The sequence below is a fragment of the Pseudomonas sp. NCHU5216 genome, assembly GCF_052156495.1.
Classification (GTDB): Bacteria; Pseudomonadota; Gammaproteobacteria; order Pseudomonadales; family Pseudomonadaceae; genus Aquipseudomonas.
Genome location: NZ_JBQLIX010000039.1, coordinates 1 through 49,035, shown reverse-complemented (window position 1 = coordinate 49,035; position 49,035 = coordinate 1). Strand labels below are relative to the sequence as shown.

Below are 49,035 nucleotides of genomic sequence, written 5' to 3'. Positions count from 1 at the left end.
GAAAGGGCGGAGGTTTTGGTTACTTTTGCCCCAAAAGTGACTCGCCCGGGAGGGCGAAACCAGAAACATCAACAAAACGCGGCAAGCCGGAACAAGCACCCGAACAACCAACAAGCCAACAACCCACACACAAACTTGCCAGTCCGGCGTCAAAACTGACGCCACGCAGCAGATCGTGACCAGCCGCTCAGGGCTCGGGCTTGTAGCCCAGGCGCAAACCGCCCCAATGTCGGCCACGCACCCAGATCGGCACCGACAGGTCGTGCATCAGCTCGCCGGTATCGCGCATGTAGGTCTGCAACAGCAACGCCTGCTGATGGCTGCCACAACGAATGCCGGTACGATCGTTGAACAGGCGCTTGCCACGGCTACGCACGGCATCCACCGCCGGGTCACCGCTCGGCGGCTGGTTGAACGCCTGGTTGTGGGTCGGCACGTAGCCTTCGGGCGTAGTGGCGATGGCGAACACCAGGCCGTCGTGACGACTCAGTAACGGCTCCTGCAGCGCCGGCAGGATCTGGTCGGCGTACTGGTCGAAACGAGTGCGATACTTCTGCGGCTGGGTGCCGGCAATCGGCTGATACTGCCGGTCGAACAGATCGTCGAGGGTGATGCGACCCGCCTCGATATCGGCCTCGAAGCGTGCGCCGATGGCGGCGGCACCTTCGCGGGCCAGGTCGTAGATGCGCTGGTGATAATCGTCCAGTCCCACCTCGGCGAGCTGTTCGCTGACCGTCTCGGCCAGGCCCACGAGCTGATCGGCAGCCACCGCCAACTGCCGTGTCTGGCCCTCGCTGCCCTGCACGTCATCGTGCAGTTGCAAGGCGGCAGCCGAGAGGCCGGCCAGGCGCTGATGATTGTCCGCGGTGCCGGCGCTGATCTGCGCCACCTGCTGCTCCACTTCCCCGGCCTGATCGGCAATGCCGTGCAGGTGCTGGCCAGCCTGCTCGATCTGCACCGCCGCCTGCTCCAGCTCGCCGCTCTGGCGCTGGATATGGCTGACCACCGCTTCGCTCTGCTGACGGATATCGGCGACCATCTGGCTGACCTCTTCGGTGGCGCTGGCAGTGCGCGCCGCCAGGTTGCGCACCTCATCGGCCACCACGGCGAAACCACGGCCCATCTCGCCGGCACGTGCCGCCTCGATGGCGGCATTGAGCGCCAGCAGGTTGGTCTGGCTGGCGATGGACTGGATCACCTGGGTGACCTGTTCGATCTGCTCGGTACGGCTACCCAGGCCATCGATCAGTTCACGGCTGGCGTGAGTCTGTTCGCTGAGCTGACGCATGCGTGCGATGGCCTGGCTCAACTCGTCCTGCCCGCTGCTGCTGGCGCTGCGCACCTGCTCGGCGGCGGCCAGGGTGGTGGCAGAGCGTTCGGCACTGTCCTGCTCGGTAGTGGTGATGGCGGCAGCCGCCTGACTCACCTGTTCCACCGCCGCCAGTTGCGATTGCAGGCGCCCCGCCAGTTGCTGCACGGCGTGGGCCACGCGCGCTGCGGACAGGGCATTGTGACAGGTATGGCGGGAAAGCCCCCGACTGATCTCGGTGAAATCGCTGGCCACAGCCGAAGCAGGCGGCCTGGCCGTGCTGTCAGGCTCGTCGCGGCGCTGCCAGGGCCCAAGCCAGGGCCACAGCGCCAGGATCATCAAGGACGGAATGCTGACGTATGCCGGTAGCTGCATGCGCAGGTAGAGCAGCATCAGGGCAGCCAGGCCCAGGGCATGCAGCAGACAGGCGACAGGGGAACGGACAAAAGCAGCTTGCATGACCGACCTCGAAATTCTTGTTCTGGTGCGCATGGCAGCACGAGGAGCGGACGCTTGCATGGACGACCTCCTTGATCATCTCGCCGGCCTGAACGGCCAAGGGCTCGGCAGATTGATCGGCAGCGACCTTCGCGGGATCGCCAGCCAAGTGATTCTTGATTCGACCACTCGGCCAACATGACCGCCATGACACTTTGGTCGCAGCCTAGCCTGTACGCAAGGACAACGCCACCTAACCAGCCAGGTGATGGCGGCGCATGAAGCGTTCGTCCAGCCAATCCTTGCAGCGTCCGTAGAACTGACCATCGGCGCTCCAGCCACGCCAGTCCAGCAGCGCCCCACCGTCGCCGCTGGCCATCAGCGTCAGGCCCTGGCGCGGTGCTCGATACAGGCGCAGCGGCCGACCCTGCAGCGCCGCCTGCAGGTTGGCCGCCAGCACCCGCCCCTGGCGCGAGGAACGGCTCTGGCTACGCGGCACGTCGAGCAGGGTGGCGCACTCGCCCACGGCGAAAATCTGCGCGTGCGACTGGCTTTGCAGGCTTTCGCGGATGGCCACGAAGCCTTCCCGATCACAGGCCAGCCCCGCCTCGCGCAGCCAGGCCAAGGGCGGGGCGCCGCCAGCAATGAGCAGGCGCCGACCACGCCAGACCGGCTCGTCGCCACTGAGCAGCCAGTCATCGTCGATCCGCCCGATCGGGCAGTGCTCGCGTACCTGCACGCCATGCAGGCGCAGGTGGCCCAGGGCGCGCATGCGTAGCCCCAGTGACTGCCCATCGAGCAACTGGCCAGCGCAGAACAGGGCCAGCGCCGGCACCTGGTCGGCCAATGCCAGGGCCAGCTCCACGCCTTGCACACCACCGCCGAGAATGGCCAGGCGCCGAGGCTGGGCCTGCCACTGCTGCCAGCCTTCGAGCAGCCTGTCGATGGGCCGGGCGGCCAGCACCTGCATGGCATCGCCCTGCTGCGGGGGAATGGCCATTCCGGCACCGACGTCGAGTGACAGCCATTCCCCTTGCAGGCGGCGCCCGTCGTCGAGCTGAAGGACTCGCGCGGCGGCATCCAGCGAGGCGATTTCGCCCTCGATCAGCTCGACCTTGGCGGCACGACATAGCGGTTGCAGCTCCACCCGGCAGTGCGCCGCGCTGAAGCGGCCACCGAGCAACCCGGACAGCATGCCGGCGTACCAGGCATGCGGGCCGGGGCAGAGCAAGGCAATGCGACCTTTCGGGCGCTCCACCAGTGCCCAGCGGCGCAGTACGCCAAGATGGGCGCGCCCGCCCCCAGCGAGGATCAGGTCGTACGCGGTCATGGGCTGGTGCAGCCATCGCGGTACTGGCTAGGCGTCTGCCCGGTCCAGCGCTTGAAGGCGCGGCCGAAGCTGCTGCTGTCGCTGAAGCCAAGCAGGTAGGCCACTTCACTGATCGAATAGCGTGGGTCGCGCATATGCCGCAGCGCCAGGGCGTGGCGCGTCTCGCCGAGCAGCGCCTCGTAACTGCTGCCCTCCTCGGCCAGGTGGCGCTGCAGGCTGCGCAAACTCAGGTGCAGTGCCTGAGCAATGCGCTCGGCGGAGGGCTCGCCATCGGGCAACTGCGCCTCCAGGCAACTGCGCACCCGCTCGCTGTAAGTGGCCGCCTGCAACTGCTCCAGGCTGCGCCTGAGCACGGTTTCGTTGTGCGCGGCCAGCTCCGGATTGCCGTCGTCCAGCCGTTGCTCGAACGCCGTGCGCGCAAAGCGCAGCAGGCTCTGCTCGGCGCCGAACTGCAGCGGCGCGCGGAACACCGCCTGCCAGGGCGCGGGTCCAGCTAGCCAGGGTGGAAGGTTCGGCGTTCATGCAGATTGGCGTATCCGGTAGGCAGGTTGGCGTGCAGAGCCGAGCGCTGCGACGCGCGTCACGGCACAGTTAAAGGCACCTTCAGCAACTTCCTGTGGTGCCATCGCCCAGGTTTTTGCAGGTGCTCTGAAGTCACAGCCCAATAACGAGAGGATGTCGGTATGTCCCCTTCTCCCGCAAGCCTTAATGATCAGCAACGCGCCGCCTATATCCGCGAACAGGTGATGGCCCACGGCAACGCCCTGCGCCAGCGCTACCCGACCCTGCAGCATCAGGACGCGCTCGGCGCCGGCATCCTGGCCTTCGCCCTGTGCGGCATGCTCGGCTCGGCAGCGCTTTATATCGCAGGCCATCTGGCCTGGTGGGCCTGCCTGCTGCTCAATGCCTTCTTCGCCTCGCTGACCCACGAGCTGGAGCACGACCTGATCCACTCGATGTACTTTCGCAAGCGCCCCCTGCCGCACAACCTGATGCTGGCGCTGGTCTGGCTGGCGCGACCGAGCACCATCAACCCCTGGGTACGCCGCCACCTGCACCTGAACCATCACAAGGTGTCCGGCAGCGAAGCCGACATGGAGGAGCGCGCCATCACCAACGGCGAGCCCTGGGGCATCGCCCGCCTGCTGATGGTTGGCGACAACATGATGAGTTCCTTCATCCGCTGGCTGCGGGCGAAGAACCCGCAACACCGCCGGCTGATCCTCAGCCGCACGCTGAAAGTCTACGCGCCGCTGGGGCTGCTCAACTGGGCAACCTGGTATCTGTTTCTCGGCTTCCATCTGCTGGATTGGGCCAGTGCCGCGCTCGGCGCCCCCATCGCCTGGTCGGCCACGACGTTGAGTGTGATGGATGGGGTGAACATCGCTGTGGTGGTGCTGGTCGGGCCTAACGTGCTGCGCACCTTCTGCCTGCACTTCGTCAGCTCCAACATGCACTACTACGGCGATGTGGAGCCGGGCAACGTGATCCAGCAGACCCAGGTGCTCAACCCCTGGTGGCTGTGGCCGCTGCAGGCCTTCTGCTTCAACTTCGGCAGCAGCCATGCGATCCACCATTTCGTGGTCAAGGAGCCCTTCTACATTCGTCAGCTGACCGTGCCCTTCGCCCATCGAGTGATGCGCGAGATGGGTGTGCGCTTCAACGACTTCGGCACATTCGCCCGTGCCAATCGCTGGAGCCGCTCCAGGCAGGCAGTAGAGGAGCGCGCGCAAGCGGCGTGATCGAGCCGCGCACCTGTCACGTGATCCAAAGGGATGAGACCGGCCGCGCAATCGAAGCGCCGGTAGTCGGCTAGAATTCACCTGCGCCCGACCGCCCTGCGGATCCAACCCCATCCACCGGACTTCGGCGCCCTCGTAGTAGCCATGAGGCGCCCAGGATGCTTCGACCGCTTCACTCACTGATGTTGCTGCTCTGCCTGGCCTGCACCTTGCCGGCCTGGGCAGACAGCGCACTGCCGCTGCTGGAGCTCAGCACTGCCGATCTGGCCAGGCCGGTGAACATCGAGCACAGCCTGCTGCTGGAGGACCCGTCGGCACAGCTCGATGCCAGACAAGCCCTGCAGGCTCTGAGCGAGCGTGGTACGCCGGTGCTCGGCAGCGCCCGCATCGGCTACTCCAGCAGCACCTGGTGGCAGGCACTGCGCCTGCGCGTGCCCAGCGCCGAGCCGCTGCACCTGATCGTCGCCACCCCCTTTCTCGATCATCTGGACGTCTGGCTGTTCGATGGCGAGCGCAACCTCGGCCAGCTACACAGCGGCAACCGCCTGCCGTTCGCCGCCCGTGGCGAGCCCTATCCACAGTTCATGCTGGCCCTGCCCGCCGTCCAGGCCCAGGGCACCTACACCCTGCTGCTGCGCGTCAGCAGTCATTCCTCGATTCATCTGCCACTGCAACTGATCGGCGACGCTCACAGCGAGCCGCTGATCGCACGGAGCTGGCTGCGCAGTGGCTTACTGGTGGGCGCCCTGTTCAGCCTGGCGCTGTTCTACCTGATCCGCTTCAGTACTCTGCGCGAAACCGCCCAGGCCTATTTCAGCCTCACCGCCCTCTGCGCAGCCCTCTATAACGCCAATCTGTACGGCATCGCCGGCCTGGCGATGAATGCGCCGACAGAACTGTGGCGCCTGCTGATCAACCTATCCACGGCCGGTATGCTGATCTTCAGCTCGCTGTTTCTGGCCTGTGCCCTGCAATTGCCGATGCGGCATTTGCGCTGGCTGCGCGAGCCCCTCTTCGCGGCCATCGCCTTGGTGTGCATCGGCGGCTACCTGAGCGATCACCCGCAGACCTACAACCTGCTCAATCTGCTGATCCTGCTGAGCGGCGCCTACCAACTGCTGCTATTGCTGCTGGCCCTGCGCCTGCGCCGGGCCTACGCCCTGGGCTACCTGCTGTGCTGGAGCGGGGCCCTATTGCTGATGCTCATGCTGCCCTTGAGCCGTGCCGGGTTAGCCGCCTGGCCGGCAGGCCTGCACAACCTCAATGCGGCAATGCCGGTGCTCAGCATGCTGATGTTCGGCGCCCTGCTCGACAAGCAACTGGAACGCATGCGCCGCATCCTCACGCACACCCAGGCCCAGGCCATCGACAACCTCGAGCAGTACCACGCCCTCTTCCGCCACAGTGGCGAAGGCATTTTCCGCTGCCAACGTGACGGTCAGCTCGTCGAGGCCAACCCCAGCCTGATACGCCTGCTGGGCGATGACGTACAGGGCAGCACGCTGCAACGGCTGCTCGGCGAGACCAGCTGGAACGAACTGCTGACGGGGCTGGACGAAGCCGGCGGCACGGTCAGCCGCGAGTGCCAGATCCACGACCAGCACGGGCGCGCACACTGGGTCTATCTCTCGCTGCACCGACAACCGGGGCAGGCCTGCATGGAAGGTATAGTGGTCGACCTTAACGAGCGCCGCGCATTGGAAGAGCGCCTGCAGCATCAGGCCAGCCATGACGCACTGACCGGCCTGCACAATCGGCGCGAGCTGGAACGCCTGCTCTCGCAGACCCTGAGCGGCCAAGGCCCGATGCGCTTCAGTCATCTGCTGTACCTGGGCCTGGATCGCTTCAAGCAGGTCAACGACCTGTGCGGCCATCTGGCCGGCGACCAGTTGCTACGCCAGGTGGCTTACCAACTGGGTCATACCTTGCCCAAAGACAGCGCGCTGGCGCGCATCGGCGGCGACGAATTCGCCATTCTCCTGCACGCTGCGGACGATGACGCGGCCACCGAGCAGGCACAGACGCTGCGCCAGAGCATCGAGCAGTTCGTCTTCACCTGGCAGGGCCGCCCCTTTCGCCTCAACGCCAGCATCGGCCTGCTAGCTCTCGACGCCGGCGCCCGCGATTGGGAAACCGCCCTGAGCTGGGCCAGCAATGCCATGCAACTGGCCAAACATCAGGGGCGCAACCGTGTGCATGCCTTCAACCCCGCCGATGGCGCGTTGCTCGAGCATCAACGTCAGTTGCAGTGGATCACCCGCCTGCGCGAAGCCACCGAAGAGGATCACTTCGAGCTGTTCTTCCAGCCAGTGCAGCCCCTGCAGCAAGCGCGCAGCGGTCTGCACTACGAAGTGCTGCTACGCTATCGCGACCCACACAGCGGCGAGTGGATCAGCCCCGCACAGTTTCTCGATGCGGCGGCGCGCTACGGCTTTCTCGGCGCCATAGACCGCTGGGTAGTCCGCCACCTGTGCACCTGGCTGGCCGCCAATCCACGGCACCTGCAGGCCTTGGAGCAGGTCAACCTCAACATCAGCGCCGACTCGCTGCTCGATCCAGGGTTTCACGCCCTGCTGCACGACACCCTGCAACTACACGCACTGCCGGCCGCCAAGCTGTGCATCGAGATCACCGAGATGGTGGCCCTGGGTGAACTGGCGGTATCGACCAAATGGATCGAGGAACTGCGCAGCCAGGGCCTCAAGGTGGCGCTGGACGACTTCGGCAGCGGCTTCGCCTCCTACGCCTACCTGCGCCAACTGCCGTTGGACATCCTCAAGATCGACGGCAGCTTCATCCGGGGCATCGAAACGGATCCGATCAACCAGGCCATGGTCGGCTCGATGCAGCAGATCGCCACACAGCTCGGCCTGCAGACGGTGGCCGAGTTCGTCGAAACGCAGCAGAGCCTGGAGTGCCTGCGCCAGCTCGGCGTCGACTATGCCCAGGGCTACCACGTCGGCCGCCCGCAGCCACTGGCGCAGTTGGCCGATCACGCTTGAAGCTCCAGACAGGAAAATGCTTGGTTGACGCGGGGCTGGCGAGTTTGTGTTGGCTTGTTGGTTGTTCGGGTGCTTGTTCCGGATTGCCGCGTTTTTGTTGATGTTTTTGGTTTCGCCCTCCCGGGCGAGTCACTTTTGCCCGGATGGCCGGCCCGACAAAAGTAACCAAAACCTCCGCCCTTTCATCCGAGCTAGGCGCCCCCGCCCTGCTGCGCGAGGGTTCGCTCACTCCTGCACACACCGCAGCGGCGTCCAGAAGACCAAGCAGCACACAAACTCGCCAGTCCGATATCAATACCAACCTCCCCGAGATGCCGCGAATCCCCATAAAAAAACCCGCCGATAAGGGCGGGTTTCTTCGCGGCAAGCGGCGATCAATTACTTGATCTTGGCTTCCTTGTAGATCACGTGCTTACGCACGACAGGATCGTACTTCTTGATCTCGATCTTGTCGGGAGTAGTGCGCTTGTTCTTGTCGGTGGTGTAGAAGTGGCCGGTACCGGCGCTGGACACCAAACGGATCAGTTCACGCATGACTCTCTCCTTAAACCTTTTCGCCGCGAGCGCGCAGCTCGGCCAGCACTACATCGATGCCGCGCTTGTCGATGACACGCATGCCCTTGGCAGATACGCGCAGACGTACGAAGCGCTTCTCCGACTCGACCCAGAAGCGATGGTGCTGCAGGTTCGGCAGGAAACGACGACGGGTTTTGTTGTTTGCGTGGGAAATGTTGTTCCCGGTTACCGGACCCTTACCGGTAACTTGACAGACTCTCGACATGCCTCAGCCCTCTAAAACCACATGCCCAACCCGGCATGGGTTGGCCGCTTAAACTCAATGTCATTGGCGCTCGGCGCCGCGTTTCTCGAGGGTCTTACCGGGCGCACTGGATAGCGCAAGAACCGGGCCCCTAGAAAAGAGCGCTGCTTTATACCAGAAAGCCTTGGGCGCAACAAGGAAAAACGCAGGATAAAACGCAGCCCGGAACGACCAAGCGCCGTAGGCATGAGGCCTCGCTCGCCAATGACCGCTCGTCGCCTGCAAATGGTATTCAGCACCGAGCAAATCGACTAGGGTTCATGCGTGCCGTCATCACCGGGAACCAATGAGGAATCGACCATGCGCCTGTTACTCGCCACGCTGTTCTGCGCGCCCCTGCTGAGCCAGGCCGCCACCCTCGCCGTCTGCACGGAAGCCAGCCCGGATGGCTTCGACGTGGTGCAGTACAACTCGCTGACCACCACCAACGCCTCGGCCGACATGCTGATGAACCGCCTGGTGGAGTTCGACGCCGAGCAGGGCAAGCTGCTGCCGAGCCTGGCGCGCAGCTGGTCGGTCTCGGACGACGGCCTGGTCTATGACTTCCAGTTGCGCGATGACGTGCAATTCCACCACAGCACCGACTTCACCCCCAGCCGCAACCTGAATGCCCAGGATGTGCTGTTCAGCTTCCAGCGCATGCTCGATCCGCAGCACCCCTGGCACAAGGTCGCCGCCAGCGGCTACCCACATGCCCAGTCGATGCAGTGGCCAAGCCTGATCGCCAAGATCGAGGCGCCGGACGCGCACCGCGTACGCATCACCCTGAACCGTCGCGATGCCACCTTCCTCGCCACCCTGAGCATGGGCTTCGCCTCCATCTACCCAGCCGAATATGCCGACAAGCTGCTGGCTGCCGGTACACCGGAGAAGCTCAACAGTGCCCCCATCGGCAGTGGCCCGTTCGTCTTCGAGCGTTTCCAGAAGGATGCCGTGGTGCGCTACCGCGCCAACCCCGACTACTTCGGCGGCAAACCGGCCATGGACAAGGTGGTCTTCGCCATCACCCCGGACAGCAACGTGCGCCTGCAGAAACTGCGCCGTGGCGAATGCCAGATCGCCCTGTCGCCGAAGCCGCAGGACGTGCAAGCCATCGCCGACGACACCAAGCTGAAAAGCGCGCAGACCGCTGCCTTCATGACCGCCTTCGTAGCCATCAACAGCCAGCACCCGCCACTGGACAAGCCGCTGGTGCGCCAGGCCATCAACCTGGCCTTCGACAAGGCCAGCTACGTCAAGGCCGTGTTCGAGGGCAGCGCCGAGCCGGCCAATGGCCCCTACCCGCCCAATACCTGGAGCTACGCCAGCGAGCTGCCCGGCTACCCCCATGACCCGGACAAGGCCCGCGCCCTGCTGGCCGAAGCAGGCCTGCAAGATGGCTTCAAGACCACCATCTGGACACGCCCCAGCGGCAGCCTGCTCAACCCCAACCCCAATCTCGGCGCACAACTGCTGCAGGCCGACCTGGCCAAGGTGGGTATCGACGCAGAAATCCGCGTGATCGAATGGGGCGAGCTGATCCGCCGCGCCAAGGCCGGCGAGCATGACCTGCTGTTCATGGGCTGGGCCGGCGACAACGGCGACCCGGACAACTTCCTCACCCCGCAATTCGCCTGCGCCTCGGTGCAATCCGGGCTGAACTTCGCCCGCTACTGCAATGAGACCCTGGACAAGCTGATCGCCGAAGGCAAGACCAGCAGCGACCAGGCCAAGCGCAGCCGCCTCTATCATCAGGCGCAGAAGATCATCCAGGAGCAGGCGCTGTGGCTGCCGCTGGCCCATCCGACGGCGTTCGCCCTGCTCAGCGCCAGGGTTCAGGGCTATCAGGTCAGCCCGTTCGGCCGCCAGGACTTCGCCCAGGTCAGCCTGAAGCCCTGACCTGGGGCGGATTCACTCGCGATCCTGGCGGCTCCGACGTCTACCCTTTTCGCGGACAAATCAGCCGACCGTGCGCGGAGCGCCAGCCCTACATCCAGCCCAACTCGGCCATGGACAGCGGCTCGCCATCGCCAACGATGAAATGGTCGAGTACGCGCACGTCCACGAGCGCCAGCGCGTCCTTCAGGCGCTGGGTCAGCACACGGTCAGCCTGGCTCGGCTCGCAAACACCGGAAGGATGGTTGTGGGTGAGGATCAACGCCGCGGCATTGTTGGCCAGGGCACGCTTGACCACCTGCCTGGGATACACGCTGGCGCTGTCGATGCTGCCGCGAAACAGCACCTCGAAGGCCAGTACCCGGTGCTTGGAGTCCAGGAACAGGCAGGCGAAGACCTCATGCGGCTCATGGCGCAGTTGCGCCTTGAGGTAATCACGCACCGCCTGCGGGCTTTCCAGCGCCGAGTCACGACGTAGGCGCTCGGCCAGATGGCGCCTGGCCATTTCCAGCACCGCCTGCAATTGCGCGTACTTGGCCGGGCCCAGGCCCAGATGCTGGCTGAAGTCGGGTAGCTCGGCCTCGAGCAAGGCGCGCAGGCTGCCGAACTCGGCAAGCAGGCGCCGCGCCAGTTCCACCGCACTACAGCCGGCCACGCCGGTACGCAGAAAGATCGCCAGCAGCTCGGCATCGGTCAGCGCCGCCGCGCCCTGGGCCAGCAGTTTTTCCCGCGGGCGCTCTGCCGCAGGCCAGTTACGAATGCTCATTCTCATACACCTCCCTGTCGAGTCAGGCGCCCGCTGTTCCGCTGCGGGCGCTGTGCTATCGTAGCCCATCTTTTTTGCCTGCGGTCGGCCTGGGGAGGCGTTGGCCGCATGGCGCACATCCATCCGTCCAGACAAGGCAGGCCTATGCAGCGGCTGTATCGCAAACGCATCATCGTCGGCGTAGGGGGCGGTATCGCCGCCTACAAGAGCGCTGAACTGGTTCGCCGGCTCAAGGATCAAGGCGCCGAAGTGCGTGTGGTAATGACCCAGGGCGGCCGTGAATTCATCACCCCGCTGACCCTGCAGGCCCTCTCCGGCCACCCCGTTCATCTCGACCTGCTCGACCCAGCCGCCGAAGCGGCGATGGGCCATATCGAGCTGGCCCGCTGGGCCGACCTGATCCTCATTGCCCCGGCCACCGCCGACCTGATCGCGCGCCTGGCCCAGGGCATCGCCAACGACCTGCTGACCACCCTGGTGCTGGCCACCGATGCCCCCATCGCCCTGGCTCCGGCGATGAACCAGGCCATGTGGCGCGACGCCGCCACCCAGGCCAACCTGGAACTGCTGCAGCAGCGTGGCATGCGCCTGTTCGGCCCGGCCTCCGGCAGCCAGGCCTGCGGTGACGTCGGCCTCGGGCGCATGCTCGAAGCTACCGACCTGGCCAATCTGGCCGCCGACTGCTTCCAGCGCCAGGCCCTCGACGGCCTGCACGTGCTGATCACCGCCGGGCCGACCCAGGAGAACATCGACCCGGTGCGTTACATCACCAACCACAGCTCCGGCAAGATGGGTTTCGCCCTGGCCGAAGCCGCTGCCGAAGCCGGTGCCAAGGTCACCCTGGTCAGCGGCCCGGTGCACCTGCCGACGCCGGATCGGGTCAGCCGCATCGACGTGATCAGCGCCCGCGACATGCTCGCCGCCTGCGAAGCGGCGATGCCCTGCGACGTGCTGATCGCCGCCGCGGCCGTGGCCGACTACCGCCCGGAAGTGGTCGCACAGCACAAATTGAAGAAAGACCCCAGCAGCGGCGAGGGCATGCTCCTGCAAATGGTGCGCAACCCGGATATCCTCGCCACCATCGCCGGTCGCGAGGATCGCCCCTTCAGCGTGGGCTTCGCCGCCGAGACCGAGAACCTGCTGGAGTACGCCTCGCGCAAGTTGCGCGACAAGAATCTCGACCTGATCGTCGCCAACGATGTGGCCAACCCCAGCATCGGCTTCAACAGTGAAGAGAACGCCATCACCGTGATCGACCGTGAGCTGCAGCAAACCAGCTTCGCCCAGACCAGCAAGGGCAAGATCGCCCGCCAGTTGATCACCCTCATCGCCGAACGACTGAACAAGAACTGACCATGCACGCTCTGCAAGCCAAGATCCTCGACCCCCGCCTCGGCCAGGAATTTCCCCTGCCGCAGTACGCCACGCCCGGCTCCGCCGGCCTCGACCTGCGCGCCATGCTCAAGGAGGAGATCGTCCTCGAGCCGGGGCAGACCGTACTGATCCCCACCGGCCTGTCGATCTTCGTCGCCGACCCCGGCCTGGCGGCGCTGATCCTGCCGCGCTCGGGCCTGGGCCACAAACACGGCATCGTCCTCGGCAACCTGGTCGGCCTGATCGACTCGGACTACCAGGGCGAGCTGATGGTGTCGTGCTGGAACCGGGGTCAGGACAGTTTCCGCATCGCCATTGGCGAGCGCATCGCGCAACTGGTGCTGGTGCCGGTGGTACAAGCACGTTTCGAGCTGGTCGAGGAATTCGACCAGACCCAACGTGGCGCTGGCGGCTTCGGCCATTCCGGCAGCCACTGATCGCCGTCACCGACAACGACTCGCCGAGGAGCCCAACGCGTGAAACTCTTCAAGCGTAACGCCAAGGAAGCCGCCACCGCCGTCCACCCCGCGCCGCCCAAGGCCGGTAAAACGTCTGGCGGCCTCGCCCTGGGCGCCCTGCTGCCGGGCTTGCTGGCCACATTGCTGGGCATCGGCGCTGGCGGCGCCCTGCTCTGGCTGGTGCAGAACAGCGAGACTCAGGCGCGCCAGAGCGAGCTGGTGCAGGCCATCGGCAGCAGCCAGGCCAGCGCCGTGCAGCAGGCGCTCAAGCAACTGCAGGCCGACACCCTGGCCGCCGCCCGCAACCCGGAGTTGTTGCAGGCCCTGCAGAGCGGCGACAGCGCGCAGATCCGCCAGGCCGAACAGCGCCTGGGCTACTGGGCAGGGGTGGTCGATGCCCACCTCAACCGCCGCGGTGAGGCGGTGCAGGACAACAACCGCGCCGCACCGATGAACTTCGCCGGCCTGGACATGCTGCGCCGCGCGGAAAACGGCCAACGCCCAGCCGTCGAGGCCTACCGCGTCGGTCAGCGCTGGCTGGCCTACAGCGCCGTGGCCATCGGCCAGGGCGAAGGCCAGCCGGCACAAGGTACGCTGTTGCTGGCGGTGGATCTGGCCCGCCTGCTCGACAGCCTGCCGCAATTGCCGGCCGAACTGGGCCAGGTGCGCCTGCAGCAGCAGTTCGCCAACGCCCCTACCCAGCTCCTGCTGCAACGCGGCCAGGCCGAATCGGACAGCGCCCAGACTTTCGCCACTGGCAATCCGAATTGGCAACTGCTGTTCAGCCCCGGGCCAGCACTGGCGCAAGGTGGTTTGCCGCCGCTGATGCTGGGCCTCGCGGCGCTGCTGGCCCTGGGTGGCGCACTGATCGGCCTGATTCTGCTGCGCGGCAGCCTGTTGCGACGCCTCGACAGCGACGCAAGCCAGCTCAGGCAAATGCTCGAAGAACTCTCTGCGGGCAAAAACGTCAAAGCCTTCAGCCTGAGCCTGCCGGCCCTCGACGGTCTGGCCCAGAGCCTGGCCCGCCTGCCACGCCGCAGCAGTGACAACGCCGCCGGCAGTGCCCCCGCCAAAGCAGCACCGGCGGCCTCCGCCGCTCAGCCCGCCATCAAGCCCGCCGAGCTGGTCGACCCGCTGTTTCAGGACACCGATATCCTCGATATCGACATTCTCGATGAAGACCAGGATCTCCTGGGATTGGAGCAGAGCACCGCAATGACCACTAGCCAAAGCGCCCCGAAACTTCCCGCCGACATCTTCCGCGCCTACGACATCCGTGGCGTGGTGGGTGACACCCTGACCGCCGAATACGCCTACTGGATCGGTCGCGCCATCGGCTCGCAGAGCCTGGCCCAGGGCGAGCCCAAGGTCATCGTCGGCCGCGACGGCCGCCTCTCCGGCCCCGAGCTGCTGCAACAACTGGTACAGGGCCTGCTCGATTGCGGCTGCGAAGTCACCGACATCGGCATGGTGCCCACACCGGTGGTGTACTTCGCTGCCAACGTACTGGAAGGCCGCTCGGCGGTGATGCTCACCGGCAGCCACAATCCACCGGACTACAACGGCTTCAAGATCATCATCGCTGGCGACACCCTGGCCAACGAACAAATCCAGGCGCTGAAGACCCGCCTGGACGACAACGACCTGGCCAGCGGCGTCGGCAGCGTGCAGCAGGTCGACGTGCTGCAGCGTTACTTCAAGACCATCCGCGACGACATCGCCCTGGCCAGACCGCTCAAGGTGGTGGTGGATTGCGGCAATGGTGCGGCCGGGGTGATCGCACCACAATTGATCGAGGCGCTGGGCTGCAGCGTGACCCCGATGTACTGCGATGTCGATGGCACCTTCCCCAACCACCACCCGGATCCGGGCAAGCCGGAGAACCTGGTCGACCTGATCGCCCGGGTCAAGGCCGAGAAGGCCGACCTGGGCCTGGCCTTCGACGGCGACGGTGACCGTGTCGGCGTGGTGACCAACACCGGCAGCATCGTCTACCCTGATCGCCTGCTGATGCTGTTCGCCAAGGACGTGGTCTCGCGCAATCCGGGTGCCGACATCATCTTCGACGTCAAATGCACCCGTCGCCTGACCCCGTTGATCAGCGGCTATGGCGGTCGCCCGGTGATGTGGAAGACCGGCCACTCGCTGATCAAGAAGAAGATGAAGGAAACCGGCGCCCTGCTGGCCGGGGAAATGAGCGGCCATATTTTCTTCAAGGAGCGCTGGTACGGTTTCGACGACGGTATCTACAGCGCCGCGCGCCTGCTGGAAATCCTCAGCCAGGAAAAACGCGACGCCGAGCAGGTGTTCAACGCCTTCCCCAGCGACATTTCCACGCCGGAAATCAACATCAAGGTCACCGAGCAGACCAAGTTCGGCATGATCGAACGCCTGCAGCGCGAAGGCCAATGGGGCGAAGCCAACCTCACCAGCATCGACGGTGTACGTGTCGACTATCCCAAGGGCTGGGGCCTGATCCGTGCTTCCAACACCACGCCAGTGCTGGTGCTGCGCTTCGAGGCCGACACCCAGCAAGAGCTGGAGCGCATCCAGGATGTGTTCCGCGCGCAACTGCTCAAGGTCGCCCCCGACCTGAAGCTGCCCTTTTGACCGATTGTTCCAGGAGCCCCCTGCATGACCCTCGAGCGTGACGCCGCCGCCCAGGTAGCCAAGGTACTGTCCGAAGCCCTGCCCTATATCCGCCGCTTCGTCGGCAAGACCCTGGTGATCAAATACGGCGGCAACGCCATGGAAAGCGAGGAGCTGAAACAGGGGTTCGCCCGCGACATCGTGCTGATGAAGGCGGTGGGCATCAACCCGGTGGTGGTGCATGGTGGCGGCCCGCAGATCGGTGATCTGCTCAAGCGCCTGAGCATCGAGAGCCATTTCATCGACGGCATGCGCGTCACCGACACCGCCACCATGGATGTGGTGGAAATGGTGCTCGGCGGCCAGGTCAACAAGAGCATCGTCAACCTGATCAACCAGCACGGTGGCAGCGCCATCGGCCTGACCGGCAAGGATGCCGGCCTGATCCGCGCGAAGAAGCTCAAGGTCAGCCGCCAGACGCCGGAAATGACCCAGCCGGAAATCATCGACATCGGCCATGTCGGCGAGGTCACCGGGGTCAATACCGAACTGCTGAACATGCTGGTCAGGGGCGACTTCATCCCGGTCATCGCGCCCATCGGCGTCGGCCCGGACGGAGAGTCCTACAACATCAACGCCGACCTGGTGGCGGGCAAGGTGGCCGAGGCCTTGAAGGCCGAGAAACTGATGCTGCTGACCAACATCGCCGGGCTGATGAACAAGCAGGGCGAAGTGCTCACGGGCCTGACCACCGAGCAGGTCAACGAACTGATCGCCGACGGCACCATCTACGGCGGCATGCTGCCGAAGATCAAATGCGCCCTGGAGTCGGTGCAGGGTGGCGTCACCAGCGCGCACATCATCGATGGCCGGGTACCGAATGCCGTGCTGCTGGAGATCTTCACCGATACCGGCAACGGCACCATGATCAGCAACCGCAAGCGCCATTAAAAGCAAGCCGCGAATGCGGCTTCCTGATGCCCCTCTCCCGCTTGCGGGGCGAAGAGGCGCGCTTTTGGAAGCACTGCTTCCTGCGCCGATGGGCGCCTGATCGCTGGCGATCAGGCCGGGGCGCGGAGCGGGGTGCCCGAAGGGCGGGAGAGGGAAAGGTGGTCGCCACGCATCTCCCCCAGGAGACGGCTGCAAGGACGCAGAAGGCCAAAGCCGTGGGTGCCCACAGGTCACGAGAGGGCAAAGCTGTCGCCCTGCCCCCTATGCATCACTCAGGGAAAGCGAGACCAGGTGCTTACTGCTTGCGCAGGCCCCCACCAAACAGCTCAGCCAGCCGCGCGCGATCAGCGGCGAATTCCTTCTCAGCCTGTGCGCGCGACGCCTGATAGCGGTCTATTTCGCGTTGCAGGCGCTCCTGCTCATCCCGCAGACCACTGATCTGCACCAGCAGATTTTCCGGTACCTGGCGCCCGGCGCGCTCGTGTTCGGCCGCCTTGCTCTGCAGGTTGGCCTGCTGGGTACGTACCGACTGCAGGTTGCCACGCGCCACGCGGATCAAGCCATCCAGCTCGGAGAGCTTGCGCTCGCGCGCCCGATCGACGTCCTCGAGATTGCTATACAGGCGTAGCAACTGCGCGTCGCTGCTGGCCCGCGCCTTCTCCGCCTGCATCCGGGCGAACTCCTCCGGCGTCGGTGCCGGCGGGATCACTCGCAGCACGCGACCGTGGTCGTTGAGCACCTCGTAGCCCTTGCCGATGAATTCCGGCGGCACGCCCTGGCGGCTGAGCACCGTCACCCCCTTGTCGTCGACGTAGCGATACAGCTCGGTGGCCATCCCGGACAAGGGCAAAGTCAGGCTCAGCAGCAGCATGTAGCGGGTCAGGCGCGGTGCAGACATAAGGGCCACCTTGGTCTGGGGCTAGATTCCGTACTCGGCGCGGTAGGCTTCGACCGCCGGCAGATGTCGTTTGAGTTCAGCATCCTCTGCCAGATATTCCAAGACCTGCTCGAGCGAGACGATGCTCACCACGGGCATGCCGAAATCGCGCTCCACTTCCTGAATCGCGGAGAGCTCGCCTTGGCCGCGTTCCTGGCGGTTCAGCGCGATCAGGGTACCGGCAGCCTGAGCGCCCTGGCCCTGGATGATCTGCATGACTTCACGGATGGCGGTGCCGGCGGTGATCACGTCGTCGACGATTAGCACGCGGCCCTGCAGAGGCGCACCAACCAGAGTGCCGCCCTCGCCATGATCCTTGGCCTCCTTGCGGTTGAAGCACCAGGGCAGGTCGCGCTGATGATGCTCGGCCAGTGCCACGGCGGTGGTCGCTGCCAGGGGAATGCCCTTGTAGGCCGGGCCGAACAGCACGTCGAAGTCGATGCCGCTGTCGACGACGGCGGCGGCGTAGAAACGCCCTAGCTGAGCCAGCGCCAGGCCACTGTCGAACAGACCGGCATTGAAGAAATAGGGGCTGGTGCGCCCGGACTTGAGGGTGAACTGACCGAAACGCAGAACCCCACGTTCGATGGCGAAGCGAATGAAATCGCGCTGGTACGCTTGCATGAAAAAGCCCCGGACGGCACGGATTTAGCTAAATGAAGTGAGCTCGGGTATCATACACGCACGTGTTTTTGGGGGCCATTTATGCGGATCATCAGTGTGAACGTGAATGGTATTCAGGCTGCGGCCGAGCGAGGTTTGCTCAGTTGGCTACAAGCCCAGAATGCCGACGTGATCTGCCTGCAAGACACCCGTGCCTCCGCCTTTGAAATGGACGACCAAGCTTTCCAACTGGATGGCTATTTCCTCTATGCATGCGACGGCGAAGTGCCCAGCCAAGGTGGCGTGGCGCTCTACTCGCGTTTGCAACCCAAGGCGGTGATCAGCGGCCTCGGCTTCGAGATGGCCGATCGCTACGGGCGCTACCTGCAGGCAGATTTCGACAAAGTCAGTATTGCCAGCCTACTCCTGCCCACTGGCCGGGACGGCGACGAGAGCTTGAATCAGAAATTCAAGTTCATGGACGACTTCACCCATTATCTGGACAAGCAACGGCGCAAGCGCCGCGAGTACATCTACTGTGGCTCGCTGCATGTCGCGCACCAGAAGCAGGACGTGAAGAACTGGCGCGACTGCCAGCAGTCCCCGGGCTTCCTGGCGCCGGAGCGTGCCTGGATGGACGAAGTGGTAGGCAGCATGGGCTATGTGGATGCCTTGCGCGAAGTCAGCCGCGAAGGCGACCAGTTCAGCTGGTGGCCGGACAGCGAGCAGGCGGAGATGCTCAACCTGGGTTATCGCTTCGACTACCAGCTCCTCACGCCGGGCATGCGTCGCACCGTGCGCAGCGCCCGCCTGCCGCGCCAGCCGCGCTTCTCCCAGCATGCGCCGCTGATCGTCGACTACGACTGGATTCTCAGCATCTGATCTGCAGATATGAAAAAGCCGGCTGACTCAGCCGGCTTTTTTATGGTTCTTCGCGGAATCTCGGGAAATCACCGGACTGGCAAGTTTGTGTGTTGGTTGCTGGTTGCTTGGGTGTCTGTTCCGGATGGCCGCGTTTTTGCTGATGTTTTTGGTTTCGCCCTCCCGGGCGAGTCACTTTTGCGGGCAAAAGTAACCAAAACCCTCCGCCCGGTCATCCGGCCCTCGCTGCGCGAGGGTTCGCTCACTCCATCGCCGTTCCAGAGGCCCGCCGCGGTGGGCCATCCCTGGCCCATCGCGGCTTTCGCGACATCCATGTCGCTCAACCTCTTCCACGACGATTCCGCTCACCCTCCTGGGCGGGCTCTGCACGCGCCTGAACCCTAGGTAACCCAGAATTAGCGTGGAATGCTTGAGCATGAGGTCAGCCCTAGGGCTGACCGAGATGCCGGCTGCAGGCCGGCAGGCTGCCCATGTGCATGAAACTGCGCGAATGAAACTATTGGTTTAATTCGACGGCTACATCACGACTCCACAGCTACCAGAGCACGCAGGGCTAACCTGGCATACCTGTCCTCTCAGGCGCGCGAATGCCCCCTTCAGAAGGCCGAACGTAGGCACTGCGCAGGGGGCGAGTGGCATGGATGCCACGAGAGGCGTAATGGGCCAGGGATGGCCCATGTACGCCGACCCCGGAGCGGTGCCGGAGTGAGGGAAGTCGAGCGAAGCGAGACCCGGATGGCGGGGGTGCGTTTCTTTTGCTTACTTTTCTTTGCGCATTTCAAAGAAAAGTGAGTCGCCCGAGGGGGCGAAACCCGGAATATCTGAAAACACCCAATGCGGCGTCCGGAACACCAAACCATGACAACAAGACCACACACAAACTTGCCAGTCCGGTGGCAACTAGGCACTCCCCCTGAAAACGCGATGAACTTTTATTGCACTTTCGCCTACTTCACCAGGCGCCAACTGAAGGGATAGCGATAGGCCTTGCCCTCGTTGGCCTTGATGCCGGCGATGATGGTCAGCACCAACGCCGCCAGGCCGACCAGCAGCAACAGCGGAAAACCGATCACCACGACCATCAGCAAAAAGCACAGGGCCGCTGCCAGGGCGACACTGATCTGAAAGTTCAGCGCCTCCTTGCCCTGGGCGTCGACGAAGGGATCCATGTCCTTCTTCACCTGCCAGACGATCAAGGGCCCGAGCAGATTGCCAAAGGGAAACACCAGCCCGAGAAAGGCGGCGAAGTGGCAGAACATCGCCCATTGACGCGCCTCCTGACTCGGAGCGGGTTGCGGTACCTGGAACTCTTCGCTCATGCGGCGTCTCCTTATGGCGCGATCGATCAGTCGACCAATGCGACACGTTGCAGTTCAAAGATCTCGTTCATGCCCTTCTGCGCCAGGGCCAGCATGGCGTTGAACTCCTCGGGCTGGAACGGCGCGCCTTCGGCGGTGCCCTGCACCTCGATGAACCCGCCAGCGTTGGTCATCACCACGTTGAGGTCGGTTTCGGCCGCCGAGTCTTCCAGGTAGTCCAGATCCAGCACCGGCTGGCCCTGGTAGATGCCCACCGACACGGCGGCGATCATCTGCTTGAGCGGCTCGCCCTTGAGCCCACCACGCTTCTTCAGCACCTTCAGCGCGTCGATCAGCGCCACCATGGCGCCGGTGATCGACGCGGTACGGGTGCCACCGTCGGCCTGGATCACGTCACAGTCGACGTACAGGGTGTTCTCGCCCAGCTTGCTCATGTCCAGCGCAGCGCGCAGCGAACGACCGATCAGGCGCTGAATCTCCAGGGTACGGCCGCCCTGCTTGCCACGGCTGGCTTCGCGCTGGTTACGCTCGCCGGTGGCGCGCGGCAGCATGCCGTACTCGGCAGTCAACCACCCTTGGCCCTGGCCCTTGAGGAAGCGCGGCACGCCGGATTCGACGCTGACGGTGCAAATCACCTTGGTATCGCCGAACTCGACGAGCACCGAACCCTCGGCGTGCTTGGTGTAGTTGCGGGTGATGCGGATCGAGCGCAACTGATCGGCGGCGCGGCCACTGGGACGTTTCATCGAGCGATACCTACTTCGTTAAGTGAAAACAGCACGCATTATAGGGGGCGGCAGCGCACCACGACACGCCGAATTGGCCCCGGCAGACGGCGAGCAGGGGCATGCCGCATTGCCAGCGATGAAATGGGCACTCGCCCTGGGCTACAATCCTGCGCTTTTCCAGCTGAATGTCCGCGAGGTATCCCTATGGTTCACAGCATGACGGCCTTTGCCCGCCACGAGCAGGCAACCGCCCACGGCACCCTGAGCTGGGAACTGCGCTCGGTCAATCACCGCTATCTGGAACCGCACCTGCGCCTGCCGGAAGCCTTTCGCGACCTCGAAGGCGCGGTGCGCGAAGCCCTGCGCCAGGGCCTGTCACGCGGCAAGGTGGAATGCACCCTGCGCTTCGCCGAAGAGAGTGCCGGCAAGGCACTGCAGGTCGACAACGAACGCGCCCGCCAACTGATCGCCGCCGCCGAACAGGTCGCCGCTCTGATCCAGCAGCCGGCGCCGCTCAACCCACTGGAAGTGCTGGCCTGGCCTGGCGTGCTGGTGGCCGACTCGGCCGATCCGCAGGCCTTGAACGCAGCAGCCCTGACCCTGTTCGGCCAGGCGCTGGAAGAACTAAAGGCCGGCCGTGCCCGCGAGGGCGCGGAACTGGCCAAGCTGCTCAACGAACGCCTCGACGCCATCCTCGACGAAGTCGCCGCCCTGCGCGAACTGGTGCCGCAGATGCTTGCCGGCCAGCGCACCAAGATCGAGACGCGCTTCGCCGAGATGCAGGCCGAGCTCGACCCGCAACGCCTGGAGCAGGAACTGGTGCTGCTGGCACAGAAGAGCGACGTGGCCGAAGAGCTGGATCGCCTCAGCACCCATGTCAGCGAAGTGCGTCGCGTGCTCAAGGCGGGCGGCGCTGCCGGGCGGCGCCTGGACTTCCTGATGCAGGAGCTCAACCGCGAGGCCAATACCCTCGGCTCCAAGGCGTTCGATCCGCGCAGCACCCAGGCAGCGGTCAACCTCAAGGTATTGATCGAGCAGATGCGCGAGCAGGTGCAGAACATCGAGTAAAAGCTACTGCGCTAGGCTATGCCGCGTTGAAATCAGATTCGAAATGCTCATTTACAGTCGTAAACTCCGCTTTCTCACCTGATTTCGCCTTGCCTAGCCGTCGCTCGCTACGCTTTTAAAATCCCGCAAGATTTCTCAGGACGTTTTCCATGGCCATCACCACCGGCACCCTCTATATCGTTTCCGCACCGTCCGGTGCCGGCAAGACCAGCCTGGTCAAGGCCCTGATCGAGAGCGAGCCGCAGATTCGCGTCTCGGTCTCGCACACCACCCGTGCCATGCGCCCTGGGGAGCAGGACGGGGTCAACTACCACTTCGTCGATCACGCGCAGTTCAGCGCCATGATCGAGCGCAGCGAGTTTCTCGAGCACGCCCAGGTGTTCGACAACTTCTACGGTACTTCGCAGAAGTGGGTCGAACAGACCCTGGCCGAGGGCTTCGACCTGATCCTGGAAATCGACTGGCAGGGCGCGCAGCAGGTACGCAAGCTGATGCCGCAGGCCAGATCCATCTTCATCCTGCCGCCGACCCAGGAAGCCCTGCGTCACCGCCTGACCAACCGCGGCCAGGACAGCGGCGAGATCATCGAGCGACGCATGCGCGAAGCGGTCAGCGAAATGAGCCACTATGTCGAGTACGACTACCTGGTGATCAACGATGACTTCAACCACGCCCTCAGCGATCTGAAAGCCATCTTCCGCTGCAACCAGCTCGGCCAGGCGCAACAACAGCAACGCCACGCCGGCCTGCTCAGCGAGCTGTTGGCCTAAGAGCAGCCACAAGCTTCAAGCCACAAGCGGCAAGTAAAAGCAAGGCCGGATTGGCTTCTGCTTGTAGCTTGTCGCTTGCGGCTGCATTACACTATTGAGTCCGCTCGCCCGCTCGGGCCAAGCTTATCCGCACATGTTACGAGGAACACCATGGCTCGCGTTACCGTCGAAGATTGCCTGGACAACGTTGATAACCGCTTCGAGCTGGTCATGCTCGCGACCAAGCGTTCGCGCCAGCTGGCCACCGGCGGCAAGGAGCCGAAAGTGGCTTGGGAAAACGACAAGCCCACCGTCGTCGCCCTGCGCGAAATCGCTGCCGGCCTGGTAGACGCCGAGATCGTCGCCCAGGAAGACATCGTCGAAGAAGAGCCGCTGTTCGCTGCCTTCGAGGAAGAGGCCAACGAGCCTCTGTAAGTCGATGATGCCGGGTCGAAGTCGCGCGGCGCATAGCCAAGCCGGTCATGAGGGAGGCACCCCATGGCTGGTATAGACGCTCTCGCCGACCGACTTTCGACCTACCTCGGCCATGATCAGGTCAACCTGGTTCGCCGAGCCTACTTCTACGCCGAACAGGCGCACGATGGCCAACGCCGCCGCAGCGGCGAAGCCTACGTGACCCATCCGCTGGCCGTGGCCAGCATCCTCGCCGACATGCACATGGATCATCAGAGCCTGATGGCCGCCATGCTGCACGACGTCATCGAAGACACCGGCATCGCCAAGGAAGCGCTCAACGCGCAGTTCGGCGAAACCGTGGCCGAACTGGTCGACGGGGTCAGCAAGCTGACCCAGATGAACTTCGAGACCAAGGCCGAGGCGCAGGCCGAGAACTTCCAGAAGATGGCCATGGCCATGGCCCGCGACATTCGCGTGATCCTGGTCAAGCTCGCCGACCGCCTGCACAACATGCGCACCCTCGATGCCATGCCGCACGAGAAGAGCCGGCGCATCGCCAAGGAAACCCTGGAAATCTACGCGCCCATTGCCAACCGCCTGGGCATGCACAACATGCGCGTGGAGTTCGAGGATCTGGGGTTCAAGGCCATGCACCCGATGCGCTCCGAGCGCATCCGCGCCGCCGTGCGCCGCGCTCGGGGCAACCGCAAGGAGATCGTCGCCAAGATCGAGGAATCGATCCAGGCCTGCCTGCAACGCGAAGGCATGGAAGGCGAGGTGATCGGCCGCGAGAAGCACCTCTACAGCATCTACCAGAAGATGCGCGGCAAGCGTAAGGCGTTCAACGAGATCATGGACGTCTACGCCTTCCGCATCATCGTCGACAAGGTCGACACCTGCTACCGCGTGCTCGGCGCCGTGCACAACTTGTATAAACCCTTGCCGGGGCGCTTCAAGGATTACATCGCGATTCCCAAGGCCAACGGCTATCAGTCGCTGCACACCACGCTGTTCGGCATGCACGGCGTGCCCATCGAGATCCAGATCCGCACGCGCGAGATGGAGGAGATGGCCAACAACGGCATCGCCGCGCACTGGCTGTACAAGTCCAACGATGACGACGTACCCAAGGGCAACCACGCCCGCGCGCGGCAGTGGGTCAAGGGTGTACTCGAACTCCAGCAGAGGGCGGGTAACTCCCTGGAATTCATCGAGAGCGTGAAGATCGACCTGTTCCCGGACGAGGTCTACGTGTTCACGCCCAAGGGCCGCATCATGGAGCTGCCGAAAGGCTCCACGGCGGTCGACTTCGCCTACGCGGTGCACACCGACGTCGGCAACACCTGCATCGCCTGCCGCATCAATCGCCGCCTGGCGCCGCTGTCGCAGGCGCTGGAAAGCGGCTCGACGGTGGAAATCGTCACCGCCCCGGGCGCCCGCCCCAATCCGGCCTGGCTCAACTTCGTGGTCACCGGCAAGGCACGCACGCACATTCGCCACGCCCTCAAACAGCAGCGCCGTTCCGAATCCATCAGCCTCGGCGAACGCCTGCTGAACAAGGTGCTGGCCAGCTTCGACACGCACCTGGAAAAGATCGCCCCGGAGCGCGTGCAAGCCGTGGTTGCCGAGTACCGCCAGGAAGTCTTCGAGGATCTGCTCGAGGACATCGGCCTGGGCAACCGCATGGCCTACGTGGTCGCCCGCCGCCTGCTGGCCGAAAGCGGCGATGCCCTGCCGAACAGCGAAGGGCCACTGGCGATCCGCGGTACCGAAGGCCTGGTGATGAGCTACGCCAAATGCTGCACACCAATCCCGGGCGACCCCATCGTCGGCTATCTGTCTGCCGGCAAGGGCATGGTGGTGCACATGGAAAGCTGCCGCAATATCGCCGAGATTCGTAACAACCCGGAGAAATGCATCCAGCTCAACTGGGCCAAGGACGTCACTGGCGAATTCAACGTCGAGTTGCGCGTCGAGCTGGAGCACCAGCGTGGCCTGATCGCCCTGCTGGCCAGCAGCGTCAACGCCGCCGATGGCAATATCGAGAAGATCGGCATGGACGAGCGCGATGGCCGCATCAGCGTGGTACAACTGGTGATCAGCGTGCACGACCGCGTGCACCTGGCGCGGGTGATCAAGAAGCTGCGCGCGCTCAAGGGCGTCACCCGCATCACCCGGGTACGCGCCTGACGACAGCGACCAGCCTCATGCTGCAAGCGACAAGCACGCGCTGGTTTCTTGAGCCCGCCATGCGCAATCTGTAGCCTGACAGCCATCTTTACTTGCAGCTTGGAGCTTCCGGCTTGAGGCTGCCCTTTCAAGGAGTCATTCATGAGCAAGACCGTCATCAGCAGCGACAAGGCCCCCGCCGCCATCGGCACCTACTCCCAGGCGATCAAGGCCGGCAACACCGTTTACATGTCCGGGCAGATCCCGCTGGATCCGGTGAGCATGGAACTGGTGGAAGGTTTCGAGGCGCAAACCGTACAGGTGTTCGAGAACCTCAAGGCCGTGGCCGAAGCCGCCGGTGGTTCGTTCAAGGACATCGTCAAGCTGAACATCTTCCTTACCGACCTGTCGCACTTCGCCAAGGTCAACGAGATCATGGGCCGTTACTTCGAGCAGCCCTACCCGGCCCGCGCCGCCATCGGCGTGGCCGCTCTGCCGCGCGGCGCGCAGGTGGAGATGGACGCCATCCTGGTGCTCGAGTAAGCCCGGCGGCGGGGCTCAGGCCCCGCCTGTTCCCTCTTTATCTCCCGCGCGGAGAGCATCATGCGCCTGATCACCCTGCTGCTGTGCAGCACCTTGCTGGTCGGCTGCGCCAGCAAACCGAACGACGATCCCAATGGCATCTGGATCAACCAGGCTGCCATCGATGCCGCGCGTGAGAGCGGCCATCTGCGCGAATCACTGCTGGCCTACGGCCCCAACCTCGAGTGGCATATCGATACCCGGCAACGGCAGGCGACCTACAGCAATGGCTTCGAGCTGGCCGAGGGCAGCATCGAGCCAGTCGATCCCCTGCACTGGCAGGTGACCTTCTACGACAACTACCGAGAACAGCTCACCCTGCATGACGGCCAGCTCACCCAGGTCGCCAGCGATTACTGGCCCGAGCAGCAGTTCGTCCGAGTGCCGCCAGCCCAGGCTTCCTCAGCGCCAGGTAGCAACTTCGAGCAGGCGCTGTACCGCGCCTACCTGGGCGGAGACTGGCTGATCGCGGAAGGTCCCGGCCAGGGTGGCCTGGTGCGCTTTGGCGCGGACGGCAGCCTGCAGGGCCTACCCGGCGCGGAACGCTATGCGCTGTGCCTGGCTGGTGATTGCGCCGCCATGAGCGGTGACAACGACAGTATCTGGCTGCAACTGGGTGATCAGGGCAGCCCCTGGCTGTTCGTCCACGAGGGCGATCAGCTACGCATCTTCGAGGCGCAGAACCGCGCCCAGTTCGACGAGATGCCCGAGTACCAGCCCGGCCCGCAGCGCTGGTTGCTCAAGCGCAAATGATCGCCAAAGGCGCGGCCAGCCATCAGGCCGCGCTGCCGATCAACAACCAGATCCCCAGGGCCGACAGCAAGACTCCACAGCCTCGATCCAGCCAGCGCACCTGGCGCTGCAGCCAGGTGCGCCAGCGTCGATGACGCAATAGCCGCACCAGGGCCAGGTCCCACCCCAAGACCACCAGAGTCATCCACAGCATGGCCAATGCCAGACCCCAGGCGGGCATTGCCGCTTCGCGCAGCACGCCAAACAGCCCGGCATAGAACAAGGGCAGCTTGGGGTTGAGGCTGCTGGCCAGCAGGCCCTGGCGCAGGCCGTGCCACCAGTTGCCTTGCGCCAGTTGCTCCGCCGACGACAATTGCAGTTCGCGCCTGGCGAACAGCGCCTGCATACCAATCCAGACGAAATAACCGCCGCCGAGCGCCTGCAAGGCCCGCCAGAACATCCCACCCTGGCCCGGCAACAGCCCCAGCGCGAGCAGCACCAGCATCATGCTCAGCAGGTTGGCCAGGGCGATACCGCTGGCGCAACCATCGGCCTGGCGCCGCCCCTCAGCGAGCGCGGTACGGATCAGCAGAAAGAAATCCGGCCCCGGCGACAACAGCGCGGCGAAATGGGTACCAGCCACCAACAGGAACAACGCGAACATCGCAAACGACCTCCCTCTGAACAGGAGGTCAGTCTCGCCAGCCCCATGAGCCGCCGTCTTGGAGAAAACTCAGGCCTGCGCGGCGCGCCGGAACTGGCCGGGGGTCACACCGGTGAAACGCTTGAAGGTGCCGGAAAAATGCGCCTGATCGTAGAACCCCAGGCCCAGGGCCACCGCCAGCGGCGCCTGGTCGTCCAGCAGCAGACGCTTGGCCTCGCGCACCCGGCGCTGCAACAGGTAGGTATGCGGCGGCACGCCATAGGCCTGGCGGAAAGCCTCGATCAAATGACGCGGATGGCGTTGCACCAATGCCGCCAGTTGCTCCAGGGAAACGGCCTCGGCGTAATGCGCCTCCAGATAGTCGCGCACCTGCGCCGTCACCCCGCCGTCACGCGCGGCGGGGCGTGCCGCACGCAAGCCGCCATGGCGCACGAACACCAGTTCCAGCACGGCCAGCAGTTCGCTTTCCAGCACCAGTGCATCACTGCGCTCGAATTCCCCAGCCAGGCGCGCCAGGGCAGCGGCAATGGCGCCATCATCGGCGGGATTGAGACAGTCAAAACCACCCGGCAGGCGCTTGCGCCCGAGCAAGGCCGGCAGCCGCGACTCTTCCACGTAAAGCATGCGGTAAACCAGGCGCGGCGACTCGGCATGGCCGGTATGCGGCTCCTCGGGATTCATCAGCGACAGGGTGCCAGCCGGCAGGGCGTGGCGCTGGCCGCGGCACTGGTAGCCACCGACGCCCTGGACGATGGCGCCGATGGCGAAGGCATCGTGGCTATGGCGACCGAACGGCTGCCCGGAAAAGTCGGCGTGAAACAGCTCCACGCCAGGCAGCCAGGGCTTGGCCAGCAGGCGGTTGGCGTCCACCTCAGGCGCCCTGCAGGATCGCGCTATAACCGTCGCGATAACTGGGATACTGCGGTGCCCAGCCCATGGCGCGGGCGCGGGCGTTGCTGCAACGCTTGCTGCCGGCCCGGCGCACGCGCTGCTCGTCGCTCCAGTGGCTCACGCCCAGGCGCTCACGCAGCCAGGCCACCACCTCGTGCAGCGGCGCCGGTTCATCGTCCACGCCCAGGTAGCAGTCGGCCAGAGGCTCGCCACGGCCATCGGCTTCGAGCAGATGAGCGAGCAGCCCGGCGGCATCCTCGACATGGATGCGATTGCCGTACAGCGGCGGCGTCTCGTTGACCCGGTAGCCATTGCGCACCTGATTCAGCAACCACTCGCGGCCTGGGCCGTAGAGCCCGGTCAGGCGCACCGCGGTCGCTGGCAGGCCGCTGTTCAGGGCGAGGCTTTCCGCCTCGCGCATGATCCGCGCCGAGTAACTCTGCGCCTCGGCTGGCGAATCCTCGTCGACCCACTCCCCTTCCTGCTGACCATAGACCCCGCTACTGGACACGAAGAGCAGGCGCCGCGGGCGCTGCCCATGCTCGGCCAGCCAGCTCAGCACATGGCGCAAACCGTCGACGTATGCGGCGCGATAGCCCGCCTCGTCATGCTGGCTGGCAGCGGCGCAGTACACCAGGTAGTCCAGCTCAGTGGTCGGCCAGGCCGCTGGGCAGGTGGCCACCTGCAGATCGCCCGGCAGCGCATGAATGCCCGCCGGCAAGGCCGCGACGTTGCGCCGCAAGCCATGCACCACCCAGCCCTTGCCCTGCAGGCGCAATGCCAGGCGACTGCCTACATCGCCACAACCGGCTATCAGCACACGAGGAGTTTCGAGCATCGGAGCGCCTCCCAAAAGCCCGAGGATAAAGGGCGCCGCCCGCAATCGGCAAACCTCCTCGGGGTTATCGAGGGAGTGTTACATTATCACTTTCACAAACAAGAATTAATTGCAATAATGTTCCTCTTTCCGCCGCACCTGTGCGACGGTCGACATTGCAATTCACCGTTCAGGTCCGCCCCATGAAACCTATCGCCTTCAGCGCCAAGCCCTTCTCGTTCCTCCGCCGCTCCAGCACGCTGGCCCTGCTCCTGCTCGGCCTGGCCCTGCTGCCTGGCGGCGCTGCCCTCGCCGAAGAACCGGCCACGCCTGCTGCGGCTGCGACAGCGGCCGAAGCACCTGCCGCGAACGAGGCGGCCCTGCCGGCAGCCGTATCGGCAGGCAATGCGGAGCTGGCCAGCAAACTGGAGGCGCTCGGCGCGGAGGCCACGCCGCAGCAGCTTCGTGAAACGACCCGCCAGACGCTGACCGAGCAAGGGGTGCCGGCCGAGGAGATCGAGAAGACACTGGAAGCCATGACCCAGGCCGAGAATATCGGCGCAGGGCTGGACGATACGGCACTGGAGGAGCCAGCCATGGCCCATGACCTCTCTCCCTGGGGCATGTACCAGGGCGCAGATGTGGTGGTCAAAGGGGTGATGATCGGCCTGATCCTGGCCTCCATCCTGACCTGGACCGTGTGGCTGGCGAAGACCGTCGAGCTGACCGTCGCTCGCCGTCGCCTGCGTCGCGAGCTGCCGGTGCTGAAAGCCGCACGTACCCTGAAAGACGCCGGCAACAGCATGAACGGCGAGGCGTGCATCTCCCATCGCCTGGTGCAGGATGCCCTGGAAGAAGTGAAACTGTCCGGCAACGTGCAGGGCACCGATGGCATCAAGGAGCGCGTCAGCTTCCGCCTCGAGCGCCTGGTCGCCGCCAGCGGCCGGCAGATGAGCCAGGGCACCGGCGTGCTCGCCACCATCGGCTCCACCGCCCCCTTCGTCGGCCTGTTCGGCACCGTCTGGGGCATCATGAACAGCTTTATCGGCATCGCCAAGACCCAGACCACCAACCTCGCCGTGGTCGCCCCGGGCATCGCCGAAGCCCTGCTGGCCACCGCCCTGGGCCTGGTCGCAGCGATCCCGGCCGTGGTCATCTACAACGTCTTCGCCCGCTCCATCGCCAGCTACAAGGCCCAGGTTTCCGACGCCTCGGCGCAGGTGCTGCTGCTGGTCAGCCGCGACCTCGACCACCTGCCGGGCGAGCGCCAGGCACCGCACATGGTCAAGGCGGGGTAAGCCATGGGCATTCATCTCAACGAGAGCGACGACCTGCAGGAAACGCACGAAATCAACGTGACGCCCTTCATCGACGTGATGCTGGTGCTGTTGATCATCTTCATGGTCGCCGCCCCCCTGGCGACCGTGGACATCAAGGTGGATCTACCCGCCTCCACGGCCAAACCCGCACCGCGTCCGGACAAGCCGATCTACCTGAGCATCAAGGAAGACCTCAGCCTGTATCTGGACAACGAGGTGGTCAGCGAGCAGCAGCTCGGCGCCACCCTGGACAAGCTGACTCATGCCGACAAGGACAAGACCATCTTCGTCCGTGGCGACAAGAAGGTCGATTACGGTCGCCTCATGGAAGTGATGGACGCCCTGCGCAGCGCGGGCTATCTGAAGATCGGCCTGGTAGGCCTGGAGACGGTCGGTAACTGATGGCCAACGTACGCAAGCTGTCCGGTTGGGGCCTCAGCCTGCTGGTGATTCTCGGCCTGCATGTGGCGATCGGACTATGGATGATGTTCTGGACGGTCAAGGCGCAGCCGCTGGAGTTGCCGCCTGCCGCCATGATGATCGAGCTGGAGCCGCTGCCGGCTCCCGCCCCCGCGCCGGCGCCACCACCGCCGCCGGTACAACCGGAACCGGAGCCCGAGCCGCAGCCCAAGGTCGTCGAAGCGCCGAAGCCGAAGATCGCCCTGCCGCCCAAGCCGAAACCCAAGCCCAAGCCGCAGCCTCCGAAACCCAAGCCGCCGGAGCCCAAGCCTGTCAAACCGCAGGAGACCGAGAGCGTCAAGGAAACCGTCGCCCCGACAACCCCGGCGCCCAGCGACAGCAAACCGGCAGCACCGCAGGCCGCCGCCGCGAGTGCGCCGAGTGCGGCCGAACGCACCTGGCAGAGCGAGCTGTTCAACCACCTGGCGCGCTACAAGCGCTACCCGGAGGATGCGCGTCGCCGTGGCATCAAGGGCACCAATCGCCTGCGTTTCGTGGTCGATGCCAATGGCATGGTGCAGTCCTACAGCCTGGTCGGCAAATCCGGCAGCGCCTCGCTGGATCGCGCCACGCTGCAGACCATCCGTCGCGCCCAGCCGCTACCCAAGCCGCCAGCAGAGCTGCTGAACAACGGCACGCTGGAAATCATCGCGCCGTTCTCCTACTCGCTGGAACGACGCTGACGGCCGAGCGCCCAGGCATGCAGCCATGGGCGCTTGGTTCCATTGACTGCAGCCGCTATGCTTGCCGCAGTCCAATGGAAAAATACTATGACCCTCACCGAACTGCGCTACATCGTCACCCTCGCTCAGGAGCAGCATTTCGGCCGCGCGGCCGAGCGTTGCCACGTCAGTCAGCCGACCCTGTCGGTGGGCGTGAAGAAGCTCGAGGACGAACTCGGCGTGCTGATCTTCGAGCGCAGCAAGAGCGCAGTACGCCTGACGCCGGTGGGCGAAGGCATCGTCACCCAGGCGCAGAAGGTGCTGGAGCAGGCGCAAGGCATCCGCGAACTGGCCCAGGCCGGCAAGAACCAGTTGGCCGCGCCGCTGCGCATCGGCGCCATCTATACCGTCGGCCCCTATCTGTTCCCGCACCTGATTCCGCAACTGCACCGGGTCGCCCCGGACATGCCGTTGTACATCGAGGAAAACTTCACCCATATCCTGCGCGACAAGCTGCGCACCGGTGAACTGGACGCCATCATCATCGCCCTGCCCTTCCAGGAAGCCGATGTGCTGACCAAGCCGCTGTACGACGAGCCCTTCTTCGCCCTGCTGCCCGCTGGCCACCCCTGGGCGAAGATGGACAGCATCGACACCAAGCTGCTCAACGACAAGAGCCTGCTGCTGCTGGGCGAGGGTCACTGCTTCCGCGACCAGGTGCTGGAGGCCTGCCCTTCGCTACGCAAGGGCGGCGACGAGCACGCCAAGCACACCACGGTGGAGTCCAGCTCACTGGAAACCATCCGCCATATGGTGGCCTCCGGCCTCGGCGTGTCGATCCTTCCATTCTCGGCGGTGGACAGCCACCACTATGCCCCTGGGGTGATCGAAGTACGCCCGCTCAGCGCGCCCGTGCCCTTCCGCACCGTGGCCATCGCCTGGCGCGCCAGCTTCCCACGGCCCAACGCCATCGAAGTGCTGGCCGACTCGGTGCGCCTGTGCTCGGTCGCCCGCCCACAGGCCAAGAGCGCCTGAGGCTAGCGTGAGCGAACTGGCGACGGTACCGGTCACCGCGCTCAAGGGCGTGGGCGCCGCCCTGGCGGAAAAGCTCGCCAAGGTGGGCCTGGAAAACCTGCAGGACGTGCTCTTCCACCTGCCGCTGCGCTATCAGGATCGCACCCGCATCACCCCCATCGGCGCCCTGCGCCCCGACCAGGATGCAGTGGTCGAAGGCACGGTCGCCGGTGCCGATGTGGTCATGGGCCGGCGCCGCAGCCTGCTGGTACGCCTGCAGGACGGCAGCGGCACGCTGAGCCTGCGCTTCTTCCACTTCAGCCAGGCGCAGAAGGACGGCCTGAAACGCGGCACCACCCTGCGCTGCTACGGCGAGGTGCGTCCGGGCGCCACCGGTCTGGAGATCTATCACCCGGAATACCGCGCGCAGAATGGCGACGAACCGGCCCCGGTCGAACAGAGCCTGACACCCATCTATCCCACTACCGAAGGCCTCACCCAACAGCGTCTGCGCCAGCTCAGCCAGCAAGCCCTGGCACGGCTCGGCCCACGCAGCCTGCCGGACTGGCTGCCCGACCAGCTCGCCCGTGATTACCGCCTGGCACCGCTGGACGAAGCCATTCGCTACCTGCACCGGCCGCCGCCGGACGCCGATGTCGAGGAGCTTGCCGAAGGCCGGCACTGGGCCCAGCACCGCCTGGCCTTCGAGGAGCTGCTGACCCACCAGCTCTCCCTGCAACGCCTGCGCGAACAGGTGCGTACCCAGCAGGCGCCGGCGCTACCCGCCGCGCAGAAACTGCCGCAGCAGTTCCTTGCCAACCTCGGTTTCGCCCCCACCGGGGCGCAGCAGCGCGTGGGGGCCGAGATCGCCTACGACCTGGCGCAGCACGAACCCATGCTGCGCCTGGTGCAGGGCGACGTCGGTGCCGGCAAGACCGTGGTCGCCGCCCTGGCCGCCCTGCAGGCGCTGGAGGCCGGTTATCAGGTGGCGCTGATGGCGCCCACCGAGATTCTCGCCGAGCAACATTTTCTCAACTTCAGCAAATGGCTCGCGCCTCTCGGCCTGGAGGTCGCCTGGCTGGCCGGCAAGCTCAAGGGCAAGGCCCGAACCGCTGCACTGGAACAGATCGCAGGCGGCTGCCCCATGGTGGTTGGCACCCATGCGCTGTTCCAGGACGAGGTGAAGTTCCAGCGTCTGGCTCTGGTGATCATCGACGAGCAGCACCGCTTCGGCGTGCAACAGCGCCTGGCCCTGCGCCAGAAAGGCATCGACGGGCGCCTGTGCCCACACCAGTTGATCATGACCGCCACGCCCATCCCGCGTACGCTGGCCATGAGCGCCTATGCCGATCTGGACACCTCGATCCTCGACGAACTGCCCCCTGGCCGTACCCCGGTGAATACCCTGGTGATCGCCGACAGCCGTCGCATCGAGGTCATCGAGCGAGTACGCAATGCCTGCCGCCAGGGGCGCCAGGCCTACTGGGTGTGCACCCTGATCGAGGAATCCGAGGAGCTGACCTGCCAGGCCGCGGAAACCAGCTTCGAGGAGCTTTCCGCCGCCCTCGGCGAGCTGCGCGTGGGCCTGATCCATGGGCGCATGAAGCCGGCCGAGAAGGCCGCGGTGATGGACGAATTCAAACAAGGTCACCTGCAACTGCTGGTGGCCACCACGGTGATCGAGGTGGGCGTGGACGTGCCCAACGCCAGCCTGATGATCATCGAGAACCCGGAACGCCTGGGCCTGGCTCAGCTACACCAGCTACGCGGGCGGGTCGGCCGGGGTAGCGCCGCCAGCCATTGCGTGCTGCTCTATCACGCCCCGCTGTCGCAACTGGGCCGCGAACGCCTGGCGATCATGCGCGAGACCACCGATGGCTTCGTCATCGCCGAAAAGGATCTGGAACTGCGCGGCCCCGGGGAAATGCTCGGTACACGCCAGACCGGCCTGCTGCAATTCAAGGTCGCCGACCTGATGCGCGACGCCGATCTGCTGCCGGCCGTGCGTGACGCCGCCCAGGCCCTGATGGAACATTGGCCGCAGCATGTGGCGCCGCTGCTGGAACGCTGGTTGCGTCACGGCCAACAATACGGTCAAGTGTGACATTCTTCACAATACGCCCGTCGCCACGAAACTGTGCGCACCAGCCCACTGGTTATACTGCGGGCAGATGCGCCAACGCTGGATACCGATATGACTGAAGCCGCTTTCGCTCCCGACGCCTCACTGCAACCGCCTGCCATGATCGTGCAACTGCTGGAAAAACTCGCTCTGCCCTACCAGGTCGTCACGGAGCGCCCTGGCCTGCCGGCCGAGGCACGCGTCCAGGCGGTACTGCTGGAGGACGCCGTCGGCGCCCTGCTGGTGCTCTACCCGCGCAGTCAGTTGCTCGACCTGGCGCGCCTGGCCGAACTCACCGGGCGCCAGCTCACCGCCGTGCGCCCGGAACGCCTGGAGCGCATGCTGGGAAAGCATGCTCTGGCGCTGCTGCCCGGCCTGCCGCCCCTGACCAGTTCGCCTTGCCTGTATGAAGAGCGCCTGTTGCAAGCGCCCAAGCTGCTGGTCGACTCCGGCCAGCCCGGCGTACTGCTGGAGATCCCCACGGAGGCCTTCAAGACCCTGCTCAGCAAGGCCAGCGCCGCACGCTTCGGCGAGCCCGTCAGCGCCATTCGCCTGAACCTCGACCGCCCCGACGATGACCGCGCCGAGATCACCCAGGCGGTGCAGGCCTTCACCGCACGCCGCATCCAGCAGCGTCTGGAAGAAACCATCGAGATTCCGCCGCTGGCAGAAACCGCACAGAAGATCATCAAGCTGCGCGTCGACCCCAATGCCACGGTGGATGACATCACCGGCGTGGTCGAGACCGACCCGGCGCTGGCCGCCCAGGTGGTGAGCTGGGCCGCTTCGCCCTACTACGCGGCCCCCGGCAAGATCCGCTCGGTGGAGGACGCCATCGTCCGCGTACTGGGTTTCGACCTGGTGATCAACCTGGCCCTGGGCCTGGCGCTGGGCAAGACCCTGAGCCTGCCCAAGGATCAACCGCAGCAAGCCACCCCCTACTGGCAGCAGGCGATCTACACCGCCGCCGTGATCGAGGGCCTGACCCGCGCACTGCCCCGCGCGCAGCGCCCGGAAGCCGGCCTGACCTACCTCGCCGGCCTGCTGCACAACTTCGGCTATCTGGTGCTGGCGCATGTCTTTCCGCCGCACTTCTCGCTGATCTGCCGCCATCTGGAGGTCAATCCGCATCTGTCGCACAGCCACATCGAGCAGCACCTGCTGGGCATCACCCGCGAGCAGATCGGCGCCTGGCTGATGCGTCACTGGGACATGCCCGAAGAGTTGTCCTGCGCCCTGCGTTTCCAGCACGACCCGAGCTACGCCGGGGACAACGCCGCGTTCGCCAACCTGGTGTGCCTGTCCGTGAGCCTGCTGCGCAATCGCGGCATCGGCGCCGGCCCGCGCGAGGAGATTCCCGAGGAGCTGTTCGAGGCCCTGGGCCTGAGCCGGGAAAAAGCCGAAGACGCCGTGAGCAAGGTGCTCAGCGCCGAGGCCGCACTGCGCGAACTGGCTGCACAGTTCCCGACCCACTGAGGCCTGCCGTCCACGGAGGTACGCAGGGTTGTAGGCGTAGGGCGTACCGGAATGCCGGCCGCCCGGAAGCAATACGCCATTGGCGGGAGTATCGGACGTGAGCGGTGGTGCCAAACTCGGCATGGCCCGGCGGGCTGTTCGCTGGCGCTCCTGAGACCGCCCTACGAGCTGCTGCCTACGCAGGGCCGTAGGCGTACCGGGACGCCGGCCGCTAGGAAGCAGTACGCCATTTGTGGAGTATTGATGCCGAACTCGGAATGGCCAGGCGGACTGTTCGCTTCGCTCCTGAGTCCGCCCTACGGCTTGCCTACCCTCTTGCGTAGCTGCTCGCGCCGCTCGGAAAACAGCTGCGGCATGGTCTCCAGGCTGGCGGCCAGCAGGCGCTGCACATCGGGCTGCTCATAAAGCGCTGCATAGGCGGCCAACTGATCGCTGGGCACCTGTCTGTAGGCATAGAGCATGAACGACTCCACTGCCTGCGCACTGGACTGGCGAATGGCTTCGGCCTGGGTTTGCGTCTGTGCCTGCAGCGCCTGCTCGCCCAGCTTCTCGCCGCGCGCCAGGAGTGCCAGCAGGGCCTGGGTCTTGCCCACCTCATAGCGCAACAGGCTGGCCAACTCGGTGGTATGCGCGGCCTGGTCGAGGCGCTGGATCAGGGCCAGCCGTGCGCCACGCACCGGCTGTTGCTGCAAACGCTCGCGGTATGCGGCCAGCGCTTGTGGCTGCTCGCCCACCTCACGCTCAGCCGCGGTGAAACGCTGCGCCAGCGCCCCACCAAGCGAGCCCTGCATTTGTGCCAGTTGCGCCGCGTCGAAGCGCTCGGCAAGACGCTCGGCCAGTTGTCGGCATAAGGCGTGAGGGTCGAACAGCCGCTGCAACAGGGCATGTTGCGCGGCGTCCTGGCCCCGCAACAGCATGGGCTCGGTCTGCTCACAGAGCAGGTGAATGCCTGCCTGCTCGAAGACCCGCAGCATGGCGGGGGTAGAGGCGGGTTCGGCATGCGCGAGAGCGGCCGACAGCAACAGGCAAGGCAGCAGAAAGGAGGATCGCATGATCGAGGCTTTTCACAGGAACCTGCAGGCAGCCTAGTCAATGCCGGGGCTGGCGACCAGTCACGCAGCCTTTTTCGTCGAGCCAGCCTTCTTCTTCGGCATCAGGTACTTGGTCAAGCCCTGGAACCACATGACCAACGCCGGGTTGCCCTGGATCTGGATGTCCTTGTTCTGGATGCCCTGCATGAAGGCCAACTGCTTGTTCTTCGCGGTCATGGTGGCGAAACCGTATGCCGCATCCTTGAAGCCAATGGCGAAGGCAGGCTCGCTGGCTACCCCCCGCTTACTGCTGACACGTTGGCCCTTGACGATGTAATGGCGTGCCAACTTGCCGTCCAGCGTATGCAACTGAAAGACCATGTCACGTCCTTCCAGTTGCTGCTGGAAAGCGGGGTTGTCACGACTGGCCTTGGCCATCAGCCGGCCCAACATCCACAGAAGAAAACGAAATTTCATGCGCAGGCCTCGGGATCGAAGAGGATGGGCGCGCATTGTAGTGTCTTTCTCGCCGAACTACAGCCTGCCCAAAGAACGGCGCTACAAACGACACACCCCGCAAGCACGCCTGTCAGACAGGCTGCTGCGGGGTGTGCAGGAAACGCTGCATAGCGTTTAGTTGACTGCATCCTTGAGGGATTTTCCCGGCTTGAAGGCCACGGTGTTGCTGGCCTTGATCTTCACCGGCTGGCCGGTTTGCGGGTTCTTGCCCGTGCGGGCACCACGATGACGCTGGACGAAGGTGCCGAAGCCCACCAGGGTCACGCTGTCCTTGCGGTTCAGCGCATTGGTGATCTCTTCGAGTACGGCGTTGAGTACACGATTGGCCTGATCCTTGGTCAGGTCAGCCTTCTCGGCAATGGCGGCGGCGAGTTCCGGTTTACGCATAAGTGCCTCTTTGACGGTTTTTTGTTGTTGTGTCCGTGCTGTTCTTCAGAACAGCGCCCAAGGCGCCGCAACAGCTCTGCGCTGCGGCAGACGCAAGCAGAATGGCACGCCAGTTCGCCCGGCGCCAGTACCACGCCAGGCATTACAGGCCGATTTTCGTGGCGTATCCGACAGAACGCCCGGTATTTAGGCCAACAGCGCCGGCAATTCCTTGTTCAAGGCCAGTTTCTCCTGCACGGCGGCCCCGGTCAGGGCGTAGCCAAGCAGTGCACCGCCGGCATCTCGACACAGCGCCTTGATATCCGCGCCGCTGCCTTCGATCGTCCACTCGCCCTGGCTGCCATGGGGAGGAGGCGACACCACCAGCGGGCAGGCCGGGGTCTTCACCGTCACCGGCATGGGGCCATAAGCCACCGCGGTCGGCTCGCCGGCCAGGGTCTTGGCCAGGGCACGCGCGCAGTTCATCAACGGCATGACGTAGAGCAGGTTGAGGCCATCGACCTCGGCGCAGTCACCCAGGGCGAAGATATTGGCGTGCGAGGTGCGCAGTTGCCGATCCACCATCACCCCACGGTTGATGTCCAGGCCGGCCGCTGCGGCCAGCGCGGTACGCGGACGCAGGCCGACGGCAGACACCACGAGGTCGCAGTCGATCAGCGTGCCGTCGGACAGATGTGCCTGCAGCGCCTCGCCCTGGTGCTGCAGGCTGGCCAGGGTCGGGCCGAGATGGAAGCGTGCGCCCAAGCCCTCCAGCCCTGCCTGTACGGCAGCAGCCGCGGCCGGATGCAGCAGGCCCGGCATCACCTGCTCGCAAGGCGCCACCACATCCACCTCAAGGCCACCCAGGCGCAGGTCGTTGGCGAACTCGCAGCCGATCAGCCCGGCGCCGAGGATCAGCACGCGACGCTTGCCAGCCGCGGCCGCACGGAAGCGCGCGTAGTCCTCGAGGTCGTTGATGGGAAAGATGGCGTCCTCGCCGTCGCCGGCCACCGGCACGCGGATCGGCTCGGCACCCCAGGCCAGCACCAGATCGCGGTAAGGCACCGCTTCCTCACCGATCCACAGGCGCTTGTGGCCAGGGTCGATGCCGGTGATACGGGTATGGGTGCGGATCTCGGCCTTGAGCTGCTCGGCCATGGCGCCGACCTCGGCCATTACCAGGCCGTCGGCATCCTTGTTCTTGCCGAAGCCGGTGGACAGCATCGGCTTGGAGTAGGAGCGGCCGTCATCGGCGCTGATCAGCAGCAGCGGCGTCTCGTTGTCGAGCTTGCGCCATTCCTTGGCCAGGTTGTAGCCGGCCAGGCCGGTACCGACGATGACGACAGGTGCACTCATGGGGGTGATTCCTCACTGCGAAAACGACGCGACGGCCTGCAGGCCGTCGCCATTGATCCGTTGTTCATGCCAACTCGCCGTGCTTAGACGATCTCGATCATCTCGAAATCGACCTTGCCCACACCACAGTCCGGGCAGACCCAATCGGCGGGCACGTCTTCCCAGGCGGTGCCGGGCGCGATGCCCTCCTCGGGCAGGCCCAGGGCCTCATCGTAGATGAAGCCGCAGACGATGTATTGCCATTTGCGCATGGTTCAGGTCTCCCCGGAAGCTGGCGCATCACACCCTACTGGATCGTGCGCCGGCTGGCCAGATCAGCGCCTGCCAGCCAGTCGGAGGTTGGGTGTCAGCCGGCGAGCATGCGCCCGGTTTCTTCCAGGTTGATATGCCACTGCAGCGCTTCGCGCAGGATATGCGGCGTGTGGCCACCCCGTTGGCAGGCACGCTCGAAGTAGTCGTTCAATTCGGCGCGGAAGTCCGGGTGCGCGCAGTTGTCGATGATCGCCCGGGCGCGCTCGCGCGGCGCCAGACCGCGCAGGTCGGCCAGGCCCTGCTCGGTGACGAGGATGTCGACGTCATGCTCGCTGTGATCGACGTGGCTGACCATGGGCACAACGCTGGAAATCGCCCCGGCCTTGGCGATGGACTTGGTGACGAAGATCGCCAGATGGGCGTTGCGGGCGAAATCGCCGCTGCCGCCAATGCCGTTCATCATCCTGGTGCCGCCAACGTGGGTGGAGTTGACGTTACCGTACAGGTCGAATTCCAGCGCCGTGTTGATGCCGATGATGCCCAGGCGCCGCACCACCTCGGGGTGGTTGGAAATCTCCTGCGGGCGCAGCACCAACTTGTCCTTGTAGCGCTCCAGGTTGCCGAATACGTCGGCATTGCGCCGCGCCGAGAGGGTGATCGAGCTGCCCGAGGCGAAGGCCAGCTTGCCGGCATCGAACAGATCGAAGGTGGAGTCCTGCAGCACCTCGGAGTACATGCTCAGGCCCTCGAACGGCGACTCGATCAGGCCACACATCACCGCATTGGCAATGGAGCCGATGCCGGCCTGCAGCGGGCCAAGGCTGTTGCTCATGCGCCCGGCATTCACTTCGCGCTTGAAGAAGCCGATCAGGTGGTCGGCAATGGCCTGGGTTTCGGCGTCCGGCGGCAGCACGGTGGAAGGCGAGTCTGGCTGCTCGCTGATGACGATGGCGGCGATCTTCTCCGCCGGAATTGGAATCGCCGTGGCACCGATGCGGTCGTCCACCCGGGTCAGCGGAATTGGCGTGCGGGTCGGCCGGTAGGTGGGAATGTAGATATCGTGCAGACCTTCCAGGTTGGCATCGTGGGCCAGGTTGATCTCGACGATCACGCGCTCGGCGAAGATGGCGAAACTGGCCGAGTTGCCCACCGAGGTGGTGGGCACGATGTGGCCCTGCTCGGTGATGGCCAGCGCCTCGATCACCGCGATATCGGGCTTCTTGAGCTGGTGGTTGCGCAGTTGCTCGACGGTTTCCGACAGGTGCTGGTCGATGAACATGACACGACCGTCGTTGATCGCCTTGCGCAGCGTGGCGTCGACCTGAAACGGCATGCGTCGGGCCAGCACGCCGGCCTCGGTGAGTTGCTTGTCGAGGTCGTTGCCGAGGCTCGCGCCGGTCATCAGGCTGATGCTCAGCGGCTGCTGGCGGGCACGTTCGGCCAGCGCCAGCGGTACCGCCTTGGCCTCGCCGGCGCGGGTGAAACCGCTCATGCCGACGGTCATGCCGTCCTCGATCAGTGCGGCCGCTTCGGCCGCCGTCATCACCTTGTCCAGCAGCGCAGGCAGCCGTACGCGATCACTATGCATCGGAAAAACCTCGGAAGGCAGGGTCACGGAGGAGCGGCAGTCTAGGCCGACGAACGCCCTTCGCATGCTCGACCAAGGTCGCATTGATGGCTCTAGGACGAGCCTTTCGTCGGATTCAGGCAACCCCCGCACCAAAGCCAGGCACTTGCATGGCTTTGGTGCGGGGCCAAGAGAGCCGCGCCAGCGCAATGCCCGTCATTCAGACGCCCAAAGGCACCTGGCACCGGACTTGCTGCCCGAAGGGCTCGGGCACGTAGCCGCGCCAAACGACGCGACGCTGCGCAATGAGCCCCTCTATGAACAGATGCAGGGTACTGGTGACGGTGCCTGGATGGGAGATTGGGATGCGACCGGAAGTCGTTCTGCTACTCGGCGCCAGCTTCTGGGGCCTGGGCTGGATGCCCCTGGAGCACCTGGCCAGACAGGGCCTGCTCGGCATGCCCGTGGTGGTCTACAGCTATAGCCTGCTATGCCTGCTGGCCGTGCCGGTGTTGCTGGCCCAGCAGCGCGCCTGGTGGCCGCAACGGCGCGCCCTGGCGGTGGTCTGCCTGTGTGGTGGCTGGGCCACTGCCGGGTTGGTCGGTGCCCTGTCCGAGGGCGACGTGGTGCGCGCCATGCTGCTGTTCTACCTGGCGCCGGTGTGGAGCCTGCTGGGCAGCCGCCTGCTGCTCGGCGAACGGCTCAACGCCAGTCGCATCGGCGCGGTCGTGCTGGCCATGATCGGCATTGCCCTGACTCTGGGCATCGATGCCGACACCTTCCGCCCACTGCAAGGCAGCGACTGGCTGGCGCTATCGGCAGGCATCGCCTTCGCCGCCAACAACCTGGCCACTCGCGCCGCCGGGCAGATTCCGCTGGCCAGCAAGACGCTCGCCGCCTTCGTCGGGGCGGCACTCACCGGTGGGCTGTTCTGCCTGCTGCAAGAGATCGCGTTGCCGGCGGTCGCCCCCATGCAGTGGCTGCAGCTTGGCCTGTTCGGGGTGTTCTGGTTGACCGCCATGTGCGCTGCGCAATATGGCTTCAGCCACGTCGAAACCAGCCGTGCGGCGGTACTGGTATTGGTCGAACTGGTGGTCGCGGTACTCACCGCTGCGGCCTTCGGCGAGCGCCAGCTCGGCCCGGGCGAATGGTTCGGCGGCGCCCTGGTGCTGATCGCCGCGCTACTCGCCGAGCGGCCAACGCGCCCCGCTGCTGCCGTGGGCTGCGAGGCCAAGCCATAACCGCCAGAGCCTGCGAGGCCGGCCCGCAGCGGCTGGCACTGCGCTGAAACGCAGAGTGCCCGGACGAGCCGGGCGCTGCGGTACTGCCTAACAGGCCTAGAATGCCAGACCGACGCGCAGACCCACCTGCTCCTGCTTGAGCTTGCTGCGCTCGGCCAGCTCGCTGTTGCTGTCCAGCTCGTAACGGGTCTGGGTGTAGTACAGGCTGGTGCTGATCGGCACATTGTTGATGCCCTTGTTCCACAGCATGGTCAGCTCGCCATAGGGGTTGACCTTGTCCTTGAGATCCACCGAGTCACTGTCACCATCGACCTTCAGGCGTGCCTCGGAGTCGATCGAGTAGCGTGCCCCGACCTCCAGGCGCAAGGTGTAATTCGGCGTCAGGTAGTTGTAACCCAGACCCGCCTTGGCGAAAGGCGACTTGCTGGTGAGCTTGACGTTGCTGTCGAACGGGCCGACGTCATCCTGCTCGATGCGCCCCCAGTCATAGCCACCGCCGACGATCAGGTCGACGTAGTTGTTGCTGTTCAGTGCCGCACGCAGGCCAAGGTCGATATCGGCCCGCGCGGACTTGTATTCGACATCATCCTTGTCGCGGTACTGGCCTTCGATGCCGGCCTGGTAGATGAAGCCTTCCTGCCCCGTCAGCTTGTTGCCGAAGTGGTAGAACAGGCCGCCCTGATTGAGGCGTTCCTTGTCGCTGTCGTCATCCACGGTGAGCTTGTACTGATTGTGCGAGGCGATCACGCCGAAGGTGGAGATCGGGTCGGTGACCGAATCGGCATAAGCCTGCGAGGCGCCCGCCAGGCACAGGGCAAGAGTCGCTTTCGGGGTCATTCTGGTCAGTTGCATGGCTAGATCCTTGGCAATGAGTGAATAACGCCGCTCACCAAAATGGTGCGACGCAAATTCCTAGACTGCCCGGGGCAACTGCGATTCGGTAAATATGATGAGTGGTCGCGAAACTGAACGAGGCCTGACGCCAGACGCTTCGCATGGGAGGATTCGAGCAACAGGAGGTCGCCTGCCACCGTCCGTGCGAGCGCTGGCAGGGCGCAGTCAATCGAGCTTGAGCACCTTCGCCAGCACCACCTTAGGCCCCTTCATCTTCTTGACGATGATGCGCAGGCCCTCGGTTTCCAGCACCTCTTCCTGTTCGGGCATGCGCTTGAGGCTGTCGTAGATCAGCCCGGCGAGGGTTTCCGCCTCGATATGGTCGAGGTCGACGCCAAGCAGGCGCTCGATCTTCGCCAGCGGCGTGTCGCCACGCACCAGCAGCTTGCCCGGCTGGTAGGCGAGGATGCCGCGCTCGGCCTTGCGGTGTTCGTCCTGAATGTCGCCGACCAGCGCCTCGAGCACGTCCTCCATGGTCAGGTAGCCGATCACCTTGCCATCGGCTTCCTCGACCAGAGCGAAGTGCGCGCCGCCCTGGCGGAAGCGCTCGAGCAACTGCGACAGCGGCAGATGGCGGCTGACCCGTTCCAGCGGGTGCATCAGATCCGCCAGCTTGAGCGCCGACGGCAGCATCTCCAGCAGCGACAACTGCAGCAGCAGATCCTTGATATGCAGCACGCCGACGAACTCGCCCTTGCTCTCGTCGAAGACCGGGTAGCGGCTGTACTTGTGTCGGCGGAAGGTGGTGAACACCTGATCGAGGCTGGCATTGACTTCCAGATACACCAGATCCTCACGCGAGTTGGCCCAGTCCACCACTTCCAGCTCACCGAGCTCCACGGCCGAGGCCAGCACGCGCATGTCCTGATCGCTGTCATTGCTGGCGCGGCTGGAGTGCAGAATCAGCTTGAGCTCATCGCGACTATAGTGGTGCTCGTGATGCGGCCCCGGCTCGCCCTGCCCGGCGATGCGCAGAATGGCGTTGGCGCTGGCATTGAGCACGAAGATCGCCGGGTACATCAGCCAGTAGAAGGCGTATAGCGGCGCCGCCGTCCACAGCGAGAGCAGCTCCGGCTTGCGGATCGCCCAGGACTTGGGCGCCAGCTCGCCGATGACGATGTGCAGGTAGGAAATGATCGAGAACGCGGTGAAGAAGGCGATGCCATGCACCAGCTTGGGCGACTCGATACCCATGGCGCCGAGCACGGGAGTCAGCAACTCGGCGAAGGCCGGCTCACCGACCCAACCGAGGCCCAGTGACGCCAGAGTGATGCCCAACTGGCAGGCGGACAGGTAGGCATCCATCTGATTGTGCACGGTACGCAGGATGCGCCCACGCCAGCCATGGGCCTCGGCCAGGCTGTCCACCTTGGTGGAGCGCAAGCGCACGATGGCGAACTCGGCAGCGACGAAGAAACCGTTGAGCAGGACGAGGAACAGGGCGAACAGCATGAGGCCGAAGTCGGCCAGGTAAGCAGAAGAGGAAAGACTCGTGGAAGGGTCCATGGATGTCAGGCTTGGCTAATGATCGGCTTAGGTTGGGGGCTGTACGCGGCGATTGCAAGCTATCAGCGGCCGCGCTGTACCACCTGTGCCGTCGCGAAGTGACAGGTGAAGGTGCTGCCCTGACCCAGCACGCTGACGATCTCCAGCCGGCCGCGATGACGCAGCAGCACGTGCTTGACGATCGCCAGCCCCAACCCGGTGCCGCCGGTGTTGCTGGCCCGGCTGGAGTCGACCCGATAGAAGCGCTCGGTCAGGCGTGGCAGGTGCTTGGCCTCGATGCCCATGCCGCTGTCCTGCACGGACAGGTGCGCGCCCTGCTCGTCGCCCCACCAGCGAATGTTTATGTCGCCACCGGCCGGGGTGTACTTCACGGCGTTGAATACCAGATTGGAGAAGGCGCTACGCAACTCCGCCTCGCTGCCCTTGAGCTTGAGATGGGCGTCGGCTTCGAGAGTGATGCGATGGTGCTGATCGCCCGACAGCGCCTGGGCGTCGTTCCTGATCGACAGCAGCAGCAGATCGACCGCCACCGGCTGGTTGTCGGAGGGGTAATCGGTGGCCTCCAGCTTGGCCAGCAGCAGCAGGTCATTGAGCAGGGTCTGCATGCGCGCGCCCTGCTGCTGCATCTGCTGCAATGCACGCAACCAGCGGGGATTCACCGCCTCGACGTTGTCCAGCAGGGTTTCCAGGTAGCCAGCGATCACCGTCAACGGTGTGCGCAACTCGTGGGAGACGTTGGCGACGAAGTCCTTGCGCATCTGCTCCAGTTGATGGAGACGGGTGACGTCACGCACCAGCAGCAGGTGTTCGCGATTACCGTACTGGGTAATGTGGATCTGCAGACGCCGACGATCACTGACTGGCGAGGGAATCTCCAGCGCCTCGGCATAGTTGCCGCGCTCGAAATACTCCTTGAAACGGGGATCGCGCAGCAGGTGCGCCAGGGGCTGACCGCTGTCCTGCGGCGTCTTCAGGCCCAGCAGGGTTTCCGCCGCCAGGTTCCACCACTCCAGGTTGCCATGGCTGTCGAGCATCACCACGGCATCCTTGAGCGCAGCAGTGGACTCCTGCACCCGGTCGATCACCGCCTGCAGGCGGCCGCGCGCCTTCTGGTTGCGCCGCTGCAGGTGGTAGATGCTGTCGAATACCTCACCCCATAAGCCGTAGCCATCGGGCGGCGGCTCATCCGGGCGATGCTCACGCAGCCATTTGTGCAGGCGCAGCAACTGGCTGAGCGTCCATCCCAGGTGCAGGGCAAGCCCGATGACCAGCACCCAGGCATATTCCCCGGTAATGAAACCAAGCAGCAGGCAGGCACCGATCAGTAGCAGCAGGCGACGCGCTACGGCGCCGCGCCAGTCTTGGTTCACGATGAAACGCTTCCTTGTCTTGCAGCGGGCATGGGCAACAGGTGCGCGCTATCAGCCTTTGGTAGAGAAACGATAGCCAGTGCCACGCACCGTCTGCACCAGATTCTCGTAGACCTCACCCAGCGCCTTGCGCAGACGGCGAATGTGCACGTCCACCGTACGCTCCTCGACGTAGACGTTGCCACCCCAGACCTGATCGAGCAACTGGCCACGGGTATAGGCACGCTCCTGATGGGTCATGAAGAACTGCAGCAGGCGATATTCGGTCGGCCCCATCTCGGCCGGTTTGCCATCGATGGTCACGCGATGGCTGACCGGGTCGAGCAGCAGACCACCGACCTCGATCGGTGCTTCGCTGTCACTGGGGCCAGCGCGGCGCAGCACGGCCTTGAGACGTGCCACCAGTTCGCGCGGGGAGAAGGGCTTGGTGATGTAGTCGTCGGCGCCGACTTCCAGGCCCTGGATCTTGTTGTCCTCTTCACCCTTGGCGGTAAGCATGATGATCGGGATGTCGCCGGTCAGCTCGTCACGCTTGAGACGACGGGCCAGCTCGATACCGCTGGTGCCGGGCAACATCCAGTCCAGCAGGATCAGATCGGGTTTGCGGTCGACGATCACGGCATGCGCCTGCTGCGCATTCTCTGCCTCCAGGCATTCGTAGCCGGCCATTTCCAGGGCAACCGCGATCATTTCACGGATCGGTGCTTCGTCATCGACGATGAGGATGTTCTTGCCAACCATTGGCCTTGCCTCTGCTCGTTATGCTGTCGTGCGCCGCATTAGATAACGGAATTATTGCAGCGATATGACAGACCGATGCTCAGCGCAGCGCATAATCGACCAGGATCCCGGCAAAGATCGCCAGGCCGGCCCAATGGTTGTGCAGGAAGGCCTGGAAACAGACCATGGGCTCGCGCCGACGGGTGCTGTGATACTCCCAGGCGAAACAGGCAGCAGCTCCCAGCAAACCGAGCTGGAAGGGCACACCCAGCTCGAAACGCGCGCCTGCCAGCAGCAGGCAGAGCAGTGCCAGGCCCTGCAGGGTGGCGATGATCAGGCGGTCGGCATCGCCGAACAGAATGGCGGTCGACTTCACCCCGATCTTCAAATCATCCTCGCGGTCAGCCATGGCGTAGTAGGTGTCGTAGGCCACCGTCCACAGCAGGTTGGCGATATACAGCAGCCAGGCCTCCGGAGGCGGCAGCTCACCGCTGACCGCGCTGAAGGCCATCGGCATCCCCCAGGAAAAGGCCGCCCCCAGCACCACTTGCGGATAAAAAGTGTAACGCTTCATGAAGGGATAACAGGCCGCCAGGGCCAGGCCGCCGAAGGACAGCCAGATGGTGGTGGCGTTGGTGAACAGCACCAGCACGAAACTCAATGTCACCAGCACGGCGAACAACACCAGCGCTTCGCGTGGCTTGATCTTGCCACTGGCCAGCGGGCGCAACTGGGTGCGGCTGACATGGCCGTCGAAATTGCGGTCGGCGTAGTCGTTGATCACGCAACCGGCCGCGCGCATGAGGATTACCCCAAGCACGAAGATGAACAGGTTCTTCAGACTGGGCAGGCCTTCCGAAGCAACCCACAGCGCCCACAAGGTGGGCCAGAGCAGCAGATAGATACCGATGGGCTTGTCCAGGCGCATCAACTGGATGAAGTCCCAGGCGCGCGGGTGCAGGCGATTGGTCGATTGCAGCAGGCGGGTATACATCGAAGCGTCTCCGTGCAGGTTGCGCGGATTATACGGGGCTTGCCAGCGTAGCGTGGATGATGCTTTTTTCATCCAGCATTACGGGTCGAGGCAGGGCTGCGCCTTCGGATCGCGGAACGTCACGCAGACGACTGGAGAGAAACACTGCGCGGTTCCATCTTATGCCTCGATACCCGCAGCCTGCCAGAAGGCCGGTAGAAAGACCTCGGCAACCAGCACGCCCAGAGCGCCACGGCTGAAGCATGAACGGCGCGCCCACAACCCCTCCTCACACACCTCGTCCGGCAACCAGGCGGCGGGATAACGGCAGGCCTGCAGCTCACCGCGGTCGAAAGCCTTGTCGCTGAACAGCAGCTCGCCGAGCGAACGGCTGCCCAGCTCCGCCAAATTCAGCCCAGAGCCCTCCAGCACGCTGCGAGCAGCCACGCTACGGGCGAATACCCAGGGCTGCCCATGACCGCGCAGATACACCTCACGCACCCAACCCTGGCTGCCATCAGCCACTCCGAGCGCGGCGCATTCGTCCTCGCGCAGAGACTGCCAACCCTCCTGCAGCGGTGTCACGGAGAAACCGTCGGCGGAAAGCGCGGTCAAGCGGCGGGTCAGCGAATCCTCATTGAACAGCCAGCCGCTCACCTCGGCAGCAGGTTGCGGGTTCAGTCGGGCCTGAGTCAGCCAACAGGGCAAATGAGTGAAAGCGATGTGCGGCACGGTAAGAATCACACAGATCGAAAGCGCGCGAGTCTAGCACGGTACACCGCCCCGCTCGGAGCACGTAGGCATCAACCGTAGGGTGCGCTGCGCACACCGTGGCCATGAAGCCGGAGTTTCGGTTTCGGTGCGCACAGCGCACCCTACGCCAGGCTTTGGCTTTTCCACGCCGCAAAGAAGAAACCCCAGACCGCGTTAGCGATCTGGGGTTTCGTATAGGAGCTTGACGATGACCTACTCTCAC

Annotated in this window: 46 protein-coding genes and 1 pseudogene; 22 read left to right on the top strand and 25 right to left on the bottom strand. The window is 64.7% G+C overall.

The features are described 5' to 3' along the window. Positions 1-187: 187 nt before the first annotated feature. Positions 188-1,648 (bottom strand): methyl-accepting chemotaxis protein, encoded by a 1,461-nt coding sequence (locus tag ACSVIK_RS21480; protein ID WP_442446231.1) that lies wholly within the window; start codon positions 1,646-1,648, stop codon positions 188-190. A gap of 118 nt (positions 1,649-1,766) precedes the next feature. Here ACSVIK_RS21480 and ACSVIK_RS21475 point away from each other — a divergent pair, with 118 nt between their 5' ends. After that, positions 1,767-1,949 carry a hypothetical protein gene (locus ACSVIK_RS21475; protein ID WP_442446227.1) on the top strand — a complete coding sequence of 61 codons (183 nt, stop codon included), beginning with the start codon at positions 1,767-1,769 and terminating at the stop codon, positions 1,947-1,949. A 51-nt stretch (positions 1,950-2,000) separates the two neighbouring features. Here ACSVIK_RS21475 and ACSVIK_RS21470 read toward each other — a convergent pair whose 3' ends face one another. Next, positions 2,001-3,077, bottom strand: coding sequence for an FAD-dependent oxidoreductase (locus ACSVIK_RS21470; RefSeq protein WP_442446226.1), 1,077 nt, complete (start codon positions 3,075-3,077; stop codon positions 2,001-2,003). Next, positions 3,074-3,580 (bottom strand): annotated as a pseudogene (locus tag ACSVIK_RS21465) (helix-turn-helix transcriptional regulator); the annotation flags it as partial. The gene ACSVIK_RS21470 and the pseudogene ACSVIK_RS21465, both read right to left, overlap by 4 nt. A 180-nt stretch (positions 3,581-3,760) precedes the next feature. Here ACSVIK_RS21465 and ACSVIK_RS21460 point away from each other — a divergent pair. Both ACSVIK_RS21460 and ACSVIK_RS21455 read left to right on the top strand, forming a co-directional pair. Continuing rightward, positions 3,761-4,819, top strand: a complete 1,059-nt coding sequence (locus tag ACSVIK_RS21460) for a fatty acid desaturase (protein ID WP_442446225.1) — start codon at positions 3,761-3,763, stop codon at positions 4,817-4,819. A 158-nt stretch (positions 4,820-4,977) separates the two neighbouring features. Then, a complete protein-coding gene (locus tag ACSVIK_RS21455; protein ID WP_442446224.1) occupies positions 4,978-7,821 on the top strand; it encodes an EAL domain-containing protein in 2,844 nt (947 codons plus the stop codon). A 378-nt stretch (positions 7,822-8,199) separates the two neighbouring features. On the opposite strand, the gene rpmG is transcribed toward ACSVIK_RS21455, so the two are convergent. Continuing rightward, positions 8,200-8,355: a 50S ribosomal protein L33 gene (gene rpmG, locus ACSVIK_RS21450; RefSeq protein WP_012703270.1), complete on the bottom strand. Its 156-nt coding sequence runs from the start codon at positions 8,353-8,355 to the stop codon at positions 8,200-8,202. Positions 8,356-8,365: 10 nt separating this feature from the next. After that, positions 8,366-8,602: a 50S ribosomal protein L28 gene (gene rpmB, locus ACSVIK_RS21445; RefSeq protein WP_003242523.1), complete on the bottom strand. Its 237-nt coding sequence runs from the start codon at positions 8,600-8,602 to the stop codon at positions 8,366-8,368. A 339-nt stretch (positions 8,603-8,941) separates the two neighbouring features. Here rpmB and ACSVIK_RS21440 point away from each other — a divergent pair, with 339 nt between their 5' ends. Further along, positions 8,942-10,519 (top strand): ABC transporter substrate-binding protein, encoded by a 1,578-nt coding sequence (locus ACSVIK_RS21440; protein ID WP_442446223.1) that lies wholly within the window; start codon positions 8,942-8,944, stop codon positions 10,517-10,519. Between the two features lie 88 nt (positions 10,520-10,607). Here the strand turns inward: ACSVIK_RS21440 and radC are convergent, their stop codons facing one another. Further along, entirely contained in the window at positions 10,608-11,282 is a 675-nt protein-coding gene (radC, locus tag ACSVIK_RS21435; RefSeq protein WP_268179747.1) for a RadC family protein, read from the bottom strand. A gap of 144 nt (positions 11,283-11,426) precedes the next feature. On the opposite strand from radC, the gene coaBC reads away from it, so the two are divergent. From coaBC to argB, 4 genes are all read left to right on the top strand, one after another. Continuing rightward, on the top strand, positions 11,427-12,635 hold the full coding sequence (coaBC, locus tag ACSVIK_RS21430; protein ID WP_442446222.1) for a bifunctional phosphopantothenoylcysteine decarboxylase/phosphopantothenate--cysteine ligase CoaBC: 1,209 nt from the start codon (positions 11,427-11,429) through the stop codon (positions 12,633-12,635). A 2-nt stretch (positions 12,636-12,637) separates the two neighbouring features. Further along, positions 12,638-13,093 carry a dUTP diphosphatase gene (gene dut / locus ACSVIK_RS21425; protein WP_268179751.1) on the top strand — a complete coding sequence of 152 codons (456 nt, stop codon included), beginning with the start codon at positions 12,638-12,640 and terminating at the stop codon, positions 13,091-13,093. Positions 13,094-14,329: 1,236 nt separating this feature from the next. Then, entirely contained in the window at positions 14,330-15,724 is a 1,395-nt protein-coding gene (algC, locus tag ACSVIK_RS21420) for a phosphomannomutase/phosphoglucomutase (RefSeq protein ID WP_442446230.1), read from the top strand. A gap of 24 nt (positions 15,725-15,748) precedes the next feature. After that, positions 15,749-16,654: an acetylglutamate kinase gene (gene argB, locus ACSVIK_RS21415; RefSeq protein WP_442446221.1), complete on the top strand. Its 906-nt coding sequence runs from the start codon at positions 15,749-15,751 to the stop codon at positions 16,652-16,654. A 295-nt stretch (positions 16,655-16,949) separates the two neighbouring features. Here argB and ACSVIK_RS21410 read toward each other — a convergent pair whose 3' ends face one another. Both ACSVIK_RS21410 and pyrE read right to left on the bottom strand, forming a co-directional pair. After that, complete coding sequence (locus ACSVIK_RS21410) at positions 16,950-17,552, bottom strand: DUF4124 domain-containing protein (protein WP_442446220.1); 603 nt, start codon at positions 17,550-17,552, stop codon at positions 16,950-16,952. Positions 17,553-17,573: 21 nt separating this feature from the next. Beyond that, positions 17,574-18,215, bottom strand: coding sequence for an orotate phosphoribosyltransferase (pyrE, locus tag ACSVIK_RS21405; RefSeq protein WP_442446219.1), 642 nt, complete (start codon positions 18,213-18,215; stop codon positions 17,574-17,576). 81 nt (positions 18,216-18,296) lie between these two features. Here pyrE and ACSVIK_RS21400 point away from each other — a divergent pair, with 81 nt between their 5' ends. Next, the gene (locus ACSVIK_RS21400; protein WP_268179758.1) at positions 18,297-19,076 is read left to right on the top strand and encodes an exodeoxyribonuclease III; all 780 of its coding nucleotides are present in this window, start codon (positions 18,297-18,299) and stop codon (positions 19,074-19,076) included. 947 nt (positions 19,077-20,023) lie between these two features. On the opposite strand, the gene ACSVIK_RS21395 is transcribed toward ACSVIK_RS21400, so the two are convergent. Then, positions 20,024-20,395: a DUF4870 domain-containing protein gene (locus ACSVIK_RS21395; protein ID WP_442446218.1), complete on the bottom strand. Its 372-nt coding sequence runs from the start codon at positions 20,393-20,395 to the stop codon at positions 20,024-20,026. Positions 20,396-20,421: 26 nt separating this feature from the next. After that, positions 20,422-21,141: a ribonuclease PH gene (gene rph, locus ACSVIK_RS21390; RefSeq protein WP_442446217.1), complete on the bottom strand. Its 720-nt coding sequence runs from the start codon at positions 21,139-21,141 to the stop codon at positions 20,422-20,424. A gap of 186 nt (positions 21,142-21,327) precedes the next feature. Here rph and ACSVIK_RS21385 point away from each other — a divergent pair, with 186 nt between their 5' ends. The 6 genes from ACSVIK_RS21385 to ACSVIK_RS21360 all read left to right on the top strand — a co-directional run bounded on the left by ACSVIK_RS21385 (position 21,328) and on the right by ACSVIK_RS21360 (position 26,861). Next, positions 21,328-22,191: a YicC/YloC family endoribonuclease gene (locus ACSVIK_RS21385; RefSeq protein WP_442446216.1), complete on the top strand. Its 864-nt coding sequence runs from the start codon at positions 21,328-21,330 to the stop codon at positions 22,189-22,191. A 149-nt stretch (positions 22,192-22,340) separates the two neighbouring features. Next, positions 22,341-22,961, top strand: a complete 621-nt coding sequence (gmk, locus tag ACSVIK_RS21380) for a guanylate kinase (RefSeq protein WP_442446215.1) — start codon at positions 22,341-22,343, stop codon at positions 22,959-22,961. A gap of 150 nt (positions 22,962-23,111) precedes the next feature. After that, positions 23,112-23,375, top strand: a complete 264-nt coding sequence (gene rpoZ / locus ACSVIK_RS21375; RefSeq protein WP_037051139.1) for a DNA-directed RNA polymerase subunit omega — start codon at positions 23,112-23,114, stop codon at positions 23,373-23,375. 63 nt (positions 23,376-23,438) lie between these two features. Then, on the top strand, positions 23,439-25,547 hold the full coding sequence (gene spoT, locus ACSVIK_RS21370) for a bifunctional GTP diphosphokinase/guanosine-3',5'-bis pyrophosphate 3'-pyrophosphohydrolase (protein ID WP_442446214.1): 2,109 nt from the start codon (positions 23,439-23,441) through the stop codon (positions 25,545-25,547). Between the two features lie 141 nt (positions 25,548-25,688). Next, positions 25,689-26,069: a RidA family protein gene (locus tag ACSVIK_RS21365; RefSeq protein WP_442446213.1), complete on the top strand. Its 381-nt coding sequence runs from the start codon at positions 25,689-25,691 to the stop codon at positions 26,067-26,069. 60 nt (positions 26,070-26,129) lie between these two features. Beyond that, entirely contained in the window at positions 26,130-26,861 is a 732-nt protein-coding gene (locus ACSVIK_RS21360; protein WP_442446212.1) for a hypothetical protein, read from the top strand. 22 nt (positions 26,862-26,883) lie between these two features. Here ACSVIK_RS21360 and ACSVIK_RS21355 read toward each other — a convergent pair whose 3' ends face one another. From ACSVIK_RS21355 to ACSVIK_RS21345, 3 genes are all read right to left on the bottom strand, one after another. Beyond that, entirely contained in the window at positions 26,884-27,504 is a 621-nt protein-coding gene (locus tag ACSVIK_RS21355) for a LysE family translocator (RefSeq protein ID WP_442446211.1), read from the bottom strand. Positions 27,505-27,573: 69 nt separating this feature from the next. Beyond that, positions 27,574-28,374, bottom strand: coding sequence for a helix-turn-helix domain-containing protein (locus ACSVIK_RS21350; protein ID WP_442446210.1), 801 nt, complete (start codon positions 28,372-28,374; stop codon positions 27,574-27,576). 1 nt (position 28,375) lies between these two features. Beyond that, a complete protein-coding gene (locus tag ACSVIK_RS21345; RefSeq protein WP_442446209.1) occupies positions 28,376-29,233 on the bottom strand; it encodes an NAD-dependent epimerase/dehydratase family protein in 858 nt (285 codons plus the stop codon). Positions 29,234-29,415: 182 nt separating this feature from the next. Between ACSVIK_RS21345 and exbB the strand changes: the two genes are divergently transcribed. From exbB to ACSVIK_RS21315, 6 genes are all read left to right on the top strand, one after another. Then, on the top strand, positions 29,416-30,510 hold the full coding sequence (gene exbB / locus ACSVIK_RS21340; protein WP_442446208.1) for a tonB-system energizer ExbB: 1,095 nt from the start codon (positions 29,416-29,418) through the stop codon (positions 30,508-30,510). A 3-nt stretch (positions 30,511-30,513) separates the two neighbouring features. Next, complete coding sequence (gene exbD, locus ACSVIK_RS21335; RefSeq protein ID WP_442446207.1) at positions 30,514-30,933, top strand: TonB system transport protein ExbD; 420 nt, start codon at positions 30,514-30,516, stop codon at positions 30,931-30,933. Then, positions 30,930-31,673 (top strand): energy transducer TonB, encoded by a 744-nt coding sequence (locus tag ACSVIK_RS21330; RefSeq protein WP_442446229.1) that lies wholly within the window; start codon positions 30,930-30,932, stop codon positions 31,671-31,673. The genes exbD and ACSVIK_RS21330 overlap by 4 nt, the downstream gene beginning before the upstream one ends. Positions 31,674-31,760: 87 nt before the next feature. Further along, complete coding sequence (locus ACSVIK_RS21325) at positions 31,761-32,687, top strand: hydrogen peroxide-inducible genes activator (RefSeq protein WP_268179779.1); 927 nt, start codon at positions 31,761-31,763, stop codon at positions 32,685-32,687. 7 nt (positions 32,688-32,694) lie between these two features. Next, complete coding sequence (recG, locus tag ACSVIK_RS21320; RefSeq protein ID WP_442446206.1) at positions 32,695-34,770, top strand: ATP-dependent DNA helicase RecG; 2,076 nt, start codon at positions 32,695-32,697, stop codon at positions 34,768-34,770. 90 nt (positions 34,771-34,860) lie between these two features. Then, positions 34,861-36,264, top strand: a complete 1,404-nt coding sequence (locus ACSVIK_RS21315) for an HDOD domain-containing protein (protein WP_442446205.1) — start codon at positions 34,861-34,863, stop codon at positions 36,262-36,264. A 296-nt stretch (positions 36,265-36,560) separates the two neighbouring features. Here ACSVIK_RS21315 and ACSVIK_RS21310 read toward each other — a convergent pair whose 3' ends face one another. From ACSVIK_RS21310 to ACSVIK_RS21285, 6 genes are all read right to left on the bottom strand, one after another. Beyond that, positions 36,561-37,316, bottom strand: coding sequence for a hypothetical protein (locus ACSVIK_RS21310; RefSeq protein WP_442446204.1), 756 nt, complete (start codon positions 37,314-37,316; stop codon positions 36,561-36,563). A 60-nt stretch (positions 37,317-37,376) separates the two neighbouring features. Next, entirely contained in the window at positions 37,377-37,772 is a 396-nt protein-coding gene (locus tag ACSVIK_RS21305; RefSeq protein ID WP_442446203.1) for a helicase, read from the bottom strand. A gap of 156 nt (positions 37,773-37,928) precedes the next feature. Continuing rightward, positions 37,929-38,201, bottom strand: coding sequence for an HU family DNA-binding protein (locus ACSVIK_RS21300; RefSeq protein ID WP_268179788.1), 273 nt, complete (start codon positions 38,199-38,201; stop codon positions 37,929-37,931). A gap of 186 nt (positions 38,202-38,387) precedes the next feature. Then, on the bottom strand, positions 38,388-39,536 hold the full coding sequence (locus ACSVIK_RS21295) for an NAD(P)/FAD-dependent oxidoreductase (RefSeq protein WP_442446202.1): 1,149 nt from the start codon (positions 39,534-39,536) through the stop codon (positions 38,388-38,390). 83 nt (positions 39,537-39,619) lie between these two features. Next, a complete protein-coding gene (locus ACSVIK_RS21290; protein ID WP_442446201.1) occupies positions 39,620-39,787 on the bottom strand; it encodes a rubredoxin in 168 nt (55 codons plus the stop codon). A 95-nt stretch (positions 39,788-39,882) separates the two neighbouring features. Further along, a complete protein-coding gene (locus ACSVIK_RS21285) occupies positions 39,883-41,376 on the bottom strand; it encodes an acetyl-CoA hydrolase/transferase family protein (protein WP_442446200.1) in 1,494 nt (497 codons plus the stop codon). Between the two features lie 344 nt (positions 41,377-41,720). Here ACSVIK_RS21285 and ACSVIK_RS21280 point away from each other — a divergent pair, with 344 nt between their 5' ends. Next, positions 41,721-42,596, top strand: coding sequence for a DMT family transporter (locus ACSVIK_RS21280; RefSeq protein WP_442446199.1), 876 nt, complete (start codon positions 41,721-41,723; stop codon positions 42,594-42,596). Positions 42,597-42,692: 96 nt separating this feature from the next. On the opposite strand, the gene ACSVIK_RS21275 is transcribed toward ACSVIK_RS21280, so the two are convergent. From ACSVIK_RS21275 to ACSVIK_RS21250, 6 genes are all read right to left on the bottom strand, one after another. Further along, a complete protein-coding gene (locus ACSVIK_RS21275; RefSeq protein ID WP_442446198.1) occupies positions 42,693-43,448 on the bottom strand; it encodes an outer membrane beta-barrel protein in 756 nt (251 codons plus the stop codon). A 207-nt stretch (positions 43,449-43,655) separates the two neighbouring features. Further along, positions 43,656-44,996, bottom strand: coding sequence for a hemolysin family protein (locus ACSVIK_RS21270; protein WP_442446197.1), 1,341 nt, complete (start codon positions 44,994-44,996; stop codon positions 43,656-43,658). A 62-nt stretch (positions 44,997-45,058) separates the two neighbouring features. Continuing rightward, positions 45,059-46,369, bottom strand: coding sequence for a phosphate regulon sensor histidine kinase PhoR (phoR, locus tag ACSVIK_RS21265; RefSeq protein ID WP_442446228.1), 1,311 nt, complete (start codon positions 46,367-46,369; stop codon positions 45,059-45,061). Between the two features lie 48 nt (positions 46,370-46,417). Continuing rightward, a complete protein-coding gene (gene phoB, locus ACSVIK_RS21260; RefSeq protein ID WP_268179822.1) occupies positions 46,418-47,107 on the bottom strand; it encodes a phosphate regulon transcriptional regulator PhoB in 690 nt (229 codons plus the stop codon). Positions 47,108-47,186: 79 nt separating this feature from the next. Beyond that, complete coding sequence (ubiA, locus tag ACSVIK_RS21255; RefSeq protein ID WP_442446196.1) at positions 47,187-48,080, bottom strand: 4-hydroxybenzoate octaprenyltransferase; 894 nt, start codon at positions 48,078-48,080, stop codon at positions 47,187-47,189. A 159-nt stretch (positions 48,081-48,239) separates the two neighbouring features. Further along, positions 48,240-48,791: a chorismate--pyruvate lyase family protein gene (locus ACSVIK_RS21250; RefSeq protein ID WP_442446195.1), complete on the bottom strand. Its 552-nt coding sequence runs from the start codon at positions 48,789-48,791 to the stop codon at positions 48,240-48,242. Positions 48,792-49,035 lie beyond the last annotated feature (244 nt).

Coding starts and splice junctions, on each gene's coding strand:
- ACSVIK_RS21480 (WP_442446231.1), bottom strand. CDS start 1,648: ATGATCCTGGCGCTGTGGCCCTGGCTTGGGCCCTGGCAGCGCCGCGAC.
- ACSVIK_RS21475 (WP_442446227.1), top strand. CDS start 1,767: ATGACCGACCTCGAAATTCTTGTTCTGGTGCGCATGGCAGCACGAGGA.
- ACSVIK_RS21470 (WP_442446226.1), bottom strand. CDS start 3,077: ATGACCGCGTACGACCTGATCCTCGCTGGGGGCGGGCGCGCCCATCTT.
- ACSVIK_RS21460 (WP_442446225.1), top strand. CDS start 3,761: ATGTCCCCTTCTCCCGCAAGCCTTAATGATCAGCAACGCGCCGCCTAT.
- ACSVIK_RS21455 (WP_442446224.1), top strand. CDS start 4,978: ATGCTTCGACCGCTTCACTCACTGATGTTGCTGCTCTGCCTGGCCTGC.
- rpmG (WP_012703270.1), bottom strand. CDS start 8,355: ATGCGTGAACTGATCCGTTTGGTGTCCAGCGCCGGTACCGGCCACTTC.
- rpmB (WP_003242523.1), bottom strand. CDS start 8,602: ATGTCGAGAGTCTGTCAAGTTACCGGTAAGGGTCCGGTAACCGGGAAC.
- ACSVIK_RS21440 (WP_442446223.1), top strand. CDS start 8,942: ATGCGCCTGTTACTCGCCACGCTGTTCTGCGCGCCCCTGCTGAGCCAG.
- radC (WP_268179747.1), bottom strand. CDS start 11,282: ATGAGCATTCGTAACTGGCCTGCGGCAGAGCGCCCGCGGGAAAAACTG.
- coaBC (WP_442446222.1), top strand. CDS start 11,427: ATGCAGCGGCTGTATCGCAAACGCATCATCGTCGGCGTAGGGGGCGGT.
- dut (WP_268179751.1), top strand. CDS start 12,638: ATGCACGCTCTGCAAGCCAAGATCCTCGACCCCCGCCTCGGCCAGGAA.
- algC (WP_442446230.1), top strand. CDS start 14,330: ATGACCACTAGCCAAAGCGCCCCGAAACTTCCCGCCGACATCTTCCGC.
- argB (WP_442446221.1), top strand. CDS start 15,749: ATGACCCTCGAGCGTGACGCCGCCGCCCAGGTAGCCAAGGTACTGTCC.
- ACSVIK_RS21410 (WP_442446220.1), bottom strand. CDS start 17,552: ATGTCTGCACCGCGCCTGACCCGCTACATGCTGCTGCTGAGCCTGACT.
- pyrE (WP_442446219.1), bottom strand. CDS start 18,215: ATGCAAGCGTACCAGCGCGATTTCATTCGCTTCGCCATCGAACGTGGG.
- ACSVIK_RS21400 (WP_268179758.1), top strand. CDS start 18,297: ATGCGGATCATCAGTGTGAACGTGAATGGTATTCAGGCTGCGGCCGAG.
- ACSVIK_RS21395 (WP_442446218.1), bottom strand. CDS start 20,395: ATGAGCGAAGAGTTCCAGGTACCGCAACCCGCTCCGAGTCAGGAGGCG.
- rph (WP_442446217.1), bottom strand. CDS start 21,141: ATGAAACGTCCCAGTGGCCGCGCCGCCGATCAGTTGCGCTCGATCCGC.
- ACSVIK_RS21385 (WP_442446216.1), top strand. CDS start 21,328: ATGGTTCACAGCATGACGGCCTTTGCCCGCCACGAGCAGGCAACCGCC.
- gmk (WP_442446215.1), top strand. CDS start 22,341: ATGGCCATCACCACCGGCACCCTCTATATCGTTTCCGCACCGTCCGGT.
- rpoZ (WP_037051139.1), top strand. CDS start 23,112: ATGGCTCGCGTTACCGTCGAAGATTGCCTGGACAACGTTGATAACCGC.
- spoT (WP_442446214.1), top strand. CDS start 23,439: ATGGCTGGTATAGACGCTCTCGCCGACCGACTTTCGACCTACCTCGGC.
- ACSVIK_RS21365 (WP_442446213.1), top strand. CDS start 25,689: ATGAGCAAGACCGTCATCAGCAGCGACAAGGCCCCCGCCGCCATCGGC.
- ACSVIK_RS21360 (WP_442446212.1), top strand. CDS start 26,130: ATGCGCCTGATCACCCTGCTGCTGTGCAGCACCTTGCTGGTCGGCTGC.
- ACSVIK_RS21355 (WP_442446211.1), bottom strand. CDS start 27,504: ATGTTCGCGTTGTTCCTGTTGGTGGCTGGTACCCATTTCGCCGCGCTG.
- ACSVIK_RS21345 (WP_442446209.1), bottom strand. CDS start 29,233: ATGCTCGAAACTCCTCGTGTGCTGATAGCCGGTTGTGGCGATGTAGGC.
- exbB (WP_442446208.1), top strand. CDS start 29,416: ATGAAACCTATCGCCTTCAGCGCCAAGCCCTTCTCGTTCCTCCGCCGC.
- exbD (WP_442446207.1), top strand. CDS start 30,514: ATGGGCATTCATCTCAACGAGAGCGACGACCTGCAGGAAACGCACGAA.
- ACSVIK_RS21325 (WP_268179779.1), top strand. CDS start 31,761: ATGACCCTCACCGAACTGCGCTACATCGTCACCCTCGCTCAGGAGCAG.
- ACSVIK_RS21315 (WP_442446205.1), top strand. CDS start 34,861: ATGACTGAAGCCGCTTTCGCTCCCGACGCCTCACTGCAACCGCCTGCC.
- ACSVIK_RS21310 (WP_442446204.1), bottom strand. CDS start 37,316: ATGCGATCCTCCTTTCTGCTGCCTTGCCTGTTGCTGTCGGCCGCTCTC.
- ACSVIK_RS21305 (WP_442446203.1), bottom strand. CDS start 37,772: ATGAAATTTCGTTTTCTTCTGTGGATGTTGGGCCGGCTGATGGCCAAG.
- ACSVIK_RS21300 (WP_268179788.1), bottom strand. CDS start 38,201: ATGCGTAAACCGGAACTCGCCGCCGCCATTGCCGAGAAGGCTGACCTG.
- ACSVIK_RS21295 (WP_442446202.1), bottom strand. CDS start 39,536: ATGAGTGCACCTGTCGTCATCGTCGGTACCGGCCTGGCCGGCTACAAC.
- ACSVIK_RS21290 (WP_442446201.1), bottom strand. CDS start 39,787: ATGCGCAAATGGCAATACATCGTCTGCGGCTTCATCTACGATGAGGCC.
- ACSVIK_RS21285 (WP_442446200.1), bottom strand. CDS start 41,376: ATGCATAGTGATCGCGTACGGCTGCCTGCGCTGCTGGACAAGGTGATG.
- ACSVIK_RS21280 (WP_442446199.1), top strand. CDS start 41,721: ATGCGACCGGAAGTCGTTCTGCTACTCGGCGCCAGCTTCTGGGGCCTG.
- ACSVIK_RS21275 (WP_442446198.1), bottom strand. CDS start 43,448: ATGCAACTGACCAGAATGACCCCGAAAGCGACTCTTGCCCTGTGCCTG.
- ACSVIK_RS21270 (WP_442446197.1), bottom strand. CDS start 44,996: ATGGACCCTTCCACGAGTCTTTCCTCTTCTGCTTACCTGGCCGACTTC.
- phoB (WP_268179822.1), bottom strand. CDS start 47,107: ATGGTTGGCAAGAACATCCTCATCGTCGATGACGAAGCACCGATCCGT.
- ubiA (WP_442446196.1), bottom strand. CDS start 48,080: ATGTATACCCGCCTGCTGCAATCGACCAATCGCCTGCACCCGCGCGCC.